47 protein-coding genes and 1 tRNA gene (1 of these 48 running past the window's edge) are annotated in these 57,671 nt (G+C 44.7%); 20 read left to right on the forward strand and 28 right to left on the reverse strand.

The features are described from left to right. Window positions 1–587: 587 nt before the first annotated feature. A complete protein-coding gene (gene nrdD, locus ACYQ4O_RS04260; RefSeq protein ID WP_143597725.1) occupies window positions 588–761 on the reverse strand; it encodes an anaerobic ribonucleoside-triphosphate reductase in 174 nt (57 codons plus the stop codon). 34 nt (window positions 762–795) lie between these two features. Next, entirely contained in the window at window positions 796–2,826 is a 2,031-nt protein-coding gene (locus ACYQ4O_RS04265; protein WP_066591770.1) for a ribonucleoside triphosphate reductase, read from the reverse strand. A 1,160-nt stretch (window positions 2,827–3,986) separates the two neighbouring features. Between ACYQ4O_RS04265 and ACYQ4O_RS04270 the strand changes: the two genes are divergently transcribed. The 3 genes from ACYQ4O_RS04270 (at window position 3,987) to ACYQ4O_RS04280 (ending at window position 8,701) form a co-directional block, all read left to right on the forward strand. Next, a complete protein-coding gene (locus ACYQ4O_RS04270) occupies window positions 3,987–4,856 on the forward strand; it encodes a hypothetical protein (RefSeq protein WP_460174853.1) in 870 nt (289 codons plus the stop codon). A 130-nt stretch (window positions 4,857–4,986) separates the two neighbouring features. Beyond that, window positions 4,987–6,864: an AMP-dependent synthetase/ligase gene (locus tag ACYQ4O_RS04275; RefSeq protein WP_460174854.1), complete on the forward strand. Its 1,878-nt coding sequence runs from the start codon at window positions 4,987–4,989 to the stop codon at window positions 6,862–6,864. A gap of 1 nt (window position 6,865) precedes the next feature. Continuing rightward, window positions 6,866–8,701 carry an AMP-dependent synthetase/ligase gene (locus ACYQ4O_RS04280; RefSeq protein WP_460174855.1) on the forward strand — a complete coding sequence of 612 codons (1,836 nt, stop codon included), beginning with the start codon at window positions 6,866–6,868 and terminating at the stop codon, window positions 8,699–8,701. A 56-nt stretch (window positions 8,702–8,757) separates the two neighbouring features. On the opposite strand, the gene cysE is transcribed toward ACYQ4O_RS04280, so the two are convergent. Further along, window positions 8,758–9,468 (reverse strand): serine O-acetyltransferase, encoded by a 711-nt coding sequence (cysE, locus tag ACYQ4O_RS04285; protein WP_460174856.1) that lies wholly within the window; start codon window positions 9,466–9,468, stop codon window positions 8,758–8,760. Between the two features lie 42 nt (window positions 9,469–9,510). Further along, window positions 9,511–10,290: an RNA methyltransferase gene (locus tag ACYQ4O_RS04290; protein ID WP_308514382.1), complete on the reverse strand. Its 780-nt coding sequence runs from the start codon at window positions 10,288–10,290 to the stop codon at window positions 9,511–9,513. A 91-nt stretch (window positions 10,291–10,381) separates the two neighbouring features. On the opposite strand from ACYQ4O_RS04290, the gene ACYQ4O_RS04295 reads away from it, so the two are divergent. Both ACYQ4O_RS04295 and mutS read left to right on the forward strand, forming a co-directional pair. After that, complete coding sequence (locus tag ACYQ4O_RS04295) at window positions 10,382–11,302, forward strand: inositol monophosphatase family protein (protein ID WP_308514380.1); 921 nt, start codon at window positions 10,382–10,384, stop codon at window positions 11,300–11,302. Window positions 11,303–11,397: 95 nt separating this feature from the next. Next, window positions 11,398–14,037, forward strand: a complete 2,640-nt coding sequence (gene mutS / locus ACYQ4O_RS04300; protein ID WP_460174857.1) for a DNA mismatch repair protein MutS — start codon at window positions 11,398–11,400, stop codon at window positions 14,035–14,037. A gap of 56 nt (window positions 14,038–14,093) precedes the next feature. On the opposite strand, the gene ACYQ4O_RS04305 is transcribed toward mutS, so the two are convergent. The 9 genes from ACYQ4O_RS04305 to ACYQ4O_RS04345 all read right to left on the reverse strand — a co-directional run bounded on the left by ACYQ4O_RS04305 (window position 14,094) and on the right by ACYQ4O_RS04345 (window position 23,243). Further along, on the reverse strand, window positions 14,094–15,200 hold the full coding sequence (locus ACYQ4O_RS04305; RefSeq protein ID WP_460174858.1) for an amidohydrolase: 1,107 nt from the start codon (window positions 15,198–15,200) through the stop codon (window positions 14,094–14,096). A 176-nt stretch (window positions 15,201–15,376) separates the two neighbouring features. Beyond that, on the reverse strand, window positions 15,377–17,212 hold the full coding sequence (locus ACYQ4O_RS04310; protein WP_308514375.1) for a carbon starvation CstA family protein: 1,836 nt from the start codon (window positions 17,210–17,212) through the stop codon (window positions 15,377–15,379). Between the two features lie 307 nt (window positions 17,213–17,519). Continuing rightward, window positions 17,520–18,062: an FKBP-type peptidyl-prolyl cis-trans isomerase gene (locus ACYQ4O_RS04315; RefSeq protein ID WP_460174859.1), complete on the reverse strand. Its 543-nt coding sequence runs from the start codon at window positions 18,060–18,062 to the stop codon at window positions 17,520–17,522. 133 nt (window positions 18,063–18,195) lie between these two features. Further along, the gene (bamC, locus tag ACYQ4O_RS04320) at window positions 18,196–19,371 is read right to left on the reverse strand and encodes an outer membrane protein assembly factor BamC (protein WP_308514371.1); all 1,176 of its coding nucleotides are present in this window, start codon (window positions 19,369–19,371) and stop codon (window positions 18,196–18,198) included. Between the two features lie 95 nt (window positions 19,372–19,466). Then, window positions 19,467–20,348 (reverse strand): 4-hydroxy-tetrahydrodipicolinate synthase, encoded by an 882-nt coding sequence (gene dapA / locus ACYQ4O_RS04325; protein WP_308514369.1) that lies wholly within the window; start codon window positions 20,346–20,348, stop codon window positions 19,467–19,469. 75 nt (window positions 20,349–20,423) lie between these two features. After that, on the reverse strand, window positions 20,424–21,029 hold the full coding sequence (locus ACYQ4O_RS04330) for a class I SAM-dependent methyltransferase (protein ID WP_460174860.1): 606 nt from the start codon (window positions 21,027–21,029) through the stop codon (window positions 20,424–20,426). Window positions 21,030–21,043: 14 nt separating this feature from the next. Then, complete coding sequence (locus ACYQ4O_RS04335; protein WP_308514366.1) at window positions 21,044–21,697, reverse strand: site-2 protease family protein; 654 nt, start codon at window positions 21,695–21,697, stop codon at window positions 21,044–21,046. 49 nt (window positions 21,698–21,746) lie between these two features. Continuing rightward, window positions 21,747–22,370: an L-threonylcarbamoyladenylate synthase gene (locus tag ACYQ4O_RS04340; RefSeq protein WP_308514364.1), complete on the reverse strand. Its 624-nt coding sequence runs from the start codon at window positions 22,368–22,370 to the stop codon at window positions 21,747–21,749. Between the two features lie 18 nt (window positions 22,371–22,388). After that, complete coding sequence (locus ACYQ4O_RS04345; RefSeq protein WP_460174861.1) at window positions 22,389–23,243, reverse strand: PHP domain-containing protein; 855 nt, start codon at window positions 23,241–23,243, stop codon at window positions 22,389–22,391. Window positions 23,244–23,381: 138 nt separating this feature from the next. Here ACYQ4O_RS04345 and hslO point away from each other — a divergent pair, with 138 nt between their 5' ends. Further along, a complete protein-coding gene (gene hslO / locus ACYQ4O_RS04350; RefSeq protein ID WP_308514360.1) occupies window positions 23,382–24,329 on the forward strand; it encodes an Hsp33 family molecular chaperone HslO in 948 nt (315 codons plus the stop codon). Between the two features lie 132 nt (window positions 24,330–24,461). Further along, window positions 24,462–25,232 carry a sulfite exporter TauE/SafE family protein gene (locus ACYQ4O_RS04355; RefSeq protein WP_460174862.1) on the forward strand — a complete coding sequence of 257 codons (771 nt, stop codon included), beginning with the start codon at window positions 24,462–24,464 and terminating at the stop codon, window positions 25,230–25,232. A gap of 71 nt (window positions 25,233–25,303) precedes the next feature. Here the strand turns inward: ACYQ4O_RS04355 and alr are convergent, their stop codons facing one another. The 10 genes from alr to pncB form a co-directional block, all read right to left on the reverse strand. After that, complete coding sequence (gene alr / locus ACYQ4O_RS04360) at window positions 25,304–26,389, reverse strand: alanine racemase (RefSeq protein ID WP_460174863.1); 1,086 nt, start codon at window positions 26,387–26,389, stop codon at window positions 25,304–25,306. Window positions 26,390–26,463: 74 nt separating this feature from the next. Next, entirely contained in the window at window positions 26,464–26,787 is a 324-nt protein-coding gene (locus ACYQ4O_RS04365) for a septum formation initiator family protein (RefSeq protein WP_066591709.1), read from the reverse strand. Further along, window positions 26,787–28,073: a phosphopyruvate hydratase gene (gene eno / locus ACYQ4O_RS04370; protein ID WP_308514354.1), complete on the reverse strand. Its 1,287-nt coding sequence runs from the start codon at window positions 28,071–28,073 to the stop codon at window positions 26,787–26,789. Before eno ends, ACYQ4O_RS04365 begins: the two co-directional genes overlap by 1 nt. Before the next feature lie 17 nt (window positions 28,074–28,090). Continuing rightward, window positions 28,091–28,948, reverse strand: a complete 858-nt coding sequence (gene kdsA / locus ACYQ4O_RS04375; protein WP_460174864.1) for a 3-deoxy-8-phosphooctulonate synthase — start codon at window positions 28,946–28,948, stop codon at window positions 28,091–28,093. A gap of 6 nt (window positions 28,949–28,954) precedes the next feature. Then, complete coding sequence (locus ACYQ4O_RS04380; protein ID WP_308514352.1) at window positions 28,955–30,595, reverse strand: CTP synthase; 1,641 nt, start codon at window positions 30,593–30,595, stop codon at window positions 28,955–28,957. A 271-nt stretch (window positions 30,596–30,866) separates the two neighbouring features. Continuing rightward, the gene (locus tag ACYQ4O_RS04385; protein WP_460174865.1) at window positions 30,867–31,532 is read right to left on the reverse strand and encodes a DJ-1 family glyoxalase III; all 666 of its coding nucleotides are present in this window, start codon (window positions 31,530–31,532) and stop codon (window positions 30,867–30,869) included. A 282-nt stretch (window positions 31,533–31,814) separates the two neighbouring features. Further along, on the reverse strand, window positions 31,815–32,147 hold the full coding sequence (locus ACYQ4O_RS04390) for a cytochrome c3 family protein (RefSeq protein WP_277036380.1): 333 nt from the start codon (window positions 32,145–32,147) through the stop codon (window positions 31,815–31,817). A 64-nt stretch (window positions 32,148–32,211) separates the two neighbouring features. Beyond that, window positions 32,212–33,807 (reverse strand): FAD-dependent oxidoreductase, encoded by a 1,596-nt coding sequence (locus tag ACYQ4O_RS04395; protein ID WP_444498616.1) that lies wholly within the window; start codon window positions 33,805–33,807, stop codon window positions 32,212–32,214. Window positions 33,808–34,224: 417 nt separating this feature from the next. Next, window positions 34,225–35,643 carry a sodium:proton antiporter gene (locus ACYQ4O_RS04400; protein ID WP_308514259.1) on the reverse strand — a complete coding sequence of 473 codons (1,419 nt, stop codon included), beginning with the start codon at window positions 35,641–35,643 and terminating at the stop codon, window positions 34,225–34,227. 22 nt (window positions 35,644–35,665) lie between these two features. Then, a complete protein-coding gene (gene pncB / locus ACYQ4O_RS04405) occupies window positions 35,666–36,862 on the reverse strand; it encodes a nicotinate phosphoribosyltransferase (RefSeq protein ID WP_308514260.1) in 1,197 nt (398 codons plus the stop codon). 256 nt (window positions 36,863–37,118) lie between these two features. On the opposite strand from pncB, the gene fdxA reads away from it, so the two are divergent. From fdxA to nth, 4 genes are read left to right on the forward strand one after another with little or no spacing between them, the layout of a single operon-like run. After that, window positions 37,119–37,451, forward strand: a complete 333-nt coding sequence (fdxA, locus tag ACYQ4O_RS04410; protein WP_308514261.1) for a ferredoxin FdxA — start codon at window positions 37,119–37,121, stop codon at window positions 37,449–37,451. Further along, entirely contained in the window at window positions 37,448–38,227 is a 780-nt protein-coding gene (locus ACYQ4O_RS04415; protein WP_308514262.1) for a ferredoxin--NADP reductase, read from the forward strand. The genes fdxA and ACYQ4O_RS04415 overlap by 4 nt, the downstream gene beginning before the upstream one ends. Window positions 38,228–38,239: 12 nt before the next feature. After that, window positions 38,240–38,806, forward strand: a complete 567-nt coding sequence (locus tag ACYQ4O_RS04420; RefSeq protein ID WP_308514263.1) for an RnfABCDGE type electron transport complex subunit B — start codon at window positions 38,240–38,242, stop codon at window positions 38,804–38,806. Further along, on the forward strand, window positions 38,803–39,480 hold the full coding sequence (gene nth / locus ACYQ4O_RS04425; RefSeq protein ID WP_308514264.1) for an endonuclease III: 678 nt from the start codon (window positions 38,803–38,805) through the stop codon (window positions 39,478–39,480). The genes ACYQ4O_RS04420 and nth overlap by 4 nt, the downstream gene beginning before the upstream one ends. 90 nt (window positions 39,481–39,570) lie before the next feature. Here nth and ACYQ4O_RS04430 read toward each other — a convergent pair whose 3' ends face one another. Then, window positions 39,571–40,329, reverse strand: coding sequence for a spermine/spermidine synthase domain-containing protein (locus tag ACYQ4O_RS04430; protein ID WP_308514265.1), 759 nt, complete (start codon window positions 40,327–40,329; stop codon window positions 39,571–39,573). A gap of 193 nt (window positions 40,330–40,522) precedes the next feature. Continuing rightward, a complete protein-coding gene (gene htpG / locus ACYQ4O_RS04435) occupies window positions 40,523–42,424 on the reverse strand; it encodes a molecular chaperone HtpG (protein WP_460174866.1) in 1,902 nt (633 codons plus the stop codon). A gap of 166 nt (window positions 42,425–42,590) precedes the next feature. Between htpG and ACYQ4O_RS04440 the strand changes: the two genes are divergently transcribed. Beyond that, the gene (locus ACYQ4O_RS04440) at window positions 42,591–43,790 is read left to right on the forward strand and encodes an aminotransferase-like domain-containing protein (RefSeq protein WP_460174867.1); all 1,200 of its coding nucleotides are present in this window, start codon (window positions 42,591–42,593) and stop codon (window positions 43,788–43,790) included. Between the two features lie 126 nt (window positions 43,791–43,916). Here ACYQ4O_RS04440 and ypfJ read toward each other — a convergent pair whose 3' ends face one another. After that, window positions 43,917–44,777 carry a KPN_02809 family neutral zinc metallopeptidase gene (gene ypfJ, locus ACYQ4O_RS04445; protein WP_066591662.1) on the reverse strand — a complete coding sequence of 287 codons (861 nt, stop codon included), beginning with the start codon at window positions 44,775–44,777 and terminating at the stop codon, window positions 43,917–43,919. 215 nt (window positions 44,778–44,992) lie between these two features. On the opposite strand from ypfJ, the gene ACYQ4O_RS04450 reads away from it, so the two are divergent. Then, entirely contained in the window at window positions 44,993–45,808 is an 816-nt protein-coding gene (locus ACYQ4O_RS04450; protein WP_460174868.1) for a class I SAM-dependent methyltransferase, read from the forward strand. A gap of 100 nt (window positions 45,809–45,908) precedes the next feature. Beyond that, complete coding sequence (locus tag ACYQ4O_RS04455) at window positions 45,909–47,378, forward strand: FAD-dependent oxidoreductase (RefSeq protein ID WP_277037230.1); 1,470 nt, start codon at window positions 45,909–45,911, stop codon at window positions 47,376–47,378. Window positions 47,379–47,459: 81 nt separating this feature from the next. On the opposite strand, the gene parC is transcribed toward ACYQ4O_RS04455, so the two are convergent. Together parC and ACYQ4O_RS04465 are read right to left on the reverse strand one after the other, a co-directional pair. Next, complete coding sequence (gene parC, locus ACYQ4O_RS04460; protein ID WP_460174869.1) at window positions 47,460–50,402, reverse strand: DNA topoisomerase IV subunit A; 2,943 nt, start codon at window positions 50,400–50,402, stop codon at window positions 47,460–47,462. Window positions 50,403–50,404: 2 nt separating this feature from the next. Beyond that, window positions 50,405–52,384, reverse strand: coding sequence for a DNA topoisomerase IV subunit B (locus ACYQ4O_RS04465; protein ID WP_308514275.1), 1,980 nt, complete (start codon window positions 52,382–52,384; stop codon window positions 50,405–50,407). A gap of 104 nt (window positions 52,385–52,488) precedes the next feature. On the opposite strand from ACYQ4O_RS04465, the gene ACYQ4O_RS04470 reads away from it, so the two are divergent. The 6 genes from ACYQ4O_RS04470 to ACYQ4O_RS04495 all read left to right on the forward strand — a co-directional run. Next, window positions 52,489–52,563: transfer RNA gene (locus tag ACYQ4O_RS04470), tRNA-Arg, on the forward strand. Window positions 52,564–52,761: 198 nt separating this feature from the next. Continuing rightward, window positions 52,762–52,890 carry a hypothetical protein gene (locus tag ACYQ4O_RS04475; protein WP_460174870.1) on the forward strand — a complete coding sequence of 43 codons (129 nt, stop codon included), beginning with the start codon at window positions 52,762–52,764 and terminating at the stop codon, window positions 52,888–52,890. Window positions 52,891–52,936: 46 nt separating this feature from the next. Then, window positions 52,937–54,325, forward strand: coding sequence for a TolC family protein (locus ACYQ4O_RS04480; RefSeq protein ID WP_308514276.1), 1,389 nt, complete (start codon window positions 52,937–52,939; stop codon window positions 54,323–54,325). Window position 54,326: 1 nt separating this feature from the next. Then, the gene (locus ACYQ4O_RS04485; protein WP_308514278.1) at window positions 54,327–55,388 is read left to right on the forward strand and encodes an HlyD family secretion protein; all 1,062 of its coding nucleotides are present in this window, start codon (window positions 54,327–54,329) and stop codon (window positions 55,386–55,388) included. A 6-nt stretch (window positions 55,389–55,394) separates the two neighbouring features. Then, on the forward strand, window positions 55,395–56,627 hold the full coding sequence (locus ACYQ4O_RS04490; RefSeq protein WP_308514279.1) for an ABC transporter permease: 1,233 nt from the start codon (window positions 55,395–55,397) through the stop codon (window positions 56,625–56,627). Then, on the forward strand, window positions 56,624–57,671 hold the 5' portion of the coding sequence (locus tag ACYQ4O_RS04495; protein WP_460174871.1) for an ABC transporter permease. The gene runs 173 nt beyond the window's last position; only the first 1,048 of its 1,221 coding nucleotides appear in the window; its start codon is at window positions 56,624–56,626; its stop codon lies off the right edge, out of view. Before ACYQ4O_RS04490 ends, ACYQ4O_RS04495 begins: the two co-directional genes overlap by 4 nt.

The raw sequence follows: 57,671 nt of genomic DNA on the forward strand, positions 1-57,671 counted from the left end.
AGGTTCTGCTTTCGTCCATTGTGATTTCGCCATGACTAGCTCCTCTTGCTTCGGCTGTCTACCGCACCGCGCAGTTCTGCCCGCCTTGTGTTGTAACAGACGCTCTGAGAGCGTTGGTCTGAGTTCCTGCAATAATCATGAGATTAATCACCTCTACTTACATCGTTAATGTTCGGTCCTTCGAGTTACCCCTACTATGACCTCGGCTGACTTCTGATTTAACATCCAGTTCCCTCTCGAGTCCTGTAGCCAGTGGCATTAAATCAGATCTCCCCAGGTATGACGCCGCTCTTTCCTGCCTGTCCATCGGATCTACGTCCTAGGGTCCTGTATGAGTATTGGGCGTTGGGTATACATGCCCCCAAACCCGCCTAGACCGCCTCCTATCCGCTTCCTGTTCGTTGAACATGCATTTTGCTATCAGCTTCCTTCAGATTCAACGTCGCCGTTGAACCCTTGCCGAGTCGCTAACCTTTCCCCTCATCGGGCAGGTTCGGGATTTGCACCCTATAGAGAGACGCCCTGCTGGGCGCACACGTAAAAAAACTCCGCAGAGTTAGTGCGGAGCTATGCAAAATAAAATGGACTTACTTAGAGCAGCCGCATTTCTCTTCGGTGAAGTACTTTCTTTCGGCGAATTCGCCTTGTTTTCCGATGTTAAAAGAAGAAGTAGGACGGTGATAACCCATAACGCGTGTCCAAACTTCGCATTTTGTTCTTTCTTCGTCTTTCAAAACGATGTCTTTATCTGTGGTATTCATAGCAACTCTTCCTTATGAAATTAAAAAATAAATGTTAAAAATTATCTGTTACTGAAGACTGTTCCAATCTCTTCTTAGCAATCAATTCAGCATCACACTTAGGACAGAACTCGTGGTTGCCCGGGATATATCCGTGTTTCGGACAGACGGAGAATGTCGGTGTAATGGTGATGTAGGGCAAGCGGAATTTCGTCAATGCTCTTCTAACGATATCGCTGCATCTTTCCGAGCTGGAAATAGCTTCGTTCATGTACAAGTGCAGAACTGTACCACCGGTGTACTTCTTCTGAAGATCTTCTTGCATTTCAAGGGCTTCGAAAGGATCATCCGTAAAGTTAACCGGGAGCTGAGAGCTGTTGGTGTAATAAGGATGGTCCGGTGTACCGGCTTGAAGAATCTTCGGAAAGCGCTTCTTATCTTCTTTAGCGAATCTGTATGTGGTTCCTTCGGCCGGCGTAGCTTCCAAGTTGTACATATGACCGGTTTCTTCTTGGAAAATAACAAGTTTTTCACGAATGAAGTCGAGAACTTTCGCAGCAAAGGCGTGCCCTTCAGGAGTTGTAATGTTATGTTCGTCCTGTGTAAAGTTTCTGATCATTTCGTTCAAACCGTTAACACCGACTGTGGAGAAATGGTTTCTCAAAGTACCGAGATAACGTTTAGTGTATGGGAACAAGCCTTGATCCATATGACGCTGGATAACCTTACGCTTTAATTCTAAGCTGGTTCTAGCGATTTCAAGAAGCTCTTCAATTCTCTTGAATAGACCTTCCTCATCCTGGGCAAAAACATAGCCGAGACGTGCACAGTTCAAGGTGACAACACCTAAAGAGCCGGTTTGTTCTGCAGAGCCGAAAAGGCCGTTGCCGCGCTTCAAGAGTTCTCTCAAGTCCAACTGGAGGCGGCAGCACATGGAGCGAATCATGTTCGGCTTCAATTCCGAATTAATGAAATTTTGGAAATACGGTAGCCCGTACCGTGCAGTCATGCTGAACAAGAGCTTAGAGTTTTCGCTCGTCCAATCGAAATCCGGAGTAACGTTGTAAGTCGGAATCGGGAAAGTAAAGACTCGGCCTTTAGCATCGCCTTCAAGCATGACTTCGATGTAGGCACGGTTGATCATGGCCATTTCTTCTTGGAGATCTCCGTAGGTGAAGTCCATTTCCTTTCCGTCGATGACAGGCACCTGCTGCTTCAAATCTTCCGGACATGTCCAGTCGAATGTAAGATTTGTAAAAGGTGTCTGAGTACCCCATCTGCTAGGAACGTTCAGGTTATAAATAAGTTCCTGGATGCACTGTCTGACTTCTTTATAAGAGAGTTTGTCAACACGGATGTAAGGTGCAAGATATGTATCAAAAGAACTGAATGCCTGAGCACCGGCCCATTCATTCTGCATCGTGCCTAAAAAGTTAACGATTTGACCGATAGCACTGCTTAAGTGCTTCGGTGCACCCGCCTCTACTTTACCCGGAACGCCGTTAAGGCCTTCATTGAGAAGTCTTCTTAAAGACCAGCCGGCGCAGTAGCCAGAGAGCATATCCAAGTCGTGAATGTGAATATCTGCTTCTCTGTGTGCACGGCCTACTTCCGGAGGATAAACAAAGTTAAGCCAGTAGTTGGCAACGACTTTTCCTGAGACGTTCAGAATCAAACCGCCTAGAGAATATCCTTGGTTGGCATTTGCATTGACGCGCCAATCCTGCTGAAGCAAATATTCATTCATTGAGCTTTCTACGTCCACAAGGCTCTTGCGGGCATCTCTCATTTTTGCTCTTTGTTCACGGTAAACAATATAGGCTCTGAGAGTTTTCCTATAGCCGGTATCGAAAAGAGCGTTTTCTACGGCGTCCTGAATTTGCTCGATGGTCGGGGTTGTTAGATCGTTCTTCTGGAGGTGACGAACAACTTCAATATGAGTGATTCGATTAGCAGTGGCATCATCGAACTCACCGGTAGCTTTACCTGCCTTAGCAAGAGCGTTGGCGATTTTTGTTATATCAAAATCTTTAACACTGCCGTCACGTTTGATGACGAACTTAGGCAAAGCCTCTGTAGAGTTCATGAAACACACCTCCAAAAAACAATTAATCAGTATTGTCGCAAACCTCATTTTCGAATTTGCGGGCTACAGATCTTATCTCTTTTTTGTTCTTTTGAGGAGGCTTTTAACACAACAGTTAGATACCCCCTATATAAGTTACTACTATATATAGTAGTTTAAAAATTTTTTAGGAATATCAAAACGGAACCAATCTTCAATCATTTAGCTCCCGTTTAGGGAGACTAACTTATTATTCTTCCAAGTATTTTATCTTTATCGAGCCTGGAAAAATTACCCCACACAAGATATTGAAAAAAGCTTGTTTTTGAATTGGATGGAACAAACCCTAAATGGGTACATCTTTTTTCAATTTCGAGCCGGTGAATTTTCGGGTTGTATTTTTGATAAAAGATCTTTACCGAAACACAATTTCCATCACATCACCAGCGAGAGAGGAAAAATGAAGTTAGTTTTGTGTTAAATAAGTTTAATCTTTAATTTATATCCATTAAAGATACTTTAAAGAAATATTTAATTAGTTTTGAATTTTTAGTTTCAAAAATTAGGGACGCATTAAATCGAATCTATTTTTTACTCCTGCAAATTTTAAACATTAGCTACTTAACTTCCGATCTTGAAAATTATTTTTAAAACATGAAAAGAAATTACGATTAAAAAAAAGGAAAGATAAAATATTTTTTACTTAGAAAAGTACCTGTCGAATCTGGATTAACGGGAGAAGAACATAATAAGCTAGAAAAAAGGCTGTCGAACTTCTCGACAGCCTTTTTAAATTTACTGTGGATTTTTTTCCGGGACCAACCAGAAAGAATCCGATGCGTTTTGTTTGAGGAGCGACGCAACAATTTCAGTACATACAGAATACACTAATTTTTATAATTTTTACATCTTCGGGATTACTAATTTATCCTTAAAAAATAAGTAGTTACTCGCGTTTATCACTTCATAAAATAACTATTAGTTATTTTTTTATAGTTATTCTTCGATAATTACTTTTTTTATTTTAAATGTTTTATATTAATCTGTCCCTTAATTACTACTTCATAGGTATCTTCTCTCTATTCAAAAGCTCTCCCTTGGGTCTATCCTCACTTTGTCGGCAAAACATCTCTGAACTCTGTAAAATTGTCATCCCTTAAACGAACAATATTTATTCTGAAATGCGTTTGACCAGTCACACAAAAACAAATATTCCTATTTGCCTTGCGATATATGGCAAAGAGTCTTTGGAATTTGTGACTGAATTCATCAACCAGCATCGCGGTTTCGAAGATAGTGCGGGCAACAAATTCTCTGTGAGCCAGTTGGCCGGTCAGTATGCCTTTGAACAAGTAAAACTGGATAGAAAAGGATATGACAGCAGAAGATTAGAAAAATATCTTTCTTACTTGTCTGATGCCGGTGCAGTTTTTTCTTTTAATGAAGCTCTCTCTCATGCCGATGATTTGATCAACTGTTTTACCGCTGATTTCGGACATGATGAAGACGGTGAGGCTACTTTCAGAATTAAAGCTCAGTCCTATCGTTTAAAGAAATATGATTGTCAGGCTTTATGGGAGAGAGTCAAGCAATCAGAGCTGACAGTCTCTTCAGTTAAAACCGGAAGCCTAAGTTTTGATGATCTTTCTGACGAAGACTCCTCTTCTGAGGGGCTCTCGGATGACATTCTTGACTTTACCGTCAAGTTTGAACTGAAAGACTGCTCAAACGAAGTCTTTGCCTATTTATTCCGTTATGTAACGGCGGACAGCGGTCAATTATCTGTTGAGGATCTGGTTGACTTTCAATTTGTAGATTATCCCAACTTTCACGACGAAAGCATGACTATGCTTAACATCATGGAAGTCAAAGCAAAAGAAAAAGATGTGGAATGCCTGACTTCCGTCCTGAAGTTCGTGGAAAATCAAAATATGCAGTTAGGTACGACCTTACCTGAGCCTATCGGCAAATCGGTCAAAACAGAACCAAAATCTATTGATATTCCTGCCTCGGTTGTCGCAACGCTCCTAGTCCGCAAGAATTTAGTGTAGTTTTTCTCAAATTTAAGAGCGGCATCCTAACTTTGTCTACACAATTAATCTGAGCCTTTACATTGAATTAGGCTAAACTTGCAAAGTTGAATTAGTAAGAGTTTGCAAAGAAGGGGTTTCCCTTTCTTTGTTGTCTATTTTTGTAAGAATTCTGCTTTATATGATTGAAAACGGTAAAACAAGAGCAAATGAAATACGCTCACTTTTTGTCCTTCCGGAATTAGTAAGCCATCATTTGGATAAAAGACCCAATATTCCTGCGGTCACCGAATATGATCCTGCTCAGCAGCGTTGGGTTACTCTTACCTTTAAAGAGCTCTACGATCGTTCCGTTATGTGGGCTAAAGCCTTCACTGCTGCTGGCTTAACAAAGGGAGATCGAGTTGCGATGCTTTTGCCTAATTCAATCGAAGCAGTTTGCTTTGATCAAGGAGCGCTTTTAGTCGGCCTTGTTCCGGTTCCTCTCCATATTATTGATACTCCTGACAACTGCGCCTACATTCTTCAAGATTCCGGCACAAAAGTCCTGGTTACTTTAAACCACGCACGATGGCATGCTATTGAGAAAGCTGCAGGCACAAACGGTCTTCCTGATTTGCAAACGGTGGTTTTTATCAACGATGAAGACGAAGATAACGGCAAAGTTAAAGGCATAAGTCTGCAAAACTGGCTGTCTAGCGGAAAGGAAATCTCAGAGCTTCCTCCTTTGCCTAAACAAGAAGATCTTGCATGCCTGGTCTATACCTCCGGTACAACAGGAAAACCAAAAGGCGTTATGCTGACTCATGAAAACATTATGAGCGACATCTCCAGTCTGCTATACAACATCGCACCTGAACCCACAGACAGCTGGCTGTCTTTCCTACCTCTGAGTCATACGTTTGAAAGAACTACGACTTACTACATTGGTTTAGGAATGGGCAACCAGGTCACCTTCAGCCGCGGAATCGCACGTCTTGTTGATGATTTAAAGACTGTCAAACCTTCAATTCTGATGTCAGTCCCAAGGGTTTATGAAAAAGTAAATGCAAAGATTCAGGAACGTTTAAAGACCAAATCTCTATTAGCCAGGAAATTCTTTACGGGGGCCATTGAATCCGGTTGGAGAAAATTCTGCAAAGAAAATGGTCTTGAGGGCGAAGAACCTAGATTCACGGATAAGATTCTGGAACCTCTTTACGAGAAGTTTGTCCGACAGAACATAAAGAGTCAATTCGGAGGCAGAGTCCGAGTTGCCGTTTCGGGAGGAGCCGCAATCAACCCTGAAGTAATCAAAACCTTTATTGGACTTGGAGTACCAATTTATCAAGGTTACGGCATGACTGAAACCTCCCCGATTATTTCGGTTAATAAAATTGGCAATAACGATCCTTTGACCGTCGGGCAAATCCTTCCCGGAATTCAAGCCAAACTCGGGGACAAAGATGAACTTCTGGTGAGGGGGCCGCAGATTATGCGGGGCTACTGGAACCGCAAAGAGGACACCGCTAAAGCAATTACTGAAGACGGCTGGCTTTCTACCGGAGACCAGGCTGACATCCTTCCGAACCGTTATTTAAGAATCAAGGGACGAATAAAGGAAATTATCGTCACATCCAACGGTGAAAAAGTGCCGCCGGTCGATATCGAACAGTTGATTGAAACCGATCCGCTGTTTGCTCAGGTTATGCTCATCGGAGAGAATCGTCCTTTTATTTCCGCTCTTGTTGTTCTTAATAAAGACGAGTGGAAGCGTTTAGCAGTTACTTTAGAGCTAGATCCTAATTCTCCGGACTCTTTAAGTAAAAAAGCCGTACAACAAGCATTGCTTAGAAGAATGAAGGCCGCAGCTAAGGGTGCCCCGCAATATGGAATACCCCGAGCCGTCACAGCCACACTGGATCCTTGGACTATCGAGAATGGTGCCTTAACTCCGACTTTAAAAATTAAACGTAGAATTCTGAACAAAAAATTTGAAAAAGAAATTGAATCTATGTACACCGATTTTGGAAAAAATAAGGACAACTAACATGACCTCCTCATCCCAAGAAGAACCGATCACGATAGTTCCGGATTTTTTGAAAGAAACATTAAAAAAATTTCCCTCACGTGAAGCTTATGGAGAATGGGATCAACAGACTAATTCTTGGCGTTCGGTCACTTGGTCGGAATTTGCCGAAGAACTTCTGAAATGGAGAAAAGCCCTCCAAGCTTCCAATATTAAACCCGGAGACAGAGCAGCCGTCCTTCTTCCTAACTCGATTGACTCGGCCCTTGCAGACCAGGCTATCTTGGGCAACGGATGTGTTCCGGTTCCTCTTCATGCCGTCGATACGCCGGCAAGCAGTGCTTATATCATTAACAACTCCGAAGCTTCCATTCTTTTTGTTCCTAAAACATTACGCTGGAACGCCATGGTCAGCGCTTGCGACAGTTTTCCGAACTTAAAGCTGGTTGTAGTGGTTAAAGAAGACACTTTGGAACATGCTGAAAACTCTCCTGTTCCAATCGTGGCATTGAAAGATTGGTTGAAAGCCGGAGAAAAAGAAACTTTGACAGAGCCGAAGATTTCTCCGGAGGATTTAGCTTGCGTGGTATACACTTCCGGCACTACCGGTAACCCGAAAGGCGTTATGCTGACCCACCGGAATATCGTTTCAAACGTTCAAGGCTGCGGTCAAGTAATCGATATCAATCACAATGACGTCTATTTGTCTTTCCTCCCCTTCTCTCATACTTTTGAACGAACCGTTACTTATTACCTGGCTATTTGTACCGGCGCTAAAGTAACTTTTTCTCGCGGCGTGCTTAAGCTAGCAGAAGATTTACAGCAGGTTAAACCGACAATTTTTATTTCAGTTCCTCGTGTATACGAGCAATTTCACTCGAAGTTCTTGGCTAAAGTAGCTGAACAAGGCGCAATGAAGAAAGCTTTAGCAGAGCACGCTATTGACGTCGGCTGGAGAAGATTTTGTCGTGAAAACAACTTGGCAGTTCCCTCTTCTTCCATGAGTTGGCTGGACAATGTCTTCTGGCCTGCAGTCGGTAAGAAATTCGTTGCCGCACTCAAACAGGTTTTCGGAGGAAGAGTTCGTTTAGCTATTGCAGGAGGAGCGGCTTTAAACAACTCTTTAGGAAGATTTTTCTGTGCTTTAGAGCTTCCCTTAAGACAAGGATACGGTTTAACTGAGACTTCACCTGTTGTGAGCGTTGCTGTCGTTGGAAATAATAATCCGGTCACTGTCGGGAATCCGCTTCCTAACGTTCAGGTACGAATTGACGATGCAGGAGAGCTCCAAATTAAAGCTCCCTCCGTTATGAAAGGTTATTGGAAGCTCCCCGAAGCTACTAAAGAAGTCTTTACTGAGGATGGATGGTTTAAAACCGGAGATTTAGCGAGCATTTCTGAAACCCACGGGAGAATCCGCATCAACGGCAGATTGAAAGAAATCATTGTGACATCTACCGGTGAAAAGATTCCTCCTACAGATTTGGAGCTTGCAATCCAATCTGATCCTTTATTTGAACAAGTTCTCTGTGTAGGTGAAGGACGTCCCTTCATTACAGCTCTTGCTGTAGTCAATGAAAATGAATGGGTAAAATTTGCAGCCTCTTTGAATGTGGATCCGGAAAACCCGAACTCATTAACAAGGAGAGACGTCCGCTTAGCGGCAATCCGTAGATTAAAGAAGTCAGCTTCTAATTTCCCCCAGTACGGCGTACCTAGAAATGTTTCTCTGATGCGTGAGCATTGGACAGTAGACAACGGACTTCTAACAGTCACAATGAAATTGCGCCGTAAGAAAATTTTGGAGCGTTTCCACGATAAAGTGGAAGAACTTTACCAAACTCCGCAAAATAAATAATTAGAAAAAAGGCTGCTCATCCGGGCAGCCTTATTAGTTGTATTGCAAGTTTAATATTAATTTTTAACTTTTTCTTTTAATTCTTCAATCAATTTTTCTTGATTCTCTAATCTTTGCTCCATCGCTTTAAGCTTTTCTGCGTAAGGGTCTTCTTCGTTTGCTACAAAACCGTAGGCAGCCATGCGAACGTGAAGTTTAGGATCGTGAATAGCTTTTTCTTGTCTTTGCTCTTCCGCATCAACTTTCTTATCTTTTCTCTTGACGATTCGTGCCGGATTACCAACGGCGGTCGAATCAGGGGGAAGCGGCTTAATGACGACAGCATTACTGCCGATTCGGCAATTGTCACCCACGGTAAAAGCTCCCAATACTTTAGCGCCGGCTCCGATAATGCAGTTCCTACCGATCGTCGGATGTCTTTTTGTTCCTTCGGAAAGTGAGGTTCCTCCAAGGGTCACGCCATGATAAATCGTACAGTCATCACCGACTTCTGCGGTTTCTCCAATAACCACGCCCATACCGTGGTCTATCAAAACACGTTTTCCAATCTCAGCGGCCGGATGAATTTCAATTCCGGTTAAAAATCTGCCTACATGAGAAAGCCATCTGGCCGTAACTTTCCAATCAGCTTTCCAAAGTTTATTAGCCAAGCGATGAATGATGACGGCATGCAGACCGGAATAGCATAGGAGAACCTCCCAGCGAGATCGAGCCGCAGGATCTCTTTCGTAAATACTGTTGATGTCTTCTTTAATACTGTTAATCATGAAGAACTTCCCGTTAAAACCTCCTTGATTCTAACTTCACATTTACAGTTTTTTACTACCTTTCCGTTCATCTTTTGAACGAATGATGGAGGAGTAGACTCCACGAAGCATATCCACTTCCGTCTGGGTCAATCCTGTCCGGGAAAATAAATGTCTGAACCGTTCCATCATGAATTTAGGCTTTTGAGGATCTAAAGCCCCGCATGCAACCATTGCCTGCTGCAAATGTCCGAACATTTTCTCGATAGAGTCAACGGACGCAAGTTCACCATAGCTGAAGCGGCGGCTTTCTTTGCTCAATAAGGGTCCGCGCAAATCGGTTTGAAGCTGATAAGCGGTAACTTGGACGGCTTGCGCAAGGTTCAAAGAGTCACACTGCGGATTAGCAGGGATTCCTACACATCTTTGACACTGATTTACTTGTTCATTGGTCAGTCCGCTTCTTTCGGTTCCAAAGACAAATGCAACTCGGATATTGGAGTCCTCTAAGGCATCCTTGGCCTCTAGGCAAGCATCCGTCAGAGAAACAAAGGGTGGCCCGAATTCTCTGTCATAGCCCGAAAGAGCATAGGCAAGCTGAATATCCTGTAAAGCGCTCTGCAAATCCGGTACACATATCGACGACAAAAGCACGTCAGCCGAACGTGTACAAAATGACAAGGCCTCTGGATTTTGTTTGTAGTCCCGGTCTCTGGGATTAACCACATACAATTCCGTAAATCCCATGGTATTGATCGCTCTAGCCGCTGAGCCGATGTTGCCTGCGTGACTAGGCTCAACCAACACAAACCTAACCCGCCCTCCTTGGGGCACAAAAGCCATATGCAACCTCCAATAGTTTAGAATCTGACAATATTAATTTATTTAGAGCTCTTTTGCGGAGCTCAGAAGATATTCAAAGGTTTATTCAAACATGGCAACTAAGTCTCCTGAACAGAGCAAAAAAACACCTGCTCCAAAAAGAACTTCCAAGAAAAGCTCTGCGGAACCGGCCCCGAAAAAAAATAAAACGCCGAGACCTTCTACAGTCTCCCATAGCTTTAATGACGGTATGCTCAATGTAGCCGTCAGAGCCGCAATCGAAGCAGGGAAAATTCAGGCTCGAGCTTTTGGCAACCGCAAGAATCTTTCTATTTCCGCCAAATCATCCGGCGACTTTGTAACAGAAGTGGACCAAGCCTGTGAACAGGTCATCATCGAAACTCTTTCTAAAGCCTATCCGGATCATCGTTTCCTTGGCGAAGAAAACGGCACTCAAGGCAACAAGGAAAGTGAATACGAATGGATTATTGATCCGCTGGACGGGACCACGAACTTCATTCACGGTATTGATCAATTTGCCGTGTCTATTGCTTGCAAAAAAGGCAAACATTTGCTTCACGCCGTGGTCTACGATCCATGCAGGAATCAGTTATTTACAGCAACTAAAGGCAAAGGAGCTTTCCTTGACGGAGCCAGAATCCGTGCCTCTAATGCCACAATCTTGAGAAATTCTTTGATTGGTACCGGTTTTCCCTTCAGAGAAGGTGATGACTATGAGTCCTACATGAATATTCTCAAAGACATGATGGAATCCACATGCGGTCTGAGAAGACCTGGTTCCGCAGCCTTAGATTTGTGCTTTGTTGCATGCGGCCGTTATGACGGATTCTTTGAAAAAGGCATCAAACCTTGGGACATCGCAGCCGGCGCTTTGATCGCCAAAGAAGCAGGTGCATTGGTAACTGACTTCTCAGGTGAAAGCGGCTATCTAGATAAAAATGAAATCGTTGCCGCTGCTCCGGGAATCTTCCCTGCCCTTCTCAACGTTGTTGAAAGAAATTTGAAGAAGTAATTTTGTTTTGCTTCTAGTGTAAAAGCCGGTCTTCGGATCGGCCTTTCTTTTTTCCGTTAACATTATTTTTGTCCTTGTTCATCCGGTAGTCATAAATGGCCAAAGATTATTTAAATTTTGATGAGAACGATCCTGCTTTCAATGCAAAAACCACGCCTACGATGCGTCAGTTCCTCCTTATCAAAAGAGATAATCCGCACCTTCTGATTCTTTATAGAATCGGCGACTTTTATGAAACCTTTTACGATGATGCAGAACGAATTCATCGTCTTTTAGGCCTTACACTTACTTCTCGCTCCAACTCTCCATCCGGAGAACGCATTCCGATGGCCGGAGTGCCCTTTGTTACTCTTGACCAATACCTGGTCAGACTTGTCAATCAAGGTGTCAGCGTGGGCATTTGCGAGCAAATCGGAGATCCCAAGAAAGGTCCTCTTGATAGGAAATTAACTCGTATCATCACGCCGGGAACACTGACCGACGAAAACCTCCTGAAAGAAAGAAACGAAAGCATTTTGATGGCTTTGAATCCATCTAAAAAAGGCGACCGAGTAGCCTTGTCCTGGCTTATTCTTTCCTCAGGGGTTTTCAAGGTGATGGAAGTTAACGGCAACGAGCTAATAAATGAAATAGCGAGAATCGGCCCGTCCGAGCTGTTAGTGCCGGAAAGATTCAGAGAAGAGACAAACCGGATAATTGCCAGCGGCAGTGTTAATTTTCTGCCGGATTGGAACTTTGACAGAATCCGTGCCGAAAAAACGCTTTTAGATCAATTTAAAACTTCCACGCTTCTTCCTTTCGGACTTGAAGGTCATGACCTTCAGATTACGGCTGCAGGAACAATCCTCGAGTACGCAGCACAAACACAAGGCACTGAGTTAAGCCATATTAATCACATCGTAGTCGAAAAAAACGAAGAAACCGTCGGCATTGACGCGGCTTCCAGAAAGAACTTGGAAATCACTCAATCTCTTCGAGGAGATTCCAGAAATACTTTATTCGGCGTATTAGATCATTGCAAAACGCCGATGGGGAGCCGAAGACTTTCTTCATGGCTAAATTCTCCGTTAAGAGATCAAAAATCTGCTCAGGAAAGAGCTGACACCATCGAAGCTCTTTTAGAAAAGACTTATCTTTTTGACGACTACCAGAATATCCTAAAAACTATTCCGGACTTTGAAAGAATTGCCACCCGGATAGCATTAGGAACCGTTCGACCGAAAGACCTAGCTTCTCTAAGAAATGCCCTTCCCTCCTTAGAAAAACTTTCTGATATTGCGAAGGGAGTCGATACGACTTTATCCCGCTCCCTTGGCACGGACATGCCGTTAAATTCCGAACTGCATGCTCTGCTTCAAAAAGCTATTGTTGAATATCCGCCGACTTTCTTAAGAGACGGCGATGTCATTGCCCCGGGTTTTAATGCCGAATTGGATGAATACCGCGCCTTAAGAGACAACAGCGGCAGCTACATCATGGAATATGAAGCGGCAGAAAAAGTCCGAACGGACATCCCGAATTTAAGAATTGAATATAACGGCAAGCTCGGCTACTTTATCGAAATAACCAAAGCTCAGCTTTCTAAAGTCCCTGAAGATTATCTGCGGGTGCAGACACTTAAAGGAACCGAACGCTTTACCACCCAGGAATTGAGGGAATATCAGGAAAAGCATATTGTCGCTGACGAGAAAAGCAAATCTCTCCAACAGTCTCTTTATACCGAGCTTGTTGAATCCATCAAGCAATTTACTCAGTCTCTGCTTCTATCGGCTCAAGCCGTTAGTATTTTTGATGTTTTACTGTCTTTGGCCCTTCATGCCGATTTATGCCGTTGGGTCAAACCCTCCTTTACAAAATATCCTGAGCTGAGCATTAAAGGCGGACGCCATCCGGTTGTTGAAAACACCATTGACAATTATGTGCCTAACGACTGTTTCATGAATCCTCAGCGTAAGCTGATGATTATTACGGGTCCGAACATGGGCGGTAAATCTACATATATGCGTTCCGTGGCATTAATTGCGTTACTGGCCTATTGCGGCAGCTACGTTCCGGCCGAAGACGCCGTCCTCGGCCCTATAGACAAAATTCTGACAAGAATCGGCGCTTCCGATGATTTGGCCAAAGGCTTGTCTACCTTTATGGTGGAAATGACGGAAGCGGCTGCAATTCTCCGACAAGCGACTTCCGAAAGTCTTGTTCTAATGGATGAAGTCGGGCGAGGCACTTCCACTTTTGACGGGCTTTCTTTAGCCGGAGCGATCGCTGAAGATTTAGTCATCAACCGCCAAAGCATGACGCTTTTTGCAACACATTACTTCGAACTAACCCAGCTCGAAAAGAACATTCCAGGCGTCGTTAACGTTCACGTATCTGCTGCTGACTCGTCTTCCAGATTAGTGTTCCTTCATGAGATTCTTGAAGGGCCGGCTAGCAAGAGCTACGGAATTGCCGTAGCTAAGCTGGCAGGAATTCCAAAATCCGTAATTCGAACGGCCCAAAAGCTTCAAAGAATGCTGGAAGAAAAAGCCGCTCAAACAGATGAACCTCAGCTAGATTTGTTCTTTGATTCGGGACGAGGAGAAAACACAGAGGAAAAAGCAGACCTTCCCCCGGAGGAAGAACTCAGCGACAAGTTGAAGAACTCTTTACTTGCCCTTGATTTGGACGAACTCTCACCTAAGCAGGCATGGGAAGAACTCTACAAGCTGCAGGAGCAGGCTAAAGAGGATTAGAAAAGAGAAGGATGATGCCAAATTTTGAAGCACCATCCTTTGTTATTTATTGGGGGCTACCCGTTAATCTTACGGATAAATTCCACTAAGAGTTTTGATGCCGACGATAAAACCGAGTCATCAAAGTGCATATCTCTCGCGTGAAGTCCCGGAGTTGCACCACTTCCAACCCCGAAATAGACGGTTCTAACTTCAGGATTTGCAATTTTGTAGAAATGGAAGTCTTCACCGCCGCCACCACAGTCATTGGCTAAGGCTTTTTCACCGAACTGCTCAATGATAGTTTTTTTCATAAGATCAACTAATTCAGGGTCGTATTCGGGACCAGGACAATAGTCAATAATTTCGCTGGAAGCCTCTGCACCGAAAATTTCTTTAAGAGCACGGCAGGATCCATTCATCTTGTCAAGAATTTGCTGGAGAGCTTCATTATCCTGAGCACGGATGTCAAAAATAACCTTCACATAGTTCGGGATGGAATTAGTTGCCCCTTTTTCCGAATGAATCTGAGTCGGTTTAATAGACCAAGATTTATTCGGGTCTACTTTAATGAGTCCGATTGCCGTTATTAACTGGCTGGCTGCTTCGATCGGATTAATGCCGAGATGAGGACGTGCAGCATGAGCCATTTTACCGTTAATGGTAATTTCTGCAGTCGCGCAGGCTACATGATTAACGGAGGCGCAGAAAGTGTTGAACGGAATGTCTTGAACCGGTCGAATGTGAGAGCCAACGACAATATCAACACCGTCAAGAACATGGTCTTTGATCATGTTCTGAGCGCCTGTCAGGCTTTCCTCTCCCGGCTGGAATGCCAGGCGAAGTTTTCCTTTCTTCAAAGTATTTCTGAGTTCCTGAGCGGCTCCGAGAAGAATTCCGCAATGAGCATCATGCCCGCAGGCATGGATAGCGACCGTTTTTTCCGGATCGTTTTCATCCGGATACGGCAAAGCATCCATATCCGCGCGAATCATAGTCGTAGGACCCGGACGTCCTGAATCAATATCAACAGTTACGCCGTAGCCGCCGACATGGTCTTTAACATCGAAGCCCATTTCACGGAGCTTCCCGGCGATATATTCGGATGTGTTCTTTTCTTGATTGGAAAGTTCAGCTAATTCGTGAAGGTCACGTCTGAAGGAAACTGAATTTTGGTAGGTCATTTAGAGAATCTAAATAAGACGATCGGCCGGTCTCAACAGAGCCTAATCCTCCGATCGGATAATGGCAAGATTGTATTGCTGCTTGAAGCAAGAATCAAATATGGAAAACGCTCAGATATGAAAAAACCTTCCGGCGGTTCAATCCATATCCGGAAGGCTTTAACAAAGACGTACTTCTATTCTTGAACTATTTCTTTTACTTCTACGCCGTATTCATCTTTCACGACATTATGATTTTTCAGAAGAGCAAACCACCTTCTGACCGTACCCCAAATGACGACTCCCATTAGAACCATCACAAAGGCGGAAAGGAATGCTAGTAGATTCTTACCGGCAGGCAAGTACTGGTACATAATCAGCCAAACGCCGGCCCACATCGTAATGATGGTCATTAGGACGCCGGGAACTCCGGTCATCCATGCGTATTTCGCTTTGTTCATGCGAATGAGCATAGTTGTACCTATCAGCAGCGTCACAGAGGCTAACAGCTGGTTAGAAATACCGAACAGAGGCCAGATATTAGTAATATCGCCTGAGTAAACCAAGTATCCCCATGCGCCGGTAAAGACGATAGAAGTAGAAATCAGCCCCGGAAGCCAATTCTTGTCCGCAAACTTAGGATAAACCTTACCCATCATTTCCTGTAAGAAGAAACGGCCTACACGAGTACCGGCGTCAACGGCAGAAAGAATAAACACGGCTTCGAACATAATAGCAAAGTGATACCAGTAAGCCATTAACTGTTCCATCCATGGAATCTTACTGAAGATGTAGGCCATACCTACAGCCAAGCTGACGGAACCGCCCGGACGCGCTGCTAAGCTTTCCTGAACTTCGGCTTCTAAGCGCGGAAGATCATGTACTGCCATTCCCAAGGCCTGGAAATGCTCAGCACTGGAGTTAATCGCAAAGTAATCGGCAGGAACAAGAACACAAGCGGCGATTAAAGCCATGATAGCGACAAAACCTTCTGTCAGCATGGCGCCGTAGCCGACAAACAGCACGTTCTTCTCGTTGTCGAGCATCTTCGGTGTGGTACCGGTACCGATAGTGGCGTGGAAGCCGGATAAAGCCCCGCACGCAATAGTAATAAAGATAAATGGAATAACCGGACCGGGAACGATTGGACCGCCTCCCCCGATGAACTTAGTCAGCGGAGGCATTTGGAAATGAGGAGCTACGAAAACAATACCGACAGCCAAGGCAACGATAGTTCCAACCTTCAAGAATGTAGAAAGATAATCTCTAGGAAGCAGGAGAAGCCAAACCGGAAGCACGGAAGCAAAGAAACCGTAAACCGGAATAACGATGGACATTGTCTTCTTATCCATATCCAACCAGCCGAAGTATTCCGGATGTTCGGCAACCCAGGGACCGGTGAGAATACATAAGAAAAGAAGAATGACGCCGATAACTGTTCCGATAGTGACTCGAAGCGGATGCTTGCTGTACTGCATATAGCCGCCCATCAAGATCGCAATTGGAATAGTGGCTGCTACCGTATAAGTTGACCATAAAGAGTTATACATTGCGTTAACGCAAGCAATGGATAAGCCGGCCAAGGTCAAAATCAAAATCGCTAATACAGCCCAGCTGGCAACGAAACCTGTGGTCTTATCGACTTCCTTGGAAGCGATATAAGCCAAAGACTTTCCTTTATGACGAACAGAGCAGAAAAGAACAACCATATCATGGACGCCGCCGGCAAGAACACAGCCGATAAGAATCCACAACAAGCCCGGCAAATAACCGAACTGAGCTGCCAATACAGGTCCTAAGAGAGGACCGGCGGCAGCAATAGCAGCAAAGTGATGTCCGAAAAGGACAAATTTATTAGTTTTTACATAGTCCTGACCGTCAGCATATTTCTCGGCAGGCGTTGCACGTTGGCTGTCAACGACTAAAACTTTTTGCGCAATATAAAGCCCATAGAACCTATAGCCAATTGCAAATACGCATAAAGATACGAACAAAATCGTTACAGCATTGATTCCAGTTAGATAGTCCAGCATGGTCCTCCCTCATCTAAAAGTAACTGTTGTAAGAAAATGCAATAAACGACTCTAATTTTATGCAGGGATAACCCGTAAAGGTATATACGAACTCAATTTGAGATAGAAGAGCCTTCTTTCTGACAAAAATAGTTTGTTGAGAAAAGGAAGTGGTGAGAGGGCGAATGTTTAAAGCGTAGTTATGCTAGAGCTGAGAGGAGCTTTTAGGACCGGACAGGCAGAAGAGAAAGAACAAACTTTGCCCGCAAATTCAATAAAGAGAATTCTTCAAATTTGCGGGCAATTATTTGAATTAAATGCTGAATTTTTAATGAGGAAGCTGATCTCTGGTAACTTCAGAAATTTCAAATAAATCGGAAGAAGCTGCCTGAGATTCCATGTTTTCAATTTCTTCTTTAGTCGGCTTGTTAATCTCAAGAATTTCGATATCTATGGTAAGAGCTTCTCCGGCAAGCGGATGATTACCGTCAAGGATAGTTTCTCCGGAGCTAGCCGGCCCAAGAACCGTATAAATATTCTCGTCAGTCGGATCCAACACGGTTCCCGCAACCTTCATACCTTCTTCGATATGGTCTCCCAATATGGAATTTGGAACAGCCATAATCAATGTTGGGTCAGACTCTCCGAAAGCATCGTCAGGTTCAAGTTTAAGATGGATTTTGTCACCGACCTTTTTCCCCATTAAAGCTTTTTCTATGGCAGGAAGCGTGTCGTTGTGTCCAATGAGGATAAAACTTCCGTCATCCTCTGTTTCCTCTTCAAAGTCTTTACCGGCAGTTGTGACTTTCATCTTTACTTTCACAACACTATCAACCGTTACTACTGTCTCGACATTAGTATTTTTCGCCATGCTATTTCTCTCATTTTCGATTTCGTTATATTACTCATCGTTTTTCAGCCCCGACGTTAGAAATACCATCAATGGGCGTAAAAAAACAGGACCAATGAAAAATCAAAGTCCTGTCTTTAAGCTTCAAAAATAGTTATCTAACTTGCTCTTGAAGAAGATTGAGAATTCTTGAAGAAGTGCTTAACGGATCCGTTCTTTCGCTTTCCGGAGCAGCGGTAACGCGAGTCTTGCCGTCTCCGTTGTTTTCTAAGACGACCTTATAAATCGGTGCTTCCACGGCTTTTTCTTTTCCGAACCAGCGTGTAAACAAGCCTTCGTCACTATGCTTCTTAGCTTCGTATTCCGGATCCAAGTAACGGATGAAATATGTGCCGGCAGCTCTGTCTCGATCTTCGATATTGAAGCCGACGCGATCTAAACCGACGCCTACTCTTCTCCAAGCTCTGTCAAACGGCTCGTCAATAACCAAAGCTTCTGTTTTGCCGTCTGCACCTTTGATTTCCTTGCTCATATATTCCGGTGCTGCGACAGGTTTAAGAGCGGAAGTATCAACTTCTTCTCTTGTCTTCTGCTTCGGATTGAACTCGTTTTCCAAACGCAAGGAGAGTCTAGTCAGCATTTCTGCTTCCAGCTCTTTGTCCGGAGCCCCCGGCTGCCAAGCTGTCTGGCCGTCTCTACCGTTTTGGTAGACCTCAATCATGCGGCGGTTCGTAATATAAATATCCGTTCCGCCCTGAGCATTTCTTTCCAAACGGGTGCGGTATCTGTCTCTTTCACCGGTGGAGTAAACAGAGTCAAGAATCTTTCCTAAAGTTGCTCGAATAATATCCTGCGGCAAATTGGCTTTGTTTTCTGCCCAGTTAGTCTCCATGATGCCTGCACGAGGATCTTCCCTTTCAACTTGAAGTCCGACAGAGGGCCAGAAGTCAAGTACGGCGTTCCACAAAGCATCAGGAGCCATATTAACCTGAATGTAACGGTCAGAACCGTCTTTCACAATCTTGGCAACGACGGTAGACGGTAAAACCGGAGCAACTCCAACTTCAGTCTGAGCGCCGCTGGATGCACGGCGTGCTTCTTCGATTTCAGAAATCTGAGTAGCAGTCACAACCTGAGTCTTTCCCGGCACGACAAATCGATCATCGGAAGGCAGCTGAGATAAGTCAGGAGGCACTTCCAAAGGTGCTCTGGTACTTGTAGTTTCGTATTGAATTTTTTCATTGGTAAAGGTTGATCCTAAATAAGAACAGCCGCTTAAAGAAGCAGCCAAAACCATTACCAATGTTGTGCGTACGGGAAACTGACCCATTTATAAAACTCCAAAAACCCTGGGAAGGGCTTAGTTTACATTACTAACAGACAGTATGAGATTCTATCTCATACTGTCCTGTTATTGAATAAGTATTAAATGCACCCGCCGATCTGCAGAGCAAGCTCCACTTGCTCACGTTTTGACGGTGCGAGCGGAACCAGTGGAAGTCTGATTCCTCCCGGAATCAAGCCCATTCTCTGGAGGGCCCACTTCGGAGCCACCGGGTTAGGCTCGCAGAAAAGCTGCTTGTGAAGCGGCATCAATCGATCATTGATTGCGCGGGCGCCCATAACATCATTAGCAAGGGCTTTTTCACACATTTGAGCCATCAACGAGGGAGCAACGTTAGCTGTCACGGAAATGACGCCCGCTCCGCCCATCAACATCAATGCCAAGGCGGAATCATCATTACCGCTGTAGATTGCGAATTCTCTATCTTTAGGAAGACGGCTCATCAAATCAGCAGCACGCGCCAAATCGCCTGTTGCATCTTTCAAACCAACAATACCGGGGATCTGGACAAGACGAAGAACGGTGTCGTTCTTCAAATCAGCAACTGTTCTTCCCGGTACGTTGTACAAAATCATGGGAAGATCTACCGTCTCAGCAATTTTCTTGAAGTGCTGGTAAAGCCCTTCCTGAGTCGGTTTGTTATAGTAAGGAGTGACCTGAAGACTGGCCACGGCACCAACTGAGCGGGCATACTCTGTAAGGATAATGGCCTCTCTTGTGGAATTAGAGCCGGTTCCTGCAATTACAGGGATTCTTCCTGCAGCTGCTTCCACAGCGACTTTAATAAGTTCATTATGTTCGTCAAAATCTACCGTCGGACTTTCACCGGTGGTTCCGACCGCAACGATGGCATCGGTTCCAGCGGCAATATGCATTTCAATTAGATTTCTGTAGGAATCAAAATCAATGGTTCCGTCTTCAAACATTGGTGTGACTAATGCCACAATACTGCCAGTAATCATTACTACATCTCCATTGCCAAATGAGGTTAGTTGTCAGATAGATTTTAGCGAACGAAGTCTACAGAATTAGATTTTTTAAAGATTTTCGTAGTCGTACAAAGCAACCGGCAGGTTTTTCCCATCTATCGGTTTCCTGCATAAAATCTTTTGGAAGCAGTCACCCTTCTCCGAGAGTGTTTCTTCATATGCCAAAACCGCCATAGTATTTCTATATACATCTGCGAGTTCTAACGGATTCAAAATAAAATCGCAGTTCTTGGCTCGGTTTCCGTCAAAACCTTGATAAGGCATCATGAAGGTTTCATAGAGAAGATATCCGCCCGGAACCAAAGAGGTCGGTAAAAAACTGAGAATCGGACGATAGAGGTAGAAGTTGACCAAAATCACATCAAAAGCTTCGGGTTCAAAAGCCCATGTGCCGTTTTCCAGATCGACCTGCTTGAAAGTTACGCCCGGCAAATCAGCTACGTAAGGTTTTACTCTTTCATCCCAATCGGCCGCTGTGACTTCATAGCCCATCTTAGAAAGGTATTTAGTATTTCTTCCGCAGCCGCATGCCAAATCCAAGACTTTGGCATTTTTAGGAAATAATCTGGAAAATCTTTCCAGCCATTTTGAAGGCTGTCCTTTCAATCCTTTTAAAGAATGGGCAGTAGGTCCGTTTTTAATCTCACAACTCATAGATCCTCCATTGCCTATAAGAATGCTTTAACGATAGAAAGACCGAAATGCATAAAAGGCTTCATGACGATAGAAAGCATGCCTGTCAAAATCAAAGCGAAAAGAATGTACATCCCGTATGGTTCAATACGGGAGTATTTGTAAGCCAAACCGGAAGGCAGCAATCCTGTCAAGATTCTTCCGCCGTCTAACGGCGGAATCGGAATTAAATTCAATGCCATCAGCATGATGTTGACATTGATACCGGCAAGACAAACTTCATAGAAGTAATTCTCAGTCAAACCTATGGAATAGATAATCTTCAGAAGGATAGCCCAAATAATGGCCTGCAGAAGATTTGCACCTGGGCCGGCAGCTGCAACCCAAATCATTGACTGTTTTGGATTGCGCAAGTTTCTAAAATTGACGGGGACAGGTTTTGCCCAACCGAAAACGATACCTCCTAAGCCGCTGACCGCACTTCCAAGAAGCAACACCGCAGGAACCAAAATCGTTCCGACCGGATCGATATGCTTCATCGGATTCAGAGTCACGCGGCCCAACATCCATGCTGTTTGGTCGCCAAAGTAACGTGCCACATAACCGTGGGCTGCTTCATGAATAGTAATTGCCAGAACCAAAGGAATGGCATATACCGTAATTGTTTGAATAATTGAATTGATGTCCATAAAGCAGAAGTTTATTTAATTTAAATTTTTCTAAGTGTTCAAAGTTGTATCAAAAGCCGATCGCCTTGCAGTCCCCAAGGCCTTCTCTAAGAACTTCAGGTTCGTCACCGGAAAGGTCTACTACCGTGGTATCGCCCTTTGCAACCGTACCGTCATCGAGAATAAAAGCCAATTGATCTCCGATAGCATCTTGAATCTCCCATGCTTCGGACAAAGGCTCTTCCTGTCCCGGCATAATCATCGTAGTGCCGACTAATGGCTCTCCGATTTTTTCGAGCAGGGCTTTCAAAGCTTTGTTTTGCGGAACTCGAATACCGATAGTTTTCTTAGATGGATGCGAAAGTCTGCGGGGTACCTCACGAGTGGCTTCTAAAATAAATGTGTAAGGTCCAGGAGTAACACTTTTAGCCATGCGGTAACCTGTGTTATTGACCCGAGCGAGCTGGCTCATTTGGCTTAATGAATCACAAAGCAAAGTTAAATGCTTTTTTTCTCCTAACTGGCGGATGAGGCGGATTTTGTCCAATCCTTCTTTGTCGTCCATTCTGCACACAAGAGAAAAACCAGTGTCAGTCGGAACGACTGCTACCTCCCCCTTTGTCAGCAGCTGAGCAGCCTGCTCTATTCTGTGGGGCTGAGGAGAATCAGGCATGACATTCAAAATATATCCCATTTATTTTTATCCTTTTCTCTAAAAAAGTGACCAAACCGGAGTTAAGTCAGAAGGTATATCTCCTTGCTTTCCGATTGGGCATCTTGTATCTAATCTGTGGAAATCGCTGCCGGTAGAGGCAATAAAATCTTGCTCTCTGGCAATTTGGCAAATCATTGTATTATCTTTCGATGAATGACTGCCCGTCGTCACTTCAATGACCTTACCGCCGGCATTCTTGAATTCGTCCAACAGTGCTTGAAGTTTCCAATCTTTTAGCCCATAACGGCCGGGATGAGCCAATACAGGTATCCCTCCCGATTGCCTGATTAGATTAACGGCTTGTGGAATAGTCGGAGCTTTAAGAGGGACAAAACCTGGTCTTCCCGAACCAATGAATTTTTCAAACGCACTGTCAATAGTAGCGGCAGCCTTAATATCAACTAACCATTTTGCAAAATGAATTCTTGAGACCAAATTAGGGTTAGTGACAAATTTCATTGCACCTTCCAAAGCTCCCGAATAACCCATTTCTTTCAGTTTGTTAGAAATGGCCTCCGCACGTTCAATGCGATTCATCTTAGTTTTTTGCAAAGCCTTAATTAGCTCAGGACAAGAAGTATCGATGTTTAATCCAACGATATGGATTTCTTTGTTGGCATAATTGGTTGATATTTCCACACCCGGTGCAAAAGCGATGTTCTTTTGTTCACAAGCTTTCTGCATCCTTTCATTGCCTGCAATTTCATCGTGATCGGTCAGCGAAACTAAATTCACGCCGTTTTCCGAAGCCATGTCAGTTAACTGCTCAGGAGTGTAATTTCCGTCTGAAAAGACGGAATGCATATGCAAATCAGGGACAACCGTACTTTTTTCTATACTTCTTAAATCCATAATGATTCGAACGGAAGTTCTACAAGACTGAGACTACCACTTTAAAACAAATCATTAATCAGATGACCAAACTGAACTAGTCTTTACTTAAGCAGCCAAATATTTTTTTAGAATTTGAGAAACTTTAAGGAGACCTGAATGTCTGAAGAAATTACAAAACTTCCTGATCAAATTACCAAGTTCATGTTTGAAGATGCTCCGGTTAGAGGAGCTGTCGTTCAATTAGAAGACCAATGGCAGGAAATGACTCAGTTCCAGAATTATCCTGCTTCAGTCAACAAGATGCTCGGCGAATTTACTGCCGGTGCCCTCCTCTTATCAAGCACCATTAAGTTTGACGGTTCCTTGATTGTTCAAGTCAAGGGGTCAGGACCTGTCTCGATGGTTGTAGTTGAAGTAAAAAACCGTACAACTGTTCGTGCCATGGCTAAATTAAGAGAAGATGCCGAAATTGCCAACGACGCATCTTTCCAAGACTTGATTAATGCCGATGCAAAGGGCCAGTGTGCCATTATTCTTGATCCTGCCAACAGAAGACCGTCCGACCAGCCCTACATGGGTGTAGTTCCTTTGGTGGGCGAGTCTATTGCCGCAATCTTAGAAAACTACATGGAACAAAGCGAACAGCTTCCAACTAAGATTTGCTTGGCCTCCACAGACAAAATCATCGGCGGCCTGATGGTTCAAAAAATGCCGGAAGACGGCGGCACAGCCAACAAAGACATGGACAAGGACGCATGGCCGAGAATCTCGCAGATTGCCGGAACCTTGAAAGAAGATGAGCTTCTCACACTTGGTCAGGACGTCATTCTGCGCAGACTCTTTTGGCAAGAAAAAATTCAGCTGCTTGGTACGGAAGATATCCAGTTTCAATGCGGATGCTCAAAGGAAAAAACCGATGCCATGCTGAAGTCCTTAGGTAAAAAAGAATTGGAAGACATTTTGAAAGCCGAAGGCAAGATTGAAGTTACGTGCCAATTCTGCAACAAAACCATTACCTATTCTCCGGCCGATATTGAAGCACTCTTCCTCGAGGACAGCCCAATGGCAGTATCGAAGGAGGATGTTCCATCTACTCCGCAGTAATTTCAGTTCCTAATTCCAGCCTCCTTTGCCGGGAGGCTTTTTTATGAGGATTTCTTCTGAGAAAAGAAGGAAAAGTCGTTACCGCTAAGAATTATTCTTAAAATTTCAAGAAATTCTTAACATTTCTAAACTATGGAAGTTACTCTAACCCTAATCCTCATCTGCTGTCTTGCCTTCTTTATCGCAGGATGCATTGATTCGATCGCCGGAGGAGGCGGACTTATTACAACCCCAACACTTTTAATGCTTGGCGTTCCGGCCCATTTCTGTTTAGGTTCAACAAAACTTGCCTCCATGTGCGGTTCTTCCGTCGCCCTTTTTACTTTTTGGCAGAACAAACAGATTATCGGGAAAGTAGCTTTGATTGGCGCAGTCTCCTCTTTTGTCGGAGGAGTCTTTGGTTCTTGGATAGCTTTATCTATTGATAATCAAAAAATGACCCTCATCATGGTTGGATTGATTCCTGTCGGTCTTGCCATTTCTTTACTAAGCGGCACTTTCAAAATTGACAAAGAAGTTGAGGATGTTAAAGGATGGCGATGGAAGGCCGTTCTGATTGGGATTACGGTGGGGATGTACGAAGGATTTTTCGGACCCGGAGCCGGAAGCTTTTTTCTTATCGGCATTCATGTTTTATTAAAAGCCGGTTTAGTTAAATCCTCGGGAACGGCAAAAATCTTCAATATCTTTGCCAACCTCGGAGCGGTGTGTACTTTTGCTTCAGCGGGTACCGTAGCCTACTCTTTGGCCATTCCTTGCGCTGCAGCAAGTATTCTAGGAAACCGGATCGGTGCAAAGTACGCTATAAAAATTGGGCCTAAAGTCGTTAGGAAAGCCTTGTACCTCGTGATTACACTTTTAATGATCTCACTTATCGTCAAGCTGGTCACAACAAGCAACTAAGCCTTGTTAAATGTAGAAACAGGCTCCTTAGGTGCCTGCATAGATTATATGAAGTGAAAAGAGAAGAATTTTTAACTTATAAATTCTCTTTTTACCCGGATATTTAAGTTAGCTAAAAGCTCATATCCGATAGTACCATGCAATGCTGCGACCTCATTGACCGGAAGATTTTTTCCCCATAATTCAGCCCAGTCGCCCGGTTTTGCCTCAGGAATATCTGTGATATCAACCGTAATCATATCCATGGATACACTCCCAACCAAAGGAGCTTTCTTTCCGTGAATCAGCACAAATCTATCTTCCAATTTCTGTCTGGGATACCCGTCAGCGTAACCGCATGCCAGCACAGCAATTCTCATTGGATGCTTAGCTACGAATTTAGAACCGTATCCTACGGCATCTCCCGGTTGAAGGTTCTGAGTCCCTAAGATGCCTGCTCTCAAAGTCATTACAGGTACCAGTCCCAGTTCCCCGGAGGTCTTATTGCCGTCCGGACTTACGCCGTATAAAGCGATCCCGGCCCTGACAGCGCCGTCTGCCGCTTCCGGATGCCACAAAATAGCTCCCGAATTAGAAAAGCATTTATCGCAGGCCAAGCCTTCCAAAGAGACTAAATTATTAAGCTGGCCGGAGACAGGAAGTTTGCCGTCAGCCGGATAAGTCAGTTCTGAGTTGGCAAAGTGTGTGACAAAATCCACTACCTCGACCATAGGAATCTTTTCAAGCTCTTCTTTGACAGCTTTGGCTCGTGCAGGAAGGAATCCAAGCCTGTTCATTCCGGAATTTAATTTGATATGAACTCTGACTTTATTTTCAAAGCTGAATTTTTTGAGATCTTCAATCTGCCAATCTGAGTGAACCAGAGTTTCAATCCCATATCTATCTACCTTTGGCAAATCGTCATAGGTAAAGAAGCCTTCAATTAAAAGAACAGGCTTTTTCCATCCGAGATTGCGTACTGCAACGGCTTCGTCAACGTCCAACAATGCCAAACCGTCTGTCAGTTCGAAAGTATCTAAAAGACCATGAAGTCCATGACCGTACGCATCTGCCTTGACGACAGACCACATAAATCGTTTCCCTGCTTTTTCTCTGAGCAGTGCAATATTGTGTTGAAGAGCGTGTTTGTCAATTAAAGCTTCAATTGGACGAGACATGGAAGCACTTCCTGTAAAAATAAGGCTCAGGTAATTTTAATTAGTTGAAACGAAAAAATCGCGCAAATCCGCGATTATTTCTTATCCTCGGGATATTCCGAAAGCCGGAACAAGACTTCGTTTTCACGAATCATGTTCATGTGAAGACGAGCGCGGGCTTCCAAGGCATCTTTACCCTCACGAAGACTCGCAGCTTCGGCTTGTATTTGATTGATTTGAGCGAGAACGTTCTCGTTAGCTTGTTTCTGTTTCACAAGCTGAATGTTAAGTTCTTGAAGTCCTCTTTCACTTCCCTTGCCCCACCACAAAGGATACTGAATGAGGACTAAAAGGACCAATAGCACCAAGGCTATTAACCTTGGTGCCGTATTGCTGGTTGTTTTACTGTATGCAGCCATTAGCGTTTGATGTTATAGAAGGCATCCAGCCCCGGATAAACGGCGAGATCGCCTAATTCATCCTCAATTCTCAAGAGCTGGTTGTACTTTGCCATTCTATCGCTGCGAGACATAGAACCTGTCTTGATTTGTCCCGCATTGGTGCCGACAGCGATATCAGCGATCGTTGAATCTTCAGTTTCACCGGAGCGATGAGAAACAACGGCGGTATAACGAGCCCTCTTGGCCATTTCAATTGCTGCGAAAGTTTCAGTCAATGTGCCGATTTGATTAATCTTAATCAAAATGGAATTGGCTGTACCCTTCTTGATGCCTTCTTTCAAAATCTTTGTATTAGTCACAAAGAGGTCGTCACCAACCAATTGAACCTTATCGCCTAAAGCCTTGGTAAGCTTAGCCCAGCCTTCCCAATCGCCTTCGGCCATACCGTCTTCGATGGAGATGATCGGATACTTATCACACCATTCCTGAAGCTTAGCAATCCATTCGTCATCAGTAAGTGTCTGACCTTGACCTTTGAGGTTGTAAACGCCGTCTTCATAGAATTCGCTGGAAGCACAGTCCAAACCGATGAATACATCCTTACCGGGAACGTAGCCGGCTTGTTCAATGGCCTCAACGATCAATTCGATGGCTTCTTCATGGCTATGCAATGTAGGAGCAAAACCGCCTTCGTCACCAACAGCAGTTGTCATGCCTTTGCCATTGATAATCTTTTTCAATGTATGGAAGATTTCAGCACCGTAGCGAAGGGCTTCTTTGAAAGAAGGTGCGCCTGCAGGAATAATCATGAATTCCTGAATGTCAAGGTTATTGTTGGCATGAGCGCCGCCGTTGATGACGTTCATCATCGGAACCGGCAAGGTTGTAGCATATGTACCGCCAAAATAACGATAAAGAGGAAGCCCTGCTTCTTCAGCTGCAGCCTTTGCGACTGCCATAGAAACAGCCAAAATAGCATTAGCTCCGAGTCTGGACTTGTTGTCTGTGCCGTCAAGTTCAATCATGATCTGGTCGATCAAGGCTTGATCGGTACCTTCTTCGCCGATCAATTCGTCTCTGATTTCACCGTTTACATTGGCTACGGCATTGAGAACACCTTTGCCCAGGTAACGGGACTTGTCTCCGTCACGGAGTTCGATAGCTTCACGGCTGCCTGTAGAGGCACCGCTGGGGACAGATGCACGGCCGAAAGCGCCACTTTCCAATACAACTTCAGCTTCGACTGTAGGATTTCCGCGGGAATCTAAAACCTCACGGCCAAGTACTTCAACAATTGCACTCATATTGTCCTCAATAAAATTTAACGAAAGTTATTTTCTAAAAATACCGGATTGTTCTTTACTACTTTATCTAGAGCCACAAGAGTTTCTAACAGCTCTTCCATTCTATTCAGCGGCACGGCATTAGGACCGTCGCTCTTAGCACAGGCAGGGTTAGGATGGGTTTCCATAAAGAGACCCGAGACACCGGCAGCCACCGCCGCGCGTGCTAAGACAGGCACAAATTCTCTCTGTCCTCCGGAGCTTGTTCCTTGACCACCGGGAAGTTGGACGGAGTGAGTGGCGTCAAAAACCACAGGTGCGTCGCACTCTCTCATAATGGCCAAACTTCTCATATCGGAGACTAAGTTGTTATAGCCGAAAGAGGCACCTCTTTCGCAGACCATGAAACGATCCTCAGAGAGACCTGCCTTTTGCGCAGCGTGTCTGGCTTTCATCACAACCTGCTTCATATCGTGAGGTGCCAAGAACTGGCCCTTCTTAATATTTACCGGCTTTCCGCTAACCGCACAAGCCGTAATAAAGTCTGTCTGACGGCATAAGAACGCGGGGGTCTGAAGTACGTCTACAACCGCGGCAACCGCAGGAACTTCTTCAGCAGTATGAACGTCAGTTACCACGGGAACTCCAATTTGTTCTCTTACTTTTTCGAGAATCTGGAGTCCCTTCTCCATTCCTAACCCACGGAAACTTGCATCCGAAGAGCGGTTTGCTTTGTCGTAACTTGCTTTAAAAATATAAGGAATGCCCAGTCTATCGGTGATTTCTTTCATTTTGCCGGCAATATCCAAAGCCATTTGTTCGCTTTCGATCACACACGGACCGGAGAGGAGAAAAAACGGCTTATCCAAACCGACTTCGAAATTACAAAGTTTCATTAAAAATTATTCCTTGTGGTGTTCGTCTCTATATTTAGCAGCGCTGCGGATGAAAGCATTGAATAGCTTATGGCCGAAACGCGGAGAGGAAGTAAATTCCGGATGGAACTGGACGCCGACAAAGAAGTCATTCTGCGGGAGTTCAACGATTTCAGGGAGGTTTTCGCCCTGCGTACGTGCAGCGATAACCAGACCGTTCTTTTCGAACTGATCGCAGTAAGAATTGTTGACTTCATAACGGTGACGATGGCGTTCGGCAACAACATCGCCATAAATGTCGTGAGCCTTTGTACCGGGTTTAACGGGTACTTCCTGTTTACCCAATCTCATAGTTCCGCCGAGATCGCTGTCTTCAGTCCGAACTTCCTTCTTGCCGGTTCTGTCTTGCCATTCGGTAATGAGAGCCACGACAGGATGCGGTGTATCAGGTTGGAACTCAGTTGAGTTAGCTCCGCCGAGCCCGCATACATGACGTGCAAATTCGATTACGGAAAGCTGCATACCTAAGCAAATTCCAAGGTATGGAACATTGTTTTCACGGGCATACTGAATGGCCAAAATCTTGCCTTCCGTGCCGCGTTTGCCAAAACCGCCCGGAACCAAGATGGCATCCATTTCTTTGAGGCAGTCAGTACCATTCTTTTCGAGTTCTTCGGCTTCGATAAATGTAGTCTTGACTTTGTGGCCGGTATGGATGCCTGCGTGGATCAAAGCTTCATTCAAAGACTTGTAAGAGTCGGCCAAATCATATTTACCGATCATGGCAACTTTGACTACGTCTTTTGGATTTTCAAGTTTCTCTACCACTTCTTCCCATGCGGACAAATCAGCCGGTTTCGGGTTGATATCCAATGTCTTGCAGACAATTGCATCTAATCCCTGCTCATGAAGCATCATTGGAACTTTGTAGATGGTGTCTACATCCCAAACGGAGATGACAGCGTTGATTGGAACGTTGGCGAACAAGGAGATCTTAGATTTTTCGTCTTCCGGAATCTTACGGTCTGCACGGCAGAGAAGAACGTTTGGAAGAATACCGATTTTTCTTAACTCTCCTACGGAGTGCTGAGTTGGCTTTGTCTTTAACTCGCCGGCACTTGGAATATAAGGAACCAATGTCAAATGAATGAAGCAGGAGTTATTTGATCCCAGTCTCAAGGACATCTGACGAACGGCTTCCAAGAATGGCAAAGATTCGATATCACCGACGGTACCGCCGATTTCAACGATTGCGATATCAGGATCTCCGGCTGCGTGAGCACCGCGAATGATAAAGTTCTGAATTTCATTGGTGATATGTGGGATGACCTGGACAGTCTTGCCGAGGTATTCACCGCGTCTTTCCTTCCTCAACACGTTCTGGTAGATCTGACCTGTTGTGAAGTTGTTGGCCTTATGCATTTTTGGAGTGATAAAACGCTCATAGTGGCCTAAGTCCAAATCAGTTTCCGCGCCGTCTTCCGTAACAAACACTTCCCCGTGCTGGAAAGGGCTCATTGTACCCGGATCCACGTTGATGTAGGGGTCCATTTTGATGATTGTTACTGAGAGGCCGCGGGATTCAAGTATTGCTGCTAGGGAGGCGGCTGCGATTCCTTTACCAAGAGAAGAAACAACACCACCAGTCACAAATACGAATTTCGTCATCCTTAATCCCGAAAGAAAAAAAAAAGAGACGCGCTTTTGGCGTGCAAATAATTCCGTTCATTATAACGAGGGGCCGGACGTTTTCAAACCATGAGAGCCTTTTTTCAAAAATAAATTACAACATCCGTGCCCACAATGTTATTTAGCATAGGAAGAAGAAATTGATATTCAAAATTCTGAGTCCTAATAACAAAAAGAGCCTCCCGGGACATTATCCAAGGAGACTTTTCAGTGCAGTTTTCACATTCGAACTGCTAACCTGAGAGACGAATTATTTGTTTTTCGCAGGATTTTGCCAGTCGGGCCAAGCTTTCATTTCGTCATAAAGGAAACGACCTTTAATAAAAGCACTGTCTCCTCCTAAAACATCTACCAATGCAAAAGCAAATGGAAGAGCCGTTCCGGGACCGCGACTGGTAACTAATTTTCCGTCAATAACCACAACGTCTGTCACATATTTGGCATCTTTATAGTTAGGTTCAGTGCGTTTGCCCGGATAGGCAGTCATTGTCTTTCCTTTGAGAACGCCTGCCTTTGCCAAGACATTAGGAGCGGCGCACATTGCAGCGACAAACTTGCCGGACTGGTCATAGTGGCGAACTAAATCAAGAAGTCTTTCGTCAGCAAGCATATTATCAACACCTGTCCATCCGCCTGGAAGAACGATCATGTCGTAATTCTTAAACGGTGTGAGATCGTTGCCTAAAACTTTATCAGCTTTGATGGTGATGTTATGAGCGCCAGGAACCATTTCGCCGGCGATACTGACGCTGTCAGTCGGGAAACCACCACGACGAACTACATCGAGGATTTCCACGGTTTCTCCTTCTTCAAAGCCGGGGGCTAAAACGACCAAAACGGAAGGTTTATCTGCTGCCATGGCCATACCGGATAAACCTGCAGCTGCCATGCAAAGGACAATAGCTAGTTTTTTCATATTGATACCTAGAGAGTTTCAACTTTCGAGCGATGAAGGTTCTGAGGCTTTCACAATGAACGCCAAGAGCAGCTTGCTGAAAAGTTATTAAATAATGAAATGAAGAGGAAGCAACAAAAACAACCACCCCTTTCGCCGCTTCCTCTTCTGCAGGAGAAAAAATGAATACTTCTTTCAGTCAGATTCTTGCGAGGAGAAAATTAGAACCGATCAAATACTTAGAGTTTCAATCCGTCTCGTCTTTTAAGGAGCATAGATGAGACTTAATTGCTCTGCTTTGAATTAAGGAACCTTAAGTTCTCTGAATTCGTGGCATTCGTCGCACAAGAGAACTGGTTTCTTGTGACCGCGGTGACAGCTTGTGCAATCCGGATTTTCAATGTGTGAGTCGTGCGGATTGATGTCATTCTTGTCGGTACGCGCTGCGACTTTTTCATAGCTTCCGTGGCAAACCAAGCACTGCTGTGTGGCTACCGCTTTCGGAGGCATTGTGGTATGGCATGCTTCGCACTTTCCGCCTCTTTCCATGTGGCGATCGGCGAGCATCTTATCAGCTGCAAAAGAAGTCGTAGCCGATAAAGCTAAAACTAAGATGGAAACAACGGTCTTTAACATGATAAATCTCGGGAGGAGTGCCGCTTGCGCGGCACTTGTTAGTTAAAAGAATTTATTGAGAAGCTTATTGCCAGTTTTGTTCGCCGGCTGCTGTGCGTCCTGCGATTCTTCCGAATACGCATGCTTCGGAGTTATTGGTAGCACCCTGGTAGATGTGGCCCCACATAGAACCTAATTCACCGGCGCTGTACAAACGTGGAATCGGGTTGCCGAACGGATCAAGAACTTGACCGAGTTTGTTTCTCTTCGGGCCGCCCTGAGTGTTCAGGATAGCTGGGTAGAGTTCAGCTGCGTAGTATGGACCTTCACCGATTGGACGAGAAATGATCGGAGCTTCACGGCCTTCGAAAGCAACTTTGCCTTTCTTTTCAAGAGGACGTCCGAAGTCTTTATCGGCACCGGCTGTAATCTGTTCATTCCATCTCTTGACGGTTTCAACAAGGTTTTCAGCAGGAACGTTGATCTTCTTAGCCAATTCTTCGATTGTCGGAGCGCTGACGATAACACCTTTTTCGATTTCAGCACTGTTGTCCTTACTCCACTTGTAGTCTTCACGGTTCAAAGCGTAGCCGGAAGTTGCACCGCCGATAATCGGGCCGCGTTTGCGGGCTTCTTCATCGAAGATAACGAAGCAAGGAATTCTCGGATAACGATGCTTAACAGCGTCAAGAAGGTTAACACCGTAGATGCAGGTGTGGTTGTCCATCTTTTCGTTAACGAAGCGTTTGCCGTCTTGGTCAACATAGATGTGAGATGGAGCAAGCATGTTGATCTGCAGAGCTGTCTTCAAGCCCGGAACAACGAGTCCCAATGGGCAGGAAAGAGCATTCATGTGCCAGAGGTCTGCACCGGCTGCCTGAGCCATGCGGACGCCGTCACCGGTGTTGCCCGGGTGGCCTAAGCGATGGAACTTCTGACCCATTGTGTGGTTGGAGAGCATCTTGTCATCGAATTCGTAGCCGCCTGTAGCAAGAACAACTGCCTTCTTAGCCTTAACAGCTTCTTTCTTACCGTCGATTTCAATCCAAGCACCGAGAACTTCGTCGTTTCTGGTGATCAATTCAAGACCGCGTGCGTTGTAAACAACAGGGATCTTTCTGACGGTTTCAACAGCGTAGCGGTAGTTATTGAAGAGCATATCGCCGCCGCGTGTCTTCTGTCCTTTCGGAGTGCGGAAACGCCATTTGTCGATAGCATCGGATTCAGGGATGCTCTGGAAACCGGCGTGACCGTAGATGTAAACCTTCTGATCCGGAGCCAAGGAAAGGAGGAAGTCTTTGGACTTCATGGCTTCGTCAACGAAAGCTGTCAAGAGTTCGTCATCTTTTTCGCTGTTGGCAAAATCGTATGTCTTTCTTAAGTATTCGATGGCACGTTCTCTGTTGTTAGGGATCATCATGCCGCCGGAGGAAACGGCTGTGTTGCCGCCGCCCTGAGGACATTTTTCGAAGATAACGACATCAGCGCCTGCGTCTTTGGCTGTGATGGCAGCAGAAGCACCTGCACCGCCGTAACCTAAAATAACGACGTCAGCTTCGCGGTCCCATTTCTGAGGAAGAGGGTCACCTGGTTTTGCATGAACTAAAGGAGCAGCAGCGGCACCGGCGGCTGCAGCGGCGAAACCTTTAAGAAAACTTCTCTTGGAAATCAGCTTTGACATTTTGTTTTTCCTTGGTGGTTGGTTAATCGTTGTTCCTTTCGGATGTGCTCATTTTTCCAAAGTCATTACCTAGGTAGTTTGACCTTGATCAAACTTTCTTCAGATTTTTTTTATGTTTAGGTAGAAACCACAGGTTCTGCCTAATTACCGCATTAAGGTATATAGACACAAAAGTAAACCAAGATCTATTCAATCAATGCACTTTCTTTCCAATAAAAATAATAAGTTAGCGTTATTCTTTGAACAACTTCTGAATAGAATTCAATTGGTTGCATATATGAAAGTTTTGAATTCCTCCTGCGAACAAACCAAATAAAAAGCAATAACTCTGTACGAATAATTTAAGCCTCCTAAATTTTTCATCTAGGAGGCTCAAATTCTTGACTAGCATTGGCTAGTGGATCTTAATGCTAGGATTTACATAAGGAATAACCAGGTAAGCATCAAGAAAATTGGAATCAGTATGCCGTAGGACCAAATCATATAGCCGAAGAATGTCGGCATCTTGATTCCTCGGTTCTGGACAATGGAAACAACCATGAAGTTCGGAGCATTTCCAATGTAGGTCATCGCGCCCATAAATACGGCACCCATAGAGATAGCCATCAAAGTATGAGCTTCTTTTGTCATCAAGAGCTGAGGATCGCCGCCGGCCAAATTAAAGAAGGCAAGATAAGTCGGAGCGTTATCCAAGAAGCTGGAAAGCATACCTGTGAGCCAGAAAAATGCTGCGTTAACCGGCTGACCATCCGCACCCGTTACCAAAGAAACTAACGGTGCGAATGCGCCTTCGTGACCTGCACGAAGCATTTCCAAGACAGGAACGATCGTCACGAAGATGCCGAAGAACAGCTTGCCGACCTCGAGAATCGGTTCCCAACTGAACTGATTGGCTTCGCGGTATTCTTTTCTAGTCACTAAAAGAGAAAGGATGCCGGCAGTTAAGAAAATTCCGTCACGGATTATGGATTCAAGAGCCAAATGAACGCCAAGCACATGGTACTCAACCCCTGTCTTCCAGAAGCCGGACATAAGAACAGCACCGACGATACAGGCGAGAAGGATAAAGTTAACCGAGCCTTCAATGCCGAACGGAATCTTCTCTTTCGTTTCTAGAAGAGAAGGATTGGCTTTAACTTCTTTATTGAAGAGGATGGTATCAACAAGAAAGTAAACGCACAAAAGAAGACCAACCGCAAGTCCGGTGACAAGCAAAAGATGCTCAGCAGTCCAGAAGAAAGTTACGCCGCGAAGGAAGCCCAAAAACAGCGGAGGATCGCCTAAGGGAGTAAGAGAACCCGCGATGTTGGCAACAATAAAGATGAAGAAAATATAGGTATGCATCTGATAGTGACGCTTTTTGTTAGCCTCAATCAAAGGTCTAATAAGAAGCATCGCAGCGCCTGTCGTTCCCATAAAGTTAGCAAGGACTGCACCAACCAAAAGGAATCCTGTATTCAAAACCGGGCGCCCCAAGAAAGAGCCTCTTAAGTGAATACCGCCGGCTACCACATACAAAGAGCCTACGAAAATAATAAACGGCACATAGTCGCCGATGAGAGCATGTGCGAGAGCTTGAGTACTGGTTGTGCTGTCGAAGAAAATATAAAGAGGCACAGCACAAAGAATTGCCCACATAAGAGCAACTTTTCCGTAGTTCTTGTGCCAAAAGTGCGCAAAAAGCAATGGTCCCAGAGCGATGCTCAACAAAATGCCGGCAAACGGCACTGCCCACCATAAAGAAAGAGATGCTCCCGGGAGAGAAGCGTGGGCATTAAGCGGCAAAAGTCCCAGCATCAACGCGGATGCCAAAACCGTAGATGTCGAAGATTTCATTAATGCTTCCTAAAAATTAAAATTAAGCCTTCGCCTCTTGACATTCATCAAGCTCGAAGACCTCTCTTAAGTACTTCAAATATGATTCGTCCTCACACATGCTCTTGCTTGGAGAATCGGATAATTTTGCAACCGGTTGTCCGTTGCAGCGGACTAATTTAATGACGTTCTGTAATGCAGGGTAACCCAGATCGTTAACCAGGTTGGTCCCAATACCAAAACCTAAATTGATCTTGTTATGGAACCGGTTGTAGAGACTTATGACCTTGGGAATATCCAGCATATCGGAGAAAATCAAGCTCTTCGTGCGCGGATCACAACGATTGCGCCTGTAGTGCTCGATGATTTTCTCGCCCCAAATATAAGGATCTCCGGAATCGTGTCTGGCCCCGTCAAACAATTTGCAGAAATACATATCGAAATCAGACAAAAAGGCCTTCATTCCGAAAACATCTGACAGAGCAATCCCCAGGTCTCCTCTGTACTCTTTAGCCCACATTTCAAAGGCATACGTCTGTGAATCTCTCAAACGCGGCCCGAGAGCCTGACACGCCTGAAGATATTCGTGCGCCATTGTTCCCAAAGGGGTTAATCCTTCGGTCATCGCGAAGTATACGTTACTAGTTCCTACAAATTTGTTACCAAGTTGTTCTCTCAAAGTTCGAATCACTTCGAGCTGCCACGCCTTCGAAAATCTTCTTCTTGTCCCATACTCTGAGATTGTCAGACCCGGAGAACCATTAGGCAGATCCTTAATCAGTTGAATTTTTTCTGCTAAACGCCTTCTCCCTTCCTCTAAATCCGGAACCGGATAGAACTTCTGGTAATAGCATTCTCCCACGATGGCCAACACAGGAATCTCAAACATAATTGTGTGAAGCCAAGGACCTTTAATGCGAATTTCAATGTCAGTCTTACTTCCGTCTGCCGGGTAAGCTTCAATACGGGCTTTATTGAGGCGGAAAAGTTCTAAGAAATCTACGAAATCGCTTTTAATAAAGCGCAGCTTAGAAAGATATTCAAGTTCTTCGGGTTTGAATTGAAGAGTACATAAGTTTTCGATTTCTTCTCTGATTTCCGGCAAAACAGCTTGAAGATCCGTCCCTTCATTTCTGCACTTAAATTTATATTCAACTTGTGCACCGGGAAATTGATGAAGCACACACTGCATCATCGTAAATTTGTACAAGTCGGTATCTAGAAGAGAATTTATGATCATGTAGTAATCTGCCTGAATTGTTGTGCGGTCATTCTAATGTTTTCAATATACTAACGGAGGAATGAGAGATTACTTTCTTTCAGGAGAAAGATTTTCTCATAATGTGAATTACAGACATTTACCGAAAAAAGCGCCGGTTCGATAAAAATACCTCCTTTGAACCTACTTTTTTGCAACCAGACAAAAAAGACATCTCGTCAAAGTTTTAAAATAGGGAGCTTAATCTTAAAAACCTACAAGTTGGAGAAATAATTAAATGGCACACGTTGTCACCGAACCTTGCATTCTCTGCAAATACACCGACTGCGTTGACGTCTGTCCTGTCGACTGCTTCAGAGAAGGTCCGAATTTCTTAGTCATCGATCCTGATGAATGCATTGACTGTGCAGTTTGCATTCCGGAATGTCCGACTAACGCCATTATGGCTGAAGAAGACGTTCCTGAAGATCAACAAGAATTCATCGCCTTGAATGCAGAATTAGCAAGAGTTTGGCCTTCCATCACCCGCATGAAGCCTCATACTGACGAAGCAGAAGAATGGCGCGACGTGTTGGTTAAACGTCAATATCTTAAAAAGGAACTCGAATGATTCCTCAGAAAGCAGTACCCATTAAGCTCCTCCAGAAGCAAGTCTGGAGAGAAGGATTAGTTTCTCTGAGATTTGAGAAGCCGGATTCTTTTACTTTTAAGCCCGGACAATTTGTTCGTTTAGGAATCGAAAAAGATTTTGCTGAGGGTACTGCTTACGAAGGTCGTCCCTATTCTATGGCGTCTCTTCCGGAAGATCCCTTCCTAGAATTCTTTATTGTTGAGGTTCAAGGAGGAAGGGTTTCCAGTGCACTGACGACTTTAGAACCGGGACAATCCTGTTACTTAGAGCCGGAACTTTGGGGTTCTATGCTTCCGGAAAGAATTCCGGGAGGAAATACTTTATGGTGCATCTCCTCCGGTACCGGCTTGGCGCCCTTCATGTCCATTCTTCAAGACGGATCTGTTTGGAAGCAATGGCCGAACATCGTTTTGGTTCACTCGGTCAGATACTCCGAAGACTTGGCATACACCAACCTCATTCAGAAATTTACGGACGATTCTAGATTCGGTGCCAATCCAAGTCACTCTTTCTGCTATGTTCCTGTGATTACCCGTGAAGCTACACAGTTCTTATCTCAAAGAATTCCTGCTTTAATTGAAAGCGGTGATTTAGAAGCAACGGCAGAACGCAAGTTAGATCCGGTTGAATCCCGTGTTCTTTTATGCGGCAATCCGGAAATGCTGAAATCCGCTCGAAATGTCCTTAAAACCAAAGGATTTGTGTCTCCGCGCAGGGGACAGCCCGGAAATCTTCTCGCTGAAAACCTCTGGTAACCATCTTTCTTTATGGATCAATTAGTTCTAAAGATTGACAGCATTCTTCCGCAGACGCAGTGCGAACAATGCGGCCATAAAGGCTGTCTGGAATATGCCAAAGCCATCGTGAGCGGAGAAAAAATAAACCGCTGTCCTCCCGGAGGAGACGACGGCATCCGTAAGCTTGCTTCTTTATTAGAGGTGGAAATCCTGCCGTTGGATCAATCTTGCGGAGAGCATGTTCCCTTTGAAACTGCCGTAATTAATCCAAAGCTTTGCATCGGATGCAAACTCTGTGTTACGGCCTGCCCCACCGATGCCATCATTGGTTCTCCAAAACATATGCATCAAGTAGATCCTGTTTTTTGCACGGGATGTTGTCTTTGTCAGATAGCCTGTCCGATGGACTGCATTGATATGGAACCAGCGAATAGAGAATGGACTGAGGAAGATAAAAACCGTTCCAGACAAAGGTTTAATGCTAGGAATCTGCGCAGAAAGCAGATAGAAGAAGAAAAAGAGGCCAAGCTCAATGCCAAAGGATCAGCAGCGGCTAAGAAAGATCTCCTCGCAAAGCTTTTAAAGAAGAAACAATGAATCAGGCAAAAAGAATTGAGATTTTAAAGGTGCTTCAAGCAGACAATCCTGACCCGAAAAGCGAATTGGAATATTCCACTCCTTTTGAGTTGTTAATTGCTGTTGTTCTTTCTGCTCAGGCCACCGACAAGAGTGTCAATGAAGCGACTCGGCATATTTTTCCTATCGCCAACACTCCGGAAAAGCTGTTGGAGATGGGCCCGGAAACCTTTCTTGACCACATCAAGAAGATTGGACTTTTCAGAACTAAGACCAAAAATGTGATGGAACTATGCCAAACCTTAGTTGATAAGTACCACAGTCAAGTTCCTCAAGAATTTGACAAGCTTGTTGAGCTTCCGGGTGTTGGCAAAAAAACCGCCAGCGTGGTGATGAATGTCGCTTTCGGTGAGCCGAAAATCGCTGTGGATACGCATGTTTTCCGCGTTGCCAACCGCACAAAATACGCAACCGGAAAAACACCTGAGCAAGTTCAAATCAAAATGGAACGGTACACGCCTTTAGAGTACCGCGTCAATGCTCATCACTGGTTTATTCTTCTCGGCCGCTACATCTGCAAAGCCAGAGCTCCCGAATGCTGGCGCTGTCCGATTAAAGACCTCTGCGAATTTAAAGAAAAGCTTCTTGAAAAACCAGAGAAGAAAAAAGTCAAACAAATGAAGCCCGGTACTTGAGCTTCAAGGCAGAAAAGAGGTCTAAAAAGGCCTCTTTTCTATTGACTATGCACCGGCAGATTAACTGAAAAGCCGAGATATCTAGAGAGTCTAAAACTTGAACTCATTAGAAAGAGAGTTCTCTTTCTGCAGCATCTTTATCCATTTCTTGGCAGGAACCTTCAAGCGCGCTTGAATTTCTGCAGCCCGTTCTTTCAATTGTTCAATGGAATAATCCTTCTTTTCACCTTTAGAGGCGATCACAATGCGGTTCCCTTCTTGAACTTCGGGCATGATAAGCACTTGACCGTAAAATGCCTCAGAAATCGCCTTGTAACTTTTTTCGAAATCTTCGCCTCCGAATAAATTAAAACTGGCAACTCCTCCCTCTCGGAGTGCTTTCCTGCAAAGACGATAGAAAGGCACATCATCGTAAACCGGACCCCAAGCTTCTGCATCGTAAATATCGACCAAAAGCCAATCGACAGGTTCGAAATTTCCCTCAGAAAGATATTTCTTGCAGTCTTCAAACACAATCTTCAGATGGTCATCTTCATCGGGAAGCTTGAACCACATCCTGCAGGCCATATATACATCTTCAGAAATTTCCACGACTGTAGTTTTAGCTTCAGGCAGATATTTCCAAGTGAATTTGGCAAAGCCTGCGGCCCCCAGACCTAGTTGCAGAATTTCCTTAGGATGGGGTTCGAACAGAGCCAACGCCATCATAGACTGCTGATACTCAAGAGCAAGACGGTAGGGACGATTAATCTGCATCCCTCCTTGAATCCATTCAGAGCCAAAATGCAAATATCTATAACCACCCAATTCTGAAAAATCTACCGGTGTTCTTACTTTTTTCTTTGCCATCAATATGCCTTTGAAAAAAACTGGATGCCACTAATCAAATTTGAGGAAGAATTATAGAAGCTCCGAGGAGACTCCTTTCAGTGGAACCATATTCGATAAACACGATCTTTTGTTTACTCGAAGATAAAAAATTTGCCTCCTCTCTGAAGCGGAGAAGAGGCGTAAATGAATTTAATTTATATAGTCAGTCGGACTAATTGCCTTTAGCCTGCATTGAATCAACCAACATGGTATTCATTCTTTGGACGAATCCTGCTGGATCTTCCAGAGTTTCACCTTCCATTAACTGTGCTTGCTCTAACAAGAGTTTTGCCCAATCCGGAGAGAAAGCATTCTTTTCCTGCAAACGAGCAACCAAAGGATTATTCGGATTCAATTCCAGAATCGGCTTACTTTCAGGAACTTCCTGTCCGGCCATCTTCATCATTCTGACAAAGGCCGGATTTAAAGCGTTTTCATCATTGACGATACATGCCGGAGAATCCGTCAGTCTTAATGTCATGCGGACGTCCTGAACGGAAGAACCTAAGGCCTCCTTGAACTTATCAATCAAAGGCTTGAATTCAACTTGAAGTTTTTCCTTTTCTTCTTTTTCGTTCTTGTCAGACAAATCGCCGAGGTCTAAATCTCCCTTAGCAATATTGACAAAAGACTTACCTTCGAATTCTGTCATGAACTGCATGAGCCATTCATCGATTGGGCCACCCATGAGAAGAACTTCAACATCCTTTTTCTTGAAGAGTTCAAGCAACGGACTCTTAGCGGCGGCTTCCGGTGTGTCGCCTGTAACATAATAGATGCTGTTCTGGCCAGTCTTCATTCTGGCGAGATAGCCTTCTAATGTAGCGGTCTGTTTGCCTTCTGTGGCTGTAGAAACAAATCTCAACAGCTTCTGAATTCTTTCTCTGTTGGCAGGGTCTTCTCCCATACCTTCCTTCAAGACATTTCCGAACAAAGCCCAGAATTTGTCGTAGTCTGCAGCCCTGCTGGCTGCCAAATCTTCAAGCATGGAAAGAACACGCTTTGTAGAGCCATCGCGAATTGTCTTCAAGTCTCTGGACTGTTGAAGAATTTCACGGCTGACATTCAAAGGAAGATCTTCAGAATCGATTACGCCGCGGATAAAGCGGAGATATTTAGGCATCAACTGGGAGGCGTCGTCCATGATGAAGACGCGTTTCACGTAAAGTTTTACACCGTTAACGTGTTCTCTGTCCCAAAGATCGAATGGAGCAGCACTTGGGACGTAAAGCAATTGGATGTATTCGTTTTTGCCTTCTACTTTGTTGTGTGTCCAAGTCAAAGGATCGCTTGGATCGTGGGAAACATGATGGTAGAACTCTTTATACTGATCTTCAGTAATTTCAGATTTCGGTCGTGCCCATAAAGCTGCGCCTTGGTTGATAGCTTCCCATTCTCCGGTGTCGATGACTTTGTCATCTTTGTATTCGTCTTTACCCATTAAAATCGGAGTAGAGATGTGATCGGAGTACTTGGTGAGAATATTGCGGAGTCTGAACTTGCTTACCAAGTCTCTGTCTTCACTCTTCATATGAAGAATAACGTCCGTACCGAAATGATCCCGTTTTGTATTTTCTACAGTGAATTCACCCTCACCGTTACTTTCCCAGAGAGTAGCGGAATCAGCAGGATCTCCGGCTTTGCGTGTAACAACGGTTACTTTATCGGCAACGATGAAAGAAGAATAAAAGCCAACGCCGAACTGACCGATAAGCTGTGCATCCTTCTTTTGGTCTCCGGAAAGATTCGCAAAGAACTCTTTAGTCCCGCTTTTCGCAATCGTACCCAAATGAGAAATGACTTCTTCTCGAGTCATACCGATACCGTCATCGCTGATAGTAATAGTTTGAGCGGTTTCGTCTACGCCGATTCGGATGGAAGGATGAGGATCCTGAGATAATAATTCCGGTTTTTTGATGGCTTCGAACTTGAGCTTATCGATAGCGTCAGATGCGTTAGAAATAAGTTCTCTTAAGAAAATTTCGCGATTTGAATACAGCGAATGCACCATGAGGTGCAGCATTTGTTTAACTTCGGTCTGAAAACCTAAGGTTTCCTTTTTTTGTTCACTCATTTCTTTTATTCCTTTTAAATTTTCCCGATGATTTCTATTTGGGGATTTCTAAGTATTTTTCAAGATATTTGGCGAACATTGGAATTAGACTAACAAAAACGGGAAATCACAAAATGTGTAACTCCTGAGATATGTTTTTAATTGTTTTAACCAATCGAATGCGAGAATGAACTCGGAAACTAAAAATCAAACACCCCCAAAGTCGCAGAGGGTATTAAATTCTACTAATTCCATCATCGGTGATCTTTTGAAGCTTGCAGGCCAAGCAGACATTATTTCTTTTGCCGGCGGCCTACCCTCACCGAAAAGCTTTCCTATTAAAGAAGTCGAGAAAGCTACTCAGACTGTTCTAGAAAAAGAAGGTGCTTTGGCTCTTCAATATAGCTCGACGGTCGGAGAGAAAACTTTAATAGACCAAATTGTTAAATACATCAACTCAAAAGGCGTTTCTGCTAAAGCGGATGAAATCCAGATTGTATCCGGATCCCAACAAGCGCTTGATCTCCTAGGCATGGCATATATTGACAAAGGTTCCCTAGTGGCTGTTGAAAGCCCAAGTTACCTTGGTGCCATTCAAGCCTTTGATCTTTATGAACCGAAATACATTGAAATCCCAACTGACGAGCATGGTCTTAATCCAGACTTGATTGGCCCGGAATTCAAAAACATTCGTTTCGCCTATGTCATTACAACATTCCAAAATCCAACCGGATTGACACTGTCGGTTGAAAGAAGAAAGAAACTTGCTGAAAAAGCCCGTGAATATGACTTCTGGATTATTGATGACAATCCATACGGCGAACTTTATTACGACCAAGAACCGCCTCCGTCAATGAGACTGTACGCACCGGAAAGAACCATTTCTTTGGGAACCTTCTCCAAGGTTTTGGCACCGGGCTTCCGCTTAGGCTATGTTGTCGGTCCGAAGGAAGCTATTGCTCCTCTCACACAGCTTAAACAAGCGGTAGATTTGAATACTTCTACCTTTACTCAGCTCATCACTGCTCAAATCATGGAAGACGGTTTGATGACAACACACCTTCCGGCCGTCAGAGAAATCTATAAAACCCAATGCGAGTACATGCTTAAAGCCATGGACAAGTATTTTCCGAAAGAGGGAGTTACATGGACAAAACCTGACGGAGGCATGTTTATTTGGGTAACGCTCCCGGAAAGCATCAATACCGACGAACTTATGAAAGAAGCCGTTGCACGCAAGGTTGCTTTCGTTCCGGGTTCTGCTTTCTATACCGTTGGAAAGGAAAAATACAACTCCATGAGATTGTCCTTTGTTACGGTTCCTCCAGCAAAAATTGAGGAAGGCATCAAGACACTTGGGGAATTGCTCAAGGAAAAACTAGACTGATACCACAAAAAAAGAGTGGCACGTCCACTCTTCTCTTTTATTAAAAAGCATCGCCAGAACTTCGGCGATGCTTACCGGTTGAGATAACTCGAAAACCTTGCCAGGAATTTCAATTGGAGTTAAATATCATCTGAGACCGGATTTAAAGGTATTGCACATTTCAGGATTGCCGGAATCAAATCCGACTTTGAACCATTTGTAACGCTGTTCCGAAGTGCCATGAGTAAAGCTGTCCGGCACTACCCTTCCCGTGCTTTGTTTCTGCAGTCTGTCGTCCCCGATTGCCGCAGCTGTTCTTAATGCTTTCTCCAGGTCACCCTGTTCGAGGATGCCTTGTTTATTCATATCGTGTCCCCAAACCCCGGCTAAGCAGTCTGCTTGAAGCTCAAGCATTACTGAAAGTTGGTTAGCTTGTTTTTGAGAAACGCGCGATTGTTCTTGGCGGACTTGGTCGGCGATGCCCAATAAGTTCTGAACGTGATGGCCGACTTCATGAGCTAAGACATAGCCGAGAGCAAAATCTCCGCCTCCGCCTAAGTTTCTCTGCATATCTTTATAGAAAGACAAGTCAACGTAGAGTTTGTTGTCAGACGGACAGTAGAAAGGTCCCATAGCAGCTTGTCCGTAACCGCAAGCAGTTTGAGTTGAGCCGGAATAAAGAACCATTTTAGGAGGCACATAATTCTTACCTGAATTCTTAAAGAGCTTACTCCAAGTATCTTCAGTGCTCTTCAAGGCAACGGAGGAGAAATTTGCTAACTGCTGTTCCTCTGCCGTCGGTTTATATGTTTGATTTGAATAAGTTGCCGGATCAGACCCAAATTCTAAGACGGGCGTTAGATCAATGCCGAAGTATCCAGCTACAAGAACAACTGCCAGTACAGCCAATCCCATTTTTCCTTTAGGTAGGTTCATGCCTCCGCCAAATCCGGATTGGCCTCGTCTGTCTTCAACGTTATTGCTTGTTTCTCGTCCTTGCCACCGCATAATTGCCTCTGACACGATTATCTAATTACCAATTGTAATCACCTCCTTAAAAGAATATTACGGGAAAACCCCAAAACGGAACTAAAAGCACTGTCTGTTATTGGGAATAGAGAAGATTGCAAGTTGGCCATTTTTATGAAGAAGTTTTACACGAGAAGACTTGGATATGCAATTATCAGAAGTGCTGAACCTACTGAGGCAGCAACGGATCCAAAATGACATTTAATGAATTAGCTTCTTCTTTTGATACTGTTGGGCAGAACTACGAAAAGTTCCGTCCTAGCTATGTGCCTGAGCTTTACCGTGAAATATTTGCATCGTGCTCACTTAATTCAACAAGTCAGGTTTTGGAAATTGGAATCGGTACCGGGCAAGCCACACTCCCTTTCTTAGAGGTTGGCTGCCAGCTGACAGCAATCGAGCCGGGTATAAATCTTGCTGACGTCTGCAAGGAGAAGTTCTCCAACTATCCAAACTTGCACCTAATTTCCGGCAAATTCGAGGACGTATCTCTCCCGAAAGAGTCTTTTGACTTAATTTACTCCGCAACGGCATTCCATTGGATTCCTGAAGTGTTGGGTTACCCGAAAGTTTTTTCACTTCTCAAGGAAGGCGGCATCTTTGCTCAGTTTGCTAACCATCCGGATCCATACATTGAAAATCCGGAACTCGGCCCGGAACTCAGAAGACTCTACGATAAGTATTTTTATTCTTTCCGGAAAAACAAGAAAAATAAGTTCAGCGGGTTCACAGAAGAAAATGCAAAGGTAAAAGCAGAAACCGCTAAGAAGTACGGCTTTCAGGACTGCCGTTATTTTCTCTTCCGAAGGATTCGAACCTTTTCTGCAAAAGAATATGTTGGTCTTTTGAGCACCTATTCCGATCACATTGCTATCAAAGAACCGATTAGAGCCGAATTCTTTTCAAATATTGAAGAAGTAATTAACAATCATGGCGGAGCAATAAAAATCAGAGATACCTTAGAACTGCAACTCAGTACAAAAAAGACGTTATCCCCCGGTAGAAGGTAGTAAGAGGTTACCTTTAATATGGGATTTAAAAAGGGGAACCTGATACTTAAAATAGTTACTGTCGGGAGAGAAAACCCGACCTGTATTCCTGGAGAATAATATGACAATCAATAGAAGACAGCTTCTAGCAAGCTCGATAATTGCTCCTTTCGCTTCCCTTCCTTCTTTAGCATCCGCTGCTGATTTATGCTCAGTTCCTCAAGCCTGGGACAAGACCTATGACGTTATCGTCATTGGATCCGGAGGTGCGGGCTTATCAGCCGGCATTGTCGCAAAAGAAAAAGGTGCCAATACCGTCGTTTTGGAAAAATTACCTTTGCCCGGCGGAAATACAATGGTTTCCGGCGGAGGTTTGAATGCTGCAATTGAAGCTGACTACAAAAAAGCTGGAGTCAAAGACTCTCCTCAACTGCATACTGAACAGACTCTTGCCGCCGGTGACAATAGAGCAGATCCGGAGTTGGTAAAGACACTTTGTGAAAAAGTTCCTGAAAGTGTTGAATGGCTGAAAAAAGTCGGCGTTCAGTTTAAACCCGGTATTTACCAGATCTACGGCGGTCTCTGGCCGCGCTGCAGAAACCCTGTCGGTCAAAGCGGCGGTGATTATATTAAAGCCTGTACACAATATGCCAAGAAGATTGGCCTGCCAATCCTAACTTCTCATAAGGTCACTTCGATTATTCGTGAAAAACCTGACTCCGGCCGAGTCCTTGGTGTGGAAGTTGACTTAGGAAATGGTAAAAAAGAATACTGGAAAGCTAACAAAGGTGTAGTTGCAGCTGCCGGCGGCTTTGCAGCAAATCCTGAAATGTGCGCTTTCTTTGATCCGAGATTAACAAAGCTGAATACAACAAATCAACCCGGTTCAACCGGCGAAGTCCTTAAAGCAATTCAAGGCATCAATGGCTTAGCGGTCGGAATGGACTACATCCAGTGCATCCCTTGGACCGCCCCGGGGTACAAGCACACCGCCGACATCTTCCAGGCTATCGAATACACTGTCTTCCTCAATAAAGAAGGAAAACGTTACGTTGCTGAAGATGCTCGCCGAGATGTGATCAGAGATGCAACTTTGGCCCAAACGGATCAAACCGTATTTCCGGTCTGCGACGCAGATGGATTCGACAAGAACAATGAGTACTACAACGAAATGAATCACCGCGCATTAGAAAACGGTACTCTTTTCAAAGCCGATACTATCGAAGAACTGGCTAAGCTTATTAACTTGCCTCCGAAGGAAATGGCTCAGACCATTAAAGAATACAACGAAATGGTTGATTCCAAGAAAGATCCTCTCGGCAGAAGCGAGTTAATGCTGAGCCACAAGATTGTAAAAGCACCGTTCTACGCAGGTCCTATCGGCATGTGCAGACACCACACTATGGGCGGCGCTAAGATTAACACTAAAGCTCAGGTAATCGACCGCGACGGTCAAGTGATACCGGGTCTTTATGCAGCCGGAGAAATTACCGGAGGAATTCACGGGTCTAACCGTGTCGGCGGAAATGCCATTGCTGATATCTTTACATTCGGAAGAATTGCAGGAGAAAATGCAGCAACCGGAAGTTAAGTAGCGTCGTAGGCTAAATCTGAATGGGCAAGAAGTTTTTCTTCTTGCCCATTGTCTTAATAAATATTTGACTGAACTATATTAGAACAAAAGACCGGTGTTTCCTTGTTCTTCAGAAGTCAAAACAAAATCCTCGAGCTGTCTATCTGCATCAGTTTTGCCAGTTTCCTTCTCCTCCTTCTCAGACACAGTCTGTGCATTTGAAACAGCAGAGACAGTCGGTTTCTCATCGGCTCTGGTCTGGGTGTTCTCGGAAACGCCGCCCTCGCCTTCGTTGGCACCCGGAACCTCTAGCTTCTCGTCAAACTTAGAAGGAAGCAGATCGTAGTAATTCCACTTGTTCGGAAGTTGTTTTCCTTTTCTTGCCCGCTTCATCTTGAAGGTTTCAATTAGGCGCGGTCCGATCGGATAAGTTTGTTCTTTGTTTCCTCGGCCTAAGCCGCAAGCAATCACACCCTTGGAAGAAGACGGTAAAGCGGCAACCAACCGGTCGCCTTCAGCCAAAGAAATAAGAGCAACACCTCGGCCGCCGTTGGGCAAACTTCTCAATTCATCGATTTCAAAATCTAAGAATCTTCCGGCTTGAGTCAAAACGGAAACTAAAGTCTGTGCGTCGGTAAACATTCTCAACGGCAGAGGCTTGACTGTTTCGTCATTAAGCGTAAAGAACGTCTTGCCGCTCTTCTGACGAGAAACCATGTCTCCAAGTTTGCACCAGAACCCATAACCGTCACTGCTGGCCAAAAGAACTTTGAAATCAGAATCTCCGCAGACATAGCTGAAGGGGGCATCTTTATCCTGGAACTGGACAAAAGCACTCACATGCACACCGTCTCCTCGGCCGTTAGGCAGCTGAGACACCGGTACGGAATAAACTCGTCCGCTGTGAGCCATCACAATCAAATTATCAACGGTACGGCATTCGAAAGACGCCTTTAGAGAATCTCCAAGTTTGAACGAGAGATTAGCAGCATCACAACCGTGGCCTGTTCGGGCTCTCAAGAAACCTTTTTCACTAATAATGACAGTGACAGGTTCATCGGCAACTTTCTTGACGAGAGTTGCGGTTTGAGCCTGTTCAATTAAGGTTCTTCTTTCATCTCCGTACTTCTTGGCATCGCTTCTGATTTCTTTGCAGACCAAGGCTCTAAGTTTGGAATCATTATTGATGACATCCAACAAAGCGGCTTCTTCAGACTTCAGCTGGTCAATTTCTTTTTGAAGCTTAATTTCATCAAGATTTGCCAACTGTCTTAATTTCAATTCCAAGATGTCTTCGGCTTGTGCATCCGTCAAACCAAAGGTCTTCATTAAAGCAGCTTTAGGATCTTTTGCCTCACGAATCAGTCGAATGACTTCTTCGATATTGACGATAATCAGCATTCGGCCTTCTAAGACATGGATTCTGCCTTGGACATCGTTCAAGCGTGTCTGAGAACGTTTGAGAACGGTTCCGAGCCTGAAAGTGCACCATTCGGAAAGTATTTCAACCAGTCCTTTTTGTCGTGGCTTACCGTCAATGCCGATAGCAACCAAGTTGAATTTACATCCGCACTCGAGACTTGTCTTGGAGAATAAGATGTTGACGAACTCATTTCTGTCGACTGTCTTGGATTTCGGTTCAAATACGATTCTTACCGGATTATCCGTATCGGATTCATCTCTTACGGTATCTAAGATACTCAAAAGGAGAGCTTTATCCTGCTGCTGTTTAGCCGACAGTGTCTTTTTGCCTGCCGGGGCTTTCGGATTTGTCAAAGAATCCAGTTCTGCAAGAACCTTAGCTGCGCCTACCTTATAAGGCAGTTCGGTTACGACTAATTGCCATTGGCCTCGGGCAAGTTCTTCGAACTCATAGCGTGCTCGCAGAAGAAGAGAACCGTAGCCGGTGGAATAAGCGTTCTTGATATCTTTTTCCGAAGAAATAATTTGAGCGCCGCCCGGGAAATCAGGTCCGGGGATAAACTGCATCAATTCATCCAAAGTAATCTTTGGGTTCTTAATAACCGCTTCGGCAGCATTAGCAACTTCAACCAAGCTATGCGGAGGAATTTCCGTAGCCATACCGACGGCAATACCGCTGGCGCCGTTAAGCAAAATGAACGGCAGACGAGCAGGCAACGTAACCGGTTCTTTAAAGGCGCCGTCATAGTTCGGAACAAACTTGGTTCCACCCTCATCAATTTCTTCGAGAAGCAGCTCCGAGTACTTACTCAGTTTTGCTTCCGTATAACGCATATGGGCCGGGCTGTCGCCGTCCTGCGAACCGAAGTTTCCTTCACCGTGGACCAAAGGGTAGCGCATGGTGAAATCCTGAGCCATACGGACCATAGCATCGTATGCTGCCACATCGCCGTGAGGATGAAATTTACCGAGGACGTCACCTACGATACGAGCGCTCTTGACTTGCTTAGCTTCAGCTACGAGCCCCATTCTTCTCATGGCATAGAGAATTCTTCTCTGTACCGGCTTTTGTCCGTCCGATACTTCAGGAAGAGCTCTGCCTTTAACCACGGAAATAGCGTATTCCAAGTAAGCGCGGCTGGCAAAATAAGCTACCGTTAATTTGTCACCGCCGTCATCATCATTGGTTAGAGCTTGCTCAACAATATCCGTCGGATCATTAGTCGGGACTATAGAAACCTCTCCGAGAGTCTTATCGACTTCTTCCAAAGCTTCGGGGTCAGAGGTTTCGGCTTCAAAGTCTTTTAATTCTTCAGTGCCGTCTGCCGAGGAGATTTCCGTTTCTTTGATATCTTCCTTGAGAGACTGCACTTCTTCTGTTTTTTCTTCTTCCTTGGTCATTTCTTCTTCGATGACTGGTGTCTCTTGGGCTACTTCTTCAACGGCTGTCTGAGACTCTTGAGGCTCAGTTTCAGGATGTTCAGCTTCATCTTCGAAATCGAAGAGGAAACCGCTTCCATTGTCCGGAATGTCTTCTTCCTTAACCTCAATGACATTGGCTATCAGCTCTTTATCAGCCTTCTTTTTGCTCTTTGAATTATTTTTATCTGTTGATGCCATGATTAGATATCCGGTTCAAATTGATCACCATGGCGTTCAATCCAGCGTCTTCTGGATTCAGCCTCTTTTGCTGCCATCAGAATATTCATGGCAGATGTTGTGAGCTCTCTGCTGATGCCACCCAGACTCAAGGGCAATAAGCGTCTTGTTTCAGGATCCAGGGAAGTTTCCTTGAGCTCTTTTTCGTTCATTTCGCCAAGACCTTTGAAGCGAGAAATTTCGATTTTGCTTTCAGGAACCTTTTCTTTCTTGAGCTTCTCTAAAGTCTTATTTAATTCTGCTTCGTCCAAGCAATAAATTCTTCTCTCTTTCTGTCTTCCAATCTTCGGAACGATGACCTTAAAGAGCGGAGAGACTGCGATATACACATGCCCTTCATCAATCAGCTTCGGGAAATGCTTATAGAAAAGAGCCGTCAGCAGCACTTCAATATGAGAGCCGTCAACGTCAGCATCGGCCATAAAGCAAATTTTGCCGTATCTTAGAGAAGACAAATTCGGATTATCGTCCGGACCGTGAGGATCTACTCCGATGGCCACTGAAATATCATGAATTTCTTTATTGCCGAAAAGAAGATTGCGATCCACTTCCCACGTATTTAAAACCTTTCCTCTTAAAGGCAAAATCGCTTGGAACTCTTTATCGCGAGCCTTCTTGGCCGAACCGCCGGCGGAATCACCTTCTACCAGGAATAGTTCGTTTCGAGAAATATCTTCACTCAAGCAATCAGTCAGTTTGCCGGGAAGAACGGCAACGGATGAGCCTTTTCTCTTAGCGACTTTCGTGACGGACTTTTGACGAACCTGAGCTTGTTTAATAACCAACTCAGCTAACTTCTTGCCGTCTTCAATGTGGCTGTTAAGCCAAAATTCCATTTGAGGACGAACGAAAGCAGAAACGAGCTTTAGTGCATCGCGGCTGATTAACTTTTCTTTAACCTGACCTTGGAATTGTGGATCCAAGACCTTAGCGTTCAATACAAAACTTGCACGCGTGAAAATATCGTCGCCGATAAGTTTTACGCCTTTCTGAGAGAGGCCATGCTGTTCGATAAACGACTTCAAGGCTTGAAAGATACCGTCCTTGAGGCCTGCTTCATGAGTTCCGCCCTGCGGGGTAGGAATCAAGTTAACGAAGCTTTCTCTTTCTAAGCGACCTTCTTCAGTCCATACCACCACCCAGCTGGCACCTTCACCGGCAGAGAAATTTTCATCATCGTCTGCAGCAAATCCTTCTGCTTCGAAGGGACGAATTTCAGGCGGCTGATCAAGCTGCTCTAAGAGGTATTCTCTTAAGCCGCCGTTATATTTCCAACGCTGGTGAATATCTTTTTCTTCGTTGTTGTAGACCACCTCACAGCCGGGAAGCAAAACCGCTTTACTTCTGAGCAGTCTGACCAAGGCTTCTGTGGGAATTTTTGCCGAATCAAAATATTTAGGGTTCGGCCAGCAACGCACTCTGGTTCCGGTTTCTTTCTTTAGTCGAGGAGATTTAACGCTGACAAGACTTTGAACGACGTATCCGTTTTCGAAAACTATCGTGCTTTCGAGTCCCTCACGCCAGACAGTAACTTCCAACTTGTCGGATAATGCATTAGTAACGGAAACACCGACGCCGTGCAAACCGCCGGAGAATGAGTATGCTCCGCCGCTGGTCTTATTGAATTTACCGCCGGCATGCAGGCGAGTAAAGACTACTTCGACTACCGAACATTTTTCTTCCGGGTGGATACCGATAGGAATTCCTCGGCCGTCATCTTCTACCGAAACCGAACCGTCAGCGTGCTGAGTCAAAATAATCTTAGTACCGAAACCGGCGAGCACTTCATCACTAGCGTTATCAATAACTTCCTGGATGATGTGCAGCGGATTGTCGGTTAAGGTATACATTCCCGGCCGCTGCTTTACCGGCTCAAGTCCCTTCAGAACTCTAATGGAAGACTCGGAATAATCTTGGTTTGTCTTATTAATTTCTTCTGCCATGCTTTAAAGGAAGTGGTTACGGTCAACTACTTTCGAACCCGTTATTTTACCTCCAAATCAAATTTACAGACGCCTAGAAATTCGGTTAGAATTGCGAGACTTGGCTCCCCATAGTTGAATGGATACAACGCGGTCCTCCTAAGACTGAAGTACAGGTTCGATTCCTGTTGGGGAGGCCATGACCCGTTGACACTCCGGGCTTATAAGAAAATCCAGAATCAAACTCTACAAAAAGCACCACTTACTCATCTGTGGATTTCTGCGCAGAATTTTTAAATCTTGAAAGCTTCTTTGAAGCTTCGAGATTTGTTATTAGGAGACTAGCAGCCTGATAGGAAAATCAACTTCTTGGGAAGAATACGTTTGACAAACTCTAAATGTCAAAAATTAGTCTTGCCAAATATTTAAAAGTTATTAATTTCTATCTATTTCCGCTAACTTCTTCTATTCCTCCGCCATTTATGGACTACGCCCAAAATCATCACGATTTCGTCATGGAAATGTAAAAAATGATATTATTTGCCCACTAGAGATTTCCCTTATATCCCTTAAATGCGTTGTTCATTATTAGCCATTTTGATTGCTGCTCTAATGCAGCCTGCATTTGCTGCCGACAGAACTGTCGTTACAGCCGGTTCTTTTGCCCAAGAGAAACTTCCCTTAAGTTTCCCAGTGGCAAGAACCTGGTTATATGAGAGAAGTGATAAGCTGAAAGCAAGCTCAGCCGCGGTACGAAGCAAAGAAGAAGCTCGAGAATCAATCAAGACTTTAGGCGGTCCAACTGTCAGTGTTCAGGCCGTTCAAATCGCCGGCCAAAAGAAAATCGATATTCATAAAGATATTTCTCTGCCTATGCTGGGCTCCATTCCTATCGGACTGGATGAAAAGTATTCATTAAACGGTCCTCGTGCCGCTGCAACGGCAACTTGGCCGATTTATACAGGCGGCAAAATCACCGCGGCCCAAGAAGCAAGCAAATATGCTGTAGATGAAGCTATTGCCAGTAAACATCTGACTTCCGAAGAACTTGATGCACAATTGGCGGGCTATTATTTCGGTCTCCAACTGGCGGTTTCTGTAGAAAAACTGCAGAAGGCCATGCTGGATCAACAAAATAAAGAACTTCAAAAAGCCTTGAAATTCGAAAAACAGGGCATGATCAGCAAAGTCGAGAGAATGTCAGTCCAGGTCTCTCGAGACAACACGCACCGCGAATACTTAAAAGCAAAAGATAATGTCAAAGTCGCCACGCTTCAGCTTTCCCGGCTTTTGAGAGATGAGCAGTTCGGTAAATTGACTACCCCGCTCTTTGTTCTTAAGGGTCCGATGAAGCCTCTTAAGTACTGGGTTGACACGGCTCTGGCTTCCAACCCTCAGCTAGCCGTTATTCAAGCTCAGGCGAATCAAGCTAACGAAGGCATTAAGGCAGCTAAAAGTGCATGGGCACCGCAAGTTTTTGCATTCGGTCAATATAACTTTATTAAGCATTACCAGACCTTAGTGGAACCGAATTGGATTGCCGGAGTTGGTGTTAATTTCACACTTTGGGACGCCAAAGACCGAAGAGCCTCAGTCAGAAGCGCGGAAGCCACTTTAGAACAAGCAGAAGCCGGCAAAGCCGAAGCAGTCAACGCTGTCAGAACAGCCATTGAAGTTGCTTGGCTGAAGACTCAAAATGCGATTGACCAATACAAGCTCAGTGCCTCTACCGTTACATTGGCCAGAGAAAATCTGCAGCTAAAAAATAAAGGTTTTGATGAGGGCTTAAATACAGCTCTTGATGTGACTGAGGCTCGTTCTCAGCTTCTTAAAGCTGAGGTAGGGCGCCGTCTCGCGGCCTTTGAATTTGTCTCAAATTATGCAATGCTTCATGCAATCGCCGGAAAAATGGCAGACTTTATGAATGCGGTAAACGACAAGAACGTTATAGTTGAGCAATAACATGACAGAACAAAACAAGAATAATACTTCCGCAGAAAATCCTTCCAACAACTTTCAGCAGGAGATAGAAACCGATGAAAAGAAATCTTTACGTTTCGGAACTATTCTTCTCCTTGTACTTTTAATTGCCCTAGTTACTTTTATTGTTTGGGGCATTTATCAAGCGGCCTTCCCGCCCAAACCTCCGCTTCAGGGCCAGATGGAATCCCGTACGGTCAGCGTCTCCTCTAAAGTTCCGGGCAGAGTTCAAAAAATACTTATTCAGGAAGGTGACTTTGTAACTGCCGGGCAGCCTGTGGTTGAAATGCATCTCCCCGAACTAGAAGCCAAACTTGCGCAAGTAGAAGCTCAAGAGCGGGCTGCAAAACAAAAGCAAAGCCTTGTTGATGAAGGCGCAAGACCGCAAGAAAAAGAAGCCGCTAAGGCAGAATGGCAAAGAGCAGTTGCCGCCGAAGAGTTAGCTCGCAAGACTTACAACCGTATCGCCGCTTTATATAAAGACGGCTTAGTATCCGCTCAGCGCTACGACGAAGTTAAAACCAATTGGACGGCTGCGACTCAACAAGCATTAGCTGCTAAACAGCAATATGACATCGCTGAAATCGGTGCCCGTCAGCAAGAAAAGAATGCCGTTGCCGATTTAACTTCAGAAGCGGCAGCCGGAGTTGAACAAGTAAAGTCTTTGACAGAGAGTAAGACACTCTACTCTCCGATTGACGCACAAGTTGAGAAGATTATCTTCACTGACGGAGAATTAGCCGCAGCCGGCTATCCAATCGTTACTTTAGTTAACCTCAATGATCAGTATGCGACATTCAATATCCGTGAAGCGCAGATGCCGGGGATTGAAATCGGCAGAATTCTTCATGCGACCGTCCCTGCACTCGGTGATAAAGAGATTGACTATAAGATCTACTACATCAGTCCGCGAGCAAACTATGCCACATGGAGAAGTACACGCCAAGACTCCGGGTACGATATGAGAACGTTTGAGGTACGCGCTCGTCCTATGACAAAAGTGGACGGCCTACGTCCCGGCATGAGTGTTTTAGTCCAAAAGTAGCCGCTTATGCTCTCTCCTATTGCGTGGCTTAACGCCGTAACCCGCACCACTTTCCGGGAAATTAAGTGTCTTGTTAAAAATCCCGGAGAAGTGCTGGTGACGTTTGTTTTTCCTTTGGTCTGGATGCTTGTCGTCTGGGGACTGTTAGGAAGAGGCGTAATCGAACAGGTCCCCGTGGCTATGGTCGATAATGACAACACGAGCGTCTCACGCCAAGTTGCTTTGGAATTGTCTTCTATCCGCGCCATCAAACCTTTGGCCGTCAACACGCAAGCAGAAGCCTTGGAAGAACTTAAAAAGGGAACGGTTTACGGCATTATCTCCATTCCATTCGGCTACATGAAAGACACGCTTTCAGGCCGAGGCTCCTCTATTTCCGTTTATTTGGATGAGAACCGCTATGCCGTTGCCGGAGGCCTTCAGGGTGATGTCGCCGGCCTAATGTCGGCTCTCAAACTTCAGCAAACTGCAAAGTCTTCGTTAGCAACCGGAATCGGGCCCGATGGCGCAAAACGTTTAGTTGAAGTAGTTCATTCCGATTTCTATGCTCTCGGAAACATGGGAATGAATTTCAATGCTTTCTTGGGAAGCAATTTAATCCCGGGCGTTTTGTTTCTTGGCTCGATGTTTTGCTTCGTGACTGCCATTATCAGAGAGGACTACCGCAAAACCATCAAGGACTGGCTGGATAATGCGGACAACAGTATTACCGCGGCTTTAGTTGGAAAGCTTGCTCCTCATTACTTTATTTACTCTCTTATTATTCTTTGGTATCTGGCTTTGTTTGCCGGCCAAGGGGGATGGGCCCCAAGCGGTTCTCTATTTGTTTGGTTTGCTTCGGCTTTAATGTGCTTAGCGGCTTTCTTGGGGTCTGCCGTTCTTGTCTGCGCCATTGCTCCAACTTGGCGATTTGCATTGGTTGTGGCATCCGGTTATGCGGCTCCCGCCCTTCCGTTTACAGGCTTTTCAATTCCGATGGACTCTATGGGCCCGGTAGTTCAATTCTTTGCCAAGCTTCTTCCCCTTACCTGGTTTATCGAGGGACAATCTCAGCAATGGGTAATGGGTGCGAATGTCCGCGACATGGGCGAAATTTTTACCTGCTTAGGTCTGCTCATCATAATTCCGCTGATTTTCGGCATTCCTTTGCTGAAAAGAAAATATTTCCGCAAAGAAAAAAATCTCGAGGCAGATCCCGTCAGCCTTCTCTCAATTTTAAAAAAGAAGAGGTCCTCATGAAATCTTGCGGATGGACCGACTGTTTTGTAGAAACCGTTAAGGAGAGCCTTACCAACCTCTCCTGCTTTTCGTTCTTCTTAGTCGCGATTTTCTTCTATTCTTTTTACTACGCTTGGCCGTATACGGCTCAGCTTCCGGATCATATCTCCGCTGTGGTGGTTGATTTGGACAACACTCCGGTTTCGAGAGAGCTTACCCGAGGTTTACAAGCTGTTTCTCAAATAGATGTAAAAGGCGTCACCAACAATCCTGAGACAGCGATTCGGGATTTAAAAAACGGAAAATTTACGACGCTAATCACCATTCCAAACGGCTTTATGAAAGACGCTATTACCGGCGTTCCCACGGCCTTGGAATTAGTTTCGAACGGAGCGTTTATTGTGAAAGCTCGCTCCTCTATAGCAGGGGCTGCGGGGCCCTTACAGGAGATAGCTTCGGCTGCGATTGCCGCACAATTGATTAAGCAGGGAGTCCCCATCAGTACGATTGCAGCAAGTGCAAATAAACCGCCTGCAGTGATATTCCAACCAATGTACAACACGGTCTCGGGATACTTGAACTTTGCGGTACCAATCGTATTCTGCATTATTTTCCAGACGGTAACTTTAGCCGGGGTAGGAACACTCATTAATGAATGGTTCTGCGCCAAGCAGATGCCCTTCCCTTTAGTTCGAGCCATACAAAGTCTTCCATATCTGTTTGCTCTTTATCTTCCGTTCTTCTGCATTCTGCTTTTCTGGACGCTGTTTCTTGAAGGAGCATCCTTTGCTTGGCACGGCATAAATTCGTTCCAGAATATTCCGGCAACATTAGCTGCCTGTGTCTTTTTATCCATGGCAGTGTGTGCTTTAGCATTAGTAGTAGCTTTTGCGTTTAAACGGACAAACTACGCCGTACAGGCCGTCGTTCTAACTTCTCTGCCCTGCGTATTTATTACCGGCGATTTGTTCCCGCTGCAAAACATTCCAAACTACATCAATATGATCGCCTTCTTTATTCCGTCCACACCGGCAGTACATGCCATGCTGAGAGCGTCGCAAGCCG

Source organism: Turicimonas sp. TL08 (genome assembly GCF_054660695.1).

Coding starts and splice junctions, on each gene's coding strand:
- ACYQ4O_RS04490 (WP_308514279.1), top strand. CDS start 55,395: ATGCTCTCTCCTATTGCGTGGCTTAACGCCGTAACCCGCACCACTTTC.
- ACYQ4O_RS04440 (WP_460174867.1), top strand. CDS start 42,591: ATGAACTCGGAAACTAAAAATCAAACACCCCCAAAGTCGCAGAGGGTA.
- hslO (WP_308514360.1), top strand. CDS start 23,382: ATGTCTGAAGAAATTACAAAACTTCCTGATCAAATTACCAAGTTCATG.
- ACYQ4O_RS04480 (WP_308514276.1), top strand. CDS start 52,937: ATGCGTTGTTCATTATTAGCCATTTTGATTGCTGCTCTAATGCAGCCT.
- ACYQ4O_RS04335 (WP_308514366.1), bottom strand. CDS start 21,697: ATGGACATCAATTCAATTATTCAAACAATTACGGTATATGCCATTCCT.
- ACYQ4O_RS04295 (WP_308514380.1), top strand. CDS start 10,382: ATGGCAACTAAGTCTCCTGAACAGAGCAAAAAAACACCTGCTCCAAAA.
- ACYQ4O_RS04265 (WP_066591770.1), bottom strand. CDS start 2,826: ATGAACTCTACAGAGGCTTTGCCTAAGTTCGTCATCAAACGTGACGGC.
- bamC (WP_308514371.1), bottom strand. CDS start 19,371: ATGGGTCAGTTTCCCGTACGCACAACATTGGTAATGGTTTTGGCTGCT.
- ACYQ4O_RS04415 (WP_308514262.1), top strand. CDS start 37,448: ATGATTCCTCAGAAAGCAGTACCCATTAAGCTCCTCCAGAAGCAAGTC.
- ACYQ4O_RS04270 (WP_460174853.1), top strand. CDS start 3,987: ATGCGTTTGACCAGTCACACAAAAACAAATATTCCTATTTGCCTTGCG.
- ACYQ4O_RS04355 (WP_460174862.1), top strand. CDS start 24,462: ATGGAAGTTACTCTAACCCTAATCCTCATCTGCTGTCTTGCCTTCTTT.
- ACYQ4O_RS04365 (WP_066591709.1), bottom strand. CDS start 26,787: ATGGCTGCATACAGTAAAACAACCAGCAATACGGCACCAAGGTTAATA.
- ACYQ4O_RS04485 (WP_308514278.1), top strand. CDS start 54,327: ATGACAGAACAAAACAAGAATAATACTTCCGCAGAAAATCCTTCCAAC.
- mutS (WP_460174857.1), top strand. CDS start 11,398: ATGGCCAAAGATTATTTAAATTTTGATGAGAACGATCCTGCTTTCAAT.
- ACYQ4O_RS04465 (WP_308514275.1), bottom strand. CDS start 52,384: ATGGCAGAAGAAATTAATAAGACAAACCAAGATTATTCCGAGTCTTCC.
- nrdD (WP_143597725.1), bottom strand. CDS start 761: ATGAATACCACAGATAAAGACATCGTTTTGAAAGACGAAGAAAGAACA.
- ypfJ (WP_066591662.1), bottom strand. CDS start 44,777: ATGCGGTGGCAAGGACGAGAAACAAGCAATAACGTTGAAGACAGACGA.
- ACYQ4O_RS04395 (WP_444498616.1), bottom strand. CDS start 33,807: ATGTCAAAGCTGATTTCCAAGAGAAGTTTTCTTAAAGGTTTCGCCGCT.
- htpG (WP_460174866.1), bottom strand. CDS start 42,424: ATGAGTGAACAAAAAAAGGAAACCTTAGGTTTTCAGACCGAAGTTAAA.
- cysE (WP_460174856.1), bottom strand. CDS start 9,468: ATGATTAACAGTATTAAAGAAGACATCAACAGTATTTACGAAAGAGAT.
- ACYQ4O_RS04315 (WP_460174859.1), bottom strand. CDS start 18,062: ATGGCGAAAAATACTAATGTCGAGACAGTAGTAACGGTTGATAGTGTT.
- ACYQ4O_RS04340 (WP_308514364.1), bottom strand. CDS start 22,370: ATGGGATATATTTTGAATGTCATGCCTGATTCTCCTCAGCCCCACAGA.
- ACYQ4O_RS04430 (WP_308514265.1), bottom strand. CDS start 40,329: ATGGCAAAGAAAAAAGTAAGAACACCGGTAGATTTTTCAGAATTGGGT.
- pncB (WP_308514260.1), bottom strand. CDS start 36,862: ATGATCATAAATTCTCTTCTAGATACCGACTTGTACAAATTTACGATG.
- ACYQ4O_RS04450 (WP_460174868.1), top strand. CDS start 44,993: ATGACATTTAATGAATTAGCTTCTTCTTTTGATACTGTTGGGCAGAAC.
- ACYQ4O_RS04345 (WP_460174861.1), bottom strand. CDS start 23,243: ATGGATTTAAGAAGTATAGAAAAAAGTACGGTTGTCCCTGATTTGCAT.
- ACYQ4O_RS04400 (WP_308514259.1), bottom strand. CDS start 35,643: ATGAAATCTTCGACATCTACGGTTTTGGCATCCGCGTTGATGCTGGGA.
- parC (WP_460174869.1), bottom strand. CDS start 50,402: ATGGCATCAACAGATAAAAATAATTCAAAGAGCAAAAAGAAGGCTGAT.
- fdxA (WP_308514261.1), top strand. CDS start 37,119: ATGGCACACGTTGTCACCGAACCTTGCATTCTCTGCAAATACACCGAC.
- ACYQ4O_RS04385 (WP_460174865.1), bottom strand. CDS start 31,532: ATGAAAAAACTAGCTATTGTCCTTTGCATGGCAGCTGCAGGTTTATCC.
- dapA (WP_308514369.1), bottom strand. CDS start 20,348: ATGATTACTGGCAGTATTGTGGCATTAGTCACACCAATGTTTGAAGAC.
- ACYQ4O_RS04390 (WP_277036380.1), bottom strand. CDS start 32,147: ATGTTAAAGACCGTTGTTTCCATCTTAGTTTTAGCTTTATCGGCTACG.
- alr (WP_460174863.1), bottom strand. CDS start 26,389: ATGTCTCGTCCAATTGAAGCTTTAATTGACAAACACGCTCTTCAACAC.
- ACYQ4O_RS04290 (WP_308514382.1), bottom strand. CDS start 10,290: ATGGCTTTTGTGCCCCAAGGAGGGCGGGTTAGGTTTGTGTTGGTTGAG.
- eno (WP_308514354.1), bottom strand. CDS start 28,073: ATGAGTGCAATTGTTGAAGTACTTGGCCGTGAGGTTTTAGATTCCCGC.
- ACYQ4O_RS04310 (WP_308514375.1), bottom strand. CDS start 17,212: ATGCTGGACTATCTAACTGGAATCAATGCTGTAACGATTTTGTTCGTA.
- kdsA (WP_460174864.1), bottom strand. CDS start 28,948: ATGAAACTTTGTAATTTCGAAGTCGGTTTGGATAAGCCGTTTTTTCTC.
- ACYQ4O_RS04305 (WP_460174858.1), bottom strand. CDS start 15,200: ATGACCTACCAAAATTCAGTTTCCTTCAGACGTGACCTTCACGAATTA.
- nth (WP_308514264.1), top strand. CDS start 38,803: ATGAATCAGGCAAAAAGAATTGAGATTTTAAAGGTGCTTCAAGCAGAC.
- ACYQ4O_RS04455 (WP_277037230.1), top strand. CDS start 45,909: ATGACAATCAATAGAAGACAGCTTCTAGCAAGCTCGATAATTGCTCCT.
- ACYQ4O_RS04380 (WP_308514352.1), bottom strand. CDS start 30,595: ATGACGAAATTCGTATTTGTGACTGGTGGTGTTGTTTCTTCTCTTGGT.
- ACYQ4O_RS04420 (WP_308514263.1), top strand. CDS start 38,240: ATGGATCAATTAGTTCTAAAGATTGACAGCATTCTTCCGCAGACGCAG.
- ACYQ4O_RS04280 (WP_460174855.1), top strand. CDS start 6,866: ATGACCTCCTCATCCCAAGAAGAACCGATCACGATAGTTCCGGATTTT.
- ACYQ4O_RS04330 (WP_460174860.1), bottom strand. CDS start 21,029: ATGAGTTGTGAGATTAAAAACGGACCTACTGCCCATTCTTTAAAAGGA.
- ACYQ4O_RS04475 (WP_460174870.1), top strand. CDS start 52,762: ATGTCAAAAATTAGTCTTGCCAAATATTTAAAAGTTATTAATTTCTAT.